This window comes from Streptomyces sp. NPDC037271 (assembly GCF_055603605.1).
In genome coordinates this window covers 1-57059 of record NZ_JBVJVN010000033.1, presented here as the reverse complement: position 1 = coordinate 57059, position 57059 = coordinate 1, and the positions used below count along the sequence as shown (strand labels likewise).

Sequence of the window (57059 nt, the reverse complement as noted above, 5' to 3'; positions counted from 1 at the left end):
CATGCCGATCCTCGGCGACCCCCTCTACCCGGTGGTGACCGCCCCGGTGCCGGCCGGCGACTTCCGGCGCCCGCTGCAACTGCTCGCGCGGGAGCTGGGGTTCACCGATCCGGTCACGGGGCGGGAGCACCGCTTCCGCAGCGGGCGGTCCCTGGACGCCTGGGTGGCGTACGAGGACTGGGCCGGCCGTCAGTAGCCGCGCCACCAGAGCAGGAAGCGCTGCCAGGCACCGCGGGGACGGGGCTGCTCCGGTCCCGGTACCCGCTGGGGCTCCGCGGCCGTCACCGACACGGGCTCCGGCGGGGAGACCGGGACCTGCGGCTCGGGCCGGCTCTCCGGTCGCGGAATGCCGACGTGCCAGGCGGTGCGCTGCGCCGGGGCCGGGGCGTGGCTCGGCTGCTGCCTGATGTCCTGCTGCGCCCTGGGCTCGAACCGCACCGGCAGCTCCACCAGGTGCCGCGACGCGATCGACGACCGCCACCGCAGTTCGTCCTCGTCGCAGTCGAGCTGGACGTCCGGCAGCCGCATCAGCAGCGCGTCGATCCCGGCGTCGGCGATGGCCCGCCCGATGTCCTGGCCGGGGCACTCGTGCGGGCCGCCGCCGAAGGCGAGGTGGGCGCGGTTGCCCTCCATGCTCGCGGTCAGGTCGGGGCGGATGCGCGGATCGACGTTGCCCGGTGCGATGCCGAGCAGCAGCCCGTCGCCGGCCCGGATGCGCTGTCCGCCCAGTTCCGTCTCCTGCTTGGCGAAGTAGGCGAAGACGCTGCTGAACGGCGGCTCGTCCCACAGGGACTGCTCGACCGCCTCGGGCACAGTCATCTGGCCGCCGCTGAGCTGGGCGCGGAAGCCAGGGTCGGTGAGGACCACGCGCAGCACGTTGCTGATGAGGTTGACGGTCGCCTCGTAGGCGGCGATGAGGACCACCCGCAGGTGCTCCCTGACCTCGTCGTCGGTGAGCGCGGCCGGGTGGGTGACGAGGCGGCCGGCGATGTCGTCCTCGGGCTTGGCCCGGCGGGCGGTGGCGAGGCGGCTCAGGGCGTCCATGACGTAGGCGTGGCTGGCGTTGGCCGTCTCGGTGCCCTTGAGCATGTCGCGGGCGGCCTCCACCATCCGGTCGTTGTACTCGTCCGGCATGCCGAGGAGATGGCACATCACGCCCATCGGCAGGTGCTCGGCGAACTGGCTGACGAGGTCGGCGCGGCCCGCCTCGCAGAACCGGTTGACGTGGCGCTGGGTGTACCGCTTGATGTGGCGGCGCAGTTCCCGGTAGTCGATGTCGGCCATGGCACTGGTGACCGCGCCGCGCAGCCGCTTGTGCTCCTCGCCCTCGGCGTGGGAGCAGATGGGCTGCCAGGCGATGTGCGGCATGAGCGGGTGGTCCGGTTCGACCATGCCCTCGTTGAGCGGCGTCCAGATACGGCTGTCGCGGCAGAACTGGGCGGGCGTGCTCACCATGTGCAGGTTCTCGGCGTGCCCGAGGACCACCCACACCGGTACGTCGTCGTGGAGCAGCGCCGGCGCCACCGGACCGTGCTGCTCGCGCAGCTTCTCGTACAGCTCTTCCAGGTCGTCCGCCTCGTGCAGCCGGTGCAGTCCGCCCGGTCCGAGGCCGTGCGCGGGGCAGCCGGGAGGTGGTTCGAGCAGGGGGTCGCCCGTTCCGGTCAGGGAATGGCGTTCAGGCGTCACAGTGTCGCTCCGCAACAGAAGTGTGGGACAGGGGGTGGGCCGGCCGCGCCGGGTCAGGTGAGCGCGCCCTTCGAGGCGATGGAGTGCAGGAAGCGCATCAGCGTCATCAGGACGTCCCGGCTCGAGGCCCGGCGCCGCACGTCGCAGTCGAGGATGGGGATCTCCTCGGGCAGGTCGAGCGCGGTCCGCAGCTCCGCGACGGGGTAGCGGGGCGCGTCGGGGAAGGTGTTGACGGCGACGACGAAGGGCACGCCGCGCTCCTCCAGCCGCCCCATGACGTCGAAGCTGACCTCGAGGCGGCGGGTGTCGACGAGTACCACCGCGCCGAGTGCGCCCTCGAACAGGCCGTTCCACAGGAACCAGAAGCGCTCCTGGCCGGGCGTGCCGAAGAGGTACAGCACCAGTTGGTCGGTGATGCTGATGCGGCCGAAGTCCATGGCGACCGTGGTGGCCGTCTTGGAGGCGGAACCGAAGTTGTCGTCGACCCCGATACCGGCCTGGGTCATCGTCTCCTCGGTGGTCAGCGGTCTGATCTCGCTGACCGAGCCGACCATGGTGGTCTTGCCGACTCCGAAGCCGCCCACGATGACGATCTTCACGGCGGCCTCGGCCGTGTGCGGCAGCCGGTCCTCCGTCCGCGGGCCCGGGATCGTGTCAGAGTTTTTGAAGTCCATGCATCACCGCTTCGAGGAGGGTTCGGTCGGCGACCTTCTGGCGGACGATCGGGGCGCGGGCCTGCACCAGTTCCGTCGCCAGCAGGTCGGTGAGCAGTACGGTCACCACGCTGAACGGCAGGCTCAGGTAGGCCGACAGCTCGGCTACGGACAGGGGTGCGACGCACAGCCGCAGCAGGGCCGCCTGTTCCGGCGTGGCGGACACCGGCGGGTCGGCGCGGGCCACGATCAGGGTGACCAGGTCGATGTCGGCGCGCTCGCCGCCGCCGTCCCCGCCGATGACGAACAGCCGCTCGGGGTTGGGGGTTCCGTCGTCCTTGGCGGGCTGTGCGGCACGGGTCGACGCGGCGGACGGCTCCTGCCCTGGAGATCGCCTCTGGCGCTGGGGAGGCGTCATACGGTCTGCCCGTTGCGCCGGGCCGGACTGGTGAGGTGGGGGCCGATCCGGGCGACCAGGTCGGCCATGCTGAGGCCCATCCGGCCGGGCTCGCAGCGGACGTCGGAGAGCACGGCGAGGTAGGCGTTGGGGCCGGCGGCCATCAGGTAGAAGTAGCCGCCGTTCATCTCGATGAGGACCATCTTCATCGCGCCGTCGCTGGTCGGGATCTCCTGGCTGACGGCGCTCGCCAGGCTCTGCAGGCCCGCGCAGGCCGCGGCGACCCGGTCGGCGGCGTCGGGGTCACCGGAGTAGCGGGCGATGCGCAGGCCGTCGGCGGAGAGCACCACGATCATCTCGATGCCCGGGACGCCGTCGTAGAGGTCCTGGAGCATCCAGTCGAACTTGCCTTGCTGCTCGATCACTTGAGGTTCCCCTCGTCGTCTGCCGGGGCGTGGGCCGGCTCGTTGCTGCTGGACTGCTGGTGGGCCCGGGTGCTGCCCGGGTGCTGCTTGAGGCCCTCCCAGAAGGCGCCGATGAAGTGCCCCGGCGGGAGCCCTTCGTCCTTCTTCGGCCCGGGTTCCGGGTCCGCGGCCACCGGGAAGCCGTTGCGGGCGCGCTCGGCGGCCCGGCGGGCCTCGCGCTCGGCCTCCTCCCGCTCCCAGATCGCCTGTTCGGCGAGGCGCTGGCTGATCGGCATCTTGACCCGGCTGCGGCGCTGCGGGAGTCCGCCCGCCGTCCACTCGGTCACCTCGGGAACGTCGTCCTCCAGGGAGACCGTGTCCGGGATGCGGGGGCTGGTGGGACGGCGCTTCTTGGGCGTGCGCTCGGGTCCGGGGAGGGCGTCCGGGCCCGGCTGGGGGATCGACGCCGCGCCGATGCCGTGGGCGAGTCCGACTCCCGGCTCGGTGGTCATCATCTTGCTGGGCACGATGAGGATGGCCCGGACGCCGCCGTACGCGGAGGCACGCAGCGACACGTCCATGCCGTACTGCGTGCACAGCCGGCCCACCACGGACAGGCCGAGACGCGGGTGCTGGGCGAGGTCCTGCACGTCGGTGCCGCGCTTGGCGTGCTCCAGCAGCCCCTCGATGCGGGCGCGGGACTCCTCGCTGAGGCTGACGCCGGCGTCCTCGATCTCGATGCAGACACCGCTCTGCACCTCGGTCGCGGTGACGTGGACCTTGGCTCCCGGCGGCGAGTACCGGGTGGCGTTGTCGAGGAGCTCCGCCGCGGCGTGGATGACCGGCTCGACCGCGGTGCCCTTGATGTTGACCTTGGCGATGGAGGCCAGGTTGATCCGGCGGTACTGGAGGATGCGGGACATGGCGCCGCGCAGCACGCTGTAGAGCGCCACCGGCTTGGGCCACTGGCGTCCGGGCCGGCCGCCGCCGATGACGGAGATCGAGTCGGCGAGGCGGCCGATCAGGGCGGTGCCGTGGTCGATGCGCAGGAGGTCGTCGAAGACCTCGGGGTTGCGTCCGTGGTCCTCCTCCATCTCGCGGAGTTCCTTGTTCTGCTGGTGGACGATCGCCTGGACGCGGCGGGCGATGTCGACGAAGGAACGCTCGGCGGATTCCCGCATGGAGTCCTGGTGGTCGACGATGTCGCAGATCATGCGGATCATCCGGCGCTGGGGCTCGCCGAGTTGGGTGTACGAGGGGTCGACCTCGCCGAGCCGGCGCATCACCTCTTCGGGCGTGCTCCCCCGGCGCATGAAGTCCAGGATGTTGGGCAGGACTTCGCCGCCGAGCCAGACCATCTCCTCGTGGTGGCTCGCGGCCCGGCGTTCCAGATACGCGCTGTGACGGGCGTGCTCGGCGCGCAGGACCCGAAGCGCACGGCCGCGGCGTGCCGTCTCGGCCGCCGCGGCGATCACCAGCAGTGTGGCGATCGCACCGCACAGGCCGACGGCGAGCCGGGCCGGTTCCGCCACCACGGCGACGGCGGCCCCGGTGACCGCGGCCATCAGTATCGCCGGCATCAACAGGGTGCGCGCGTAGGGAAGTTCGCGGCGACCTGGAGGGGAATCAACACTCACCATGTAGGCCCTCTGGAAACGAATCGACTGGGATGGGGGAGCTTGCGGCGGGGTATCTCTGGGAGTTGTCGGGAGCTTCGGCGCATGGGGGAACAAGCGCGCGATTCCACCTCAACTCGGTGCGCTGCGGGCGAGCTTAGTCCGAGCGGATCATCGCCATGTCATATTCAGCAAGCACCTGAAACGGGCACCGGGACTGGAGTACCCTCGAACCCATTTACACGTTCGGGAGTCATTCGAACGCATAGAGTGATGACGAATGATGGTACGAAAATCACTCACCGTGATGAGGGAAAGAGGCCCAGAGGGCACCTCGGAACGCACAGAGGCCCGGCGGGATCCCGCCGGGCCTCTGAGATGCGGGGTCTGGCTAGCCCACGGACGAGTAGGCGACCACTCCGCGCAGCAGTTCGTCGACCGCCTTGCGCGCGTTCTTCGGAACCGTCGAGCCCGCGGCGGCCGCGGCTGCCGAGATCTGGCCGAGGACGTCGATGACCTGCTTGCACCAGCGCACGAAGTCACCGGCGGGCATCTCCACCTCGCGCAGCACCTCGTCGAGGCCCTTGCCGGACGCCCACATGTACGCCGCCCAGGCGAAGCCGAGGTCGGGCTCGCGCTGGCCGACGCCCTCGGTCTGGCTGATCCGGAAGTCCTCCTCCAGGGCGTCGAGACGGCCCCAGATGCGGACCGTCTCACCGAGCGCCGCCTTGACCTTGCCGGAGGGCAGCTTCGGCGCCATCGCGTCGTCGGCGGCCCGGGACTCGTAGACCAGCGCGGAGACGCAGGCGGCGAGCTCGGCCGGGGAAAGGCCCTCCCAGACGCCCTCGCGCAGGCACTCGCTGGCGAGCAGGTCCAGCTCACCGTAGAGCCGGGCGAGGCGCTTGCCGTGCTCGGTGACCTCGTCGCCGCGCAGGTAGTCCAGCTCGGTCAGCAGCGCCACGATCCGGTCGAAGGTCCGGGCGATGGTGTTCGTCCGGCCCTCGATCCGGCGCTCAAGCTGGGACGTGTCGCGCAGCAGCCGGTGGTAGCGCTCGGCCCAGCGGGCGTGGTCCTCGCGGTCGTCGCAGCCGTGGCAGGGGTGGGCTCGGATGTCCTTGCGCAGCCGGGCGATCTCCCGGTCGTCGGCTGCCTGGGAACGCTTCTTGCGGGCGCGCTCCGGCGGGATGTGCCCGGCCTTGGTGCGCAGCGCGGAGGCGAGGTCGCGGCGGGACTGGGGCGAGCGCGGGTTGAAGGCCTTCGGGATGCGCATGCGCTCCAGCGCCTCGACCGGAACCGGAAAGTCCATCGACGCCAGCCGCTTGACCTGCCGCTCGGCGGTCAGCACCAGCGGGCGGGGCCCGTCGTGGTGCTCGAAGCCGCGGTGGCCGTTGGACCGCCCGGCGGGCAGTCCCGGGTCCAGCACCAGGGCGAGGCCGGCGTACTTGCCCGTCGGCACGTGGATGACGTCGCCCGGCTTCAGCTTCTCCAGCGCCACGGCGGCCTCGGCGCGCCGCTGGCTGGCGCCCTGCCGGGCCAGCTCGGTCTCCCGGTCCTTCAGCTCGCGGCGCAGTCGCGCGTACTCCTCGAAGTCTCCGAGGTGGCAGGTCATGGAGGCCTTGTAACCCTCGAGCCCCTCCTCGTTGCGCTGCACCTGCCGGGATATGCCGACGACCGACTTGTCCGCCTGGAACTGCGCGAAGGAGGTCTCCAGCAGCTCCCGGGAGCGGTGCCGGCCGAACTGCTCGACCAGGTTGACCGCCATGTTGTACGACGGCTTGAAGCTGGAGCGCAGCGGGTACGTGCGCGTGCCGGCCAGTCCCGCGAGGTGCTCGGGGTTCATGCCGCGCTGCCACAGCACGACGGCGTGGCCCTCGACGTCGATGCCGCGCCGGCCGGCCCGGCCGGTGAGCTGGGTGTACTCACCGGGCGTGATGTCGGCGTGCTGCTCGCCGTTCCACTTGACGAGCTTCTCCAGCACCACCGAGCGGGCGGGCATGTTGATACCGAGGGCGAGGGTCTCGGTCGCGAAGACGGCCTTGACCAGCCCGCGTACGAACAGCTCCTCGACGACCTCCTTGAACGTCGGCAGCATGCCCGCGTGATGGGCGGCGATGCCGCGCTCCAGCCCCTCCAGCCACTCGTAGTAGCCCAGGACGTGCAGGTCCTCGGTGGGGATGGAGGCCGTGCGCTCCTCGACCAGGGAACGCACCCGTTCCCGCGCGTTCTCGTCGTTGAGCCTGAGCCCGGCGTACAGGCACTGCTGGACCGCCGCCTCGCAGGCGGCACGGCTGAAGATAAAGGTGATCGCGGGCAGCAGCCCCTCGGAGTCGAGCCGCTCGATGACCTCGGGCCGGCCCGGTGTCCAGACACGGGAGCGCTGTCTGCGCTCGCGCTCCCGGTCGGCCTCCTTCATGGCACGGCCGCGCCTGCGGTCCTGGTAGGACGGGCGGCTCGCCTCCAGGCGCGCCATGCGCGTCAGGTCCGGGTTGACGGCCTTCCGGTGCCCCTCCCCCTCCTCGAACAGGTCGTACATCCGGCGCCCGGCCAGCACGTGCTGGAACAGCGGCACGGGCCGGTGCTCGGAGACGATCACCTGGGTGTCACCGCGCACGGTGTCGAGCCAGTCACCGAACTCCTCCGCGTTCGACACGGTCGCCGACAGTGACACCAGGGTCACCGATTCGGGGAGGTGGATGATCACCTCCTCCCACACGGCGCCGCGGAAGCGGTCGGAGAGGTAGTGCACCTCGTCCATGACCACGTGACCGAGGCCGAGGAGGGTCTGGGAGCCGGCGTAGAGCATGTTCCGCAGGACCTCGGTGGTCATCACGACCACCGGGGCGTCGGAGTTCACGCTGTTGTCGCCGGTGAGCAGGCCCACCCTGTCCGTGCCGTAGCGGCGGCACAGGTCGGCGTACTTCTGGTTCGACAGCGCCTTGATGGGTGTCGTGTAGAAGCACTTCCTGCCCTGCTGGAGGGCGAGGTGGACGGCGAACTCGCCGACGATCGTCTTGCCGGAACCGGTGGGCGCGGCCACCAGCACACCCTTGCCCGCCTCGAGCGCCTGGCAGGCCTCGATCTGGAAGGGGTCGAGGCCGAAGTCGTACATCTCGCGGAAGGAGGCGAGCGCGGTGGCCTGCTCGGCAGCGCGCCGGCGTGCTGCCGCGTACCGCTCGGCCGGTGAGAGATCCTCTGTCATCGTGCTTTCGAGCGTACCCGGCCGCGCTGACAACAGGACGATCATTATCGGGATCGGCCCCGTGGGGGCTCCGTGAGGGCGTGCGCGGGGCGGCGACGCGTGCCGTCACCGCCCCGTCGTGCCTCAGGTCACGTCGTCGTAGCCGTTGACCCGGTCCTTCGTCGTCTGCTCGGGCAGGGCGCGGGCGGCGGTCACGGGTTCGATCTCGCCGATGTCCTCAGGGGTGAGGTCCAGCTCGGACGCCTCGTCGTCGTCCGGCATCAGTGCCTCCCGGCGGCCCCTGCGGCGGTCGTTCAGCAGGGAGATGCCGACCGCGACGAAGTACAGGACCCAGATAGGTCCGGCCAGCCAGAGCATGGTCAGCGGGTCCGTGCTCGGCGTGGCGATGGCCGAGAACAAGGTGATACCCATGATCATGGCGCGCCACCAGCCGAGCATCCGCTTGCCGGTCAGCGCCCCGGTGAAGTTGAGCATCACCAGCAGCAGCGGCAGCTCGAAGGAGAGACCGAAGACGATGACCATGCGCGTCACGAGGTCGAGCAGGTCGTCCAGCGGCAGCAGGTTGTCGACTTCGTACGGTGTGAACTCGATCAGCACCTTCGCGGTGGTGGGCAGCACCACGTAGGCGAAGTAGGCGCCGAACAGGAACAGCGGGGCACCGGTGGCGACGAACGCGTAGGCGTACTTCTTCTCGTTGCGGTGCAGTCCGGGGGCGACGAACGCCCACAGCTGGTAGAGCCAGACCGGCGAGGCGAACACGATACCGGCCATCAGGGACACCTTCAGCGCCAGCGTGAAGGGACCGAGCAGACCGTTGATCGTGATCTGCGCGCACGGGTCCGTGTCGGCCTTCGACTTCGCCAGCTCTTCGAACGACTTCGCACAGCCGACCGAGTCGAGGACCGGGTCGGTGAAGAAGTTGATGATGTCGTTGTAGAAGAAGGCGGCGGCGACGGTGACGGCGACGATGGCCAGCAGCGCCTTCGCGAGCCGGTTGCGGAGCTCACGAAGGTGCTCCGCGAGGGGCATCCGCCCCTCGGGGTCCCTCTCCTTGTTGCGGGCAGGCTTCAGCAACCCACGTTCCCATCTCGTGCGGCGGGCCGGAGGTCACCGGCCCTGTGTCAGCGCTTGGTCGTGTCCGTCGGCTCGGCGACCGGCCGGGAGCTGGTCACATCGCCGGGGGCGGCCTGGATGGTGCGCTGCGCCGCGGCCTGCTCGGGGTTGTTGGGCGGGTCGGCGGGAGCGGCGTCGTCGGACTTGCTCTCGCTCTTCATCGCCTTGGCCTCGCTCTTGAGGATGCGCGCCGACTTGCCGAGCGACCGCGCCATGTCCGGAAGCTTCTTCGCGCCGAACAGCAGGATGATGACGACGAGGATGAGAATGATCTCGGGGGCGCCGAGCCTTCCGAACATAAGTCTTTACCTTCTCACCGAGGCGGCTGGGTGGGGGTGCTGTCCGATCGGTCGGACATGCGTCCGATCGATCGTCTTGTGCAGCGATCGTAACGCTCAGGGGTAAACGTGAGGCAATCCCCGTGCGTACTCCCGTCCGCGGCCGGGCCTCGTTTTCCGGGCCGCGACCAGCAGCGTACCTTCAGGGACGTGTGGGGTGACAGGGCGAAGTGCCCCATAACGCAACTCACACGAATCCGGCGGGGCACGTGCGAAGATCGGCGGCGGCCTTCAGGCGTTCACAGTGCGTCCACGGCGCGTGCGGCGCTCGCGGTCGCGCGCTCCAGGTCCTCCGCCGCCCGGCTGATCCGGTCGGCGGAGTCCGTCACCTGCCGGCCCAGGCGCCGCGCCTCCACGAACACCTGCACGGCGCACACCGCGAGAACGACGAGACCCAGGAAACCCACGGCAACCGCAAACATCGGCCAGAACATGAAGCCGAGCCTAGACCGTCCCGCGGACCGGTCCCGAACGCCGGTCCCGGACGCCGCTCCTAGACAGTGGAGTGCAGCCGAAGGGTCCTGACCCCGCCGCCGGTGAGCAGCTCCACGACCCGCTCCCCCGCCGGCTTGCGGACGGCGGACCCGCACTCGGGACAGGTGAACGAGTAGAACGTCGTACGGCTCGTGGCCCCGATGGCGAGGCGCAGGGCGCTCGCGGCGAGCTCGAAGCGGCCCCGGCAGTCCGGGCAGCCCGCCTTGAACACGACCGGGGACACACGGCGCATGCCGGCGAACGCGGACGCCGCCGTCATACCCGGCGCACCTGGTCCCGCGGGCTCGCTCACAGTCCTCGCTCCTGCCTGTCGTGCCGCGCCCCGCCCGGCGCGCCGGCCGCCTCGATGCCGTCGTACGCCGCCAGCGCCTCGCGGGCCGCCTGCCGGGCGCTGCCGGCGAGCTCGGGCGGGGAGACGATCCGGCCGTCGCGCCCGAGCCGCAGCGCCAGCCGCCGCAGGGACGCGGGGTCGGGGGTGCGCAGGGTGATGCGCAGTCCGCCGTCGGGAAGCTCGTCCGCGCTGTCGTGCGGGTAGTACTCGGCGACCCAGCGCCCGCCCGGGCCGACCTCCACGACGACCTCCGGGTCCTCGGCGGCAGGCTGCACCAGCCCCTCCGACAGGTCCCGCAGCTCCACCTCGGGCGGCGCGGACGGCTCGTCCAGGATGCGGATCTCGGCAACGCGGTCGAGGCGGAAGGTGCGCCGGGCCTCGGAGCGGCGGCACCAGGCCTCCACGTACGTGTGTCCGACGCTGACCAGGCGGATGGGGTCGATCTCGCGCTCGGTGACCTCGTCGCGGGCCGGTGAGTAGTAGCGGATCCACAGCCGGCGGCGTTCCGAGATGGCCCGGTCGACGTCGGCGAAGACGCCGCCCTCGGACTCGAAGGTGACGGACAGGCGCGAACTGGCGCCCGCGGCCTCCCCCGCCGAGGTCTCCACCTTGGCGGTCGCCCGCAGCAGCGCCTGCCGGTCGCTCTCGCGCAGGCCGGGCAGGGTCGCCACGGCACGGGCGGCGACGAGCAGCGCCGTGGCCTCGTCGGCGGCGAGCCGCAGCGGCTCGGCGGCGTCCGCGCCGAGGGCGGCGGGATTGTGCCACCAGATGCGCTCGCCGTCGGTGTCGATGTCGAGCAGGTCGCCGCCGCGGAAGCTGGTGCCGCACATGGGCAGCACGTCGAGGTCGGAGACCAGCTCGTCCTCGGTGATGCCGAAGGCGCGCGCGACGTCCTCGACCCGGGCCCCCGGGCGCTCACGCAGATACGTCACCAGGGACAGCATCCGTCGGGTCTGGTCGATGGCGTTCACTGGCCTGACCGGTTTGCCTGCCACAGTGTTGTCCGCTCCCCCTCAGCCCTTGGCCACGGCACGCAGCCGGTCCACCACGTCCGCACGCAACTCCGCGGGCTCCAGCACCACCACGTCCGGCCCGAACTCGACCAGCCAGGCGTCCAGGCCGTGCCCGTACGGAATCTCCAACTCGTCCCAGCCGTCCCCGAGTTCCCGGACCCCGGTGGCCTTCGCCCGAAGGGGGTACCCGGCGCCCGCGCGCAGCCGGATCAGCGCGGAACGGTCGGCGGTCTCCCCCGCCCAGCTCGCGACCGTCTCCCGGACGGTGACGACGTCGGGCACGGGAGCGGTGAACCGGGCGCCGCGCGAGCGCACCTTCCCCGTGATCCGGGACAGCCGGAAGACCCGTTCGGCACCGCGGTCGCGGTCGAAGCCGGCCAGGTACCAGTGGCCGCGCCAGCACTCCAGCGCCCACGGTTCGACATGCCGGGGCTCGGGCTGTGCGGCGTTGGCCTTGCGGTACTCGAAGACGACCGGCCGCCGGTCGCGGCAGGCCAGCATCAGCGGCTCGAAGGCGGCCTCGTGCACGGGGATGCGCGGCTCCAGCGCGCTGTGCGCCTCGTACGGGTCGACGTCCTCGGGCAGTCCGGCCGCGCGCAGCTTCTGCAGCGCGCCGCTCGCAGCACCGGCCAGCCGGGCCTGCTGCCACACCTTGGCGGCGAGCCCGAGCGCGGCGGCCTCCTCGGCGTCCAGGGTGATGGGCGGCAGGCGGTTGCTGTCACGGCGGGCCAGATAACCGACCTCGCCGTCGAGGCTCTCGACGGTCTCGATGACCAGCCCGAGCTCCCGCAGGTCGTCCTTGTCCCGCTCGAACATGCGGTTGAAGGAGTCGTCGGAGCCCGCCGCTCCCTGGCCGGGCCTGGAGGCCTCGACATACGCCTCGATGGAATCACGCAGCTCACGCTTGCTGAGTGGCCGCCGCGTCCCGAGCAGACACAGCGCCAGGTTCATCAGCCGCTCGGCCTTGGCAATGGCCATCGACGCCCTTCTCCCTATGGTGCTTACGACGGATGACCGTACCGCCCCGCGGCGGCCCGGCAAAAGCCGAGGGCCCATGCCCGGACGGGGATGGGCCCTCGGTGACCGGCTCCGATCGGAGGTCGATCAGACTTCGATCAGACTTCGATCAGACGCCGAGCAGGTCGACCACGAAGATCAGCGTCTCGCCCGGCTGGATGGCCGGGGTCGGGCTCTGGTCGCCGTAGGCGAGGTGGGCCGGGACGGTCAGCTGGCGACGGCCACCGACCTTCATGCCCTGCACGCCCCGGTCCCAGCCCGCGATGACGCGGCCGCCACCGAGCGGGAAGCGGAACGGTGTACCACGGTTCCAGCTGGCGTCGAACTCCTCGCCCGTGCTGAAGGCCACGCCCACGTAGTGGACGGTCACGGTCTGACCGGCCTCGGCAACCGGGCCGTCACCCTCCCAGATGTCCTTGATCTCGAGGTCCGCCGGGGGCTCCCCGCCCGGGAAGTCGACCTCGGGCTTGTCGATGCTCACGTGTTCAGCTCCTGCTTGTCTGCGAAAAGGCAACGGCCCAAGTCTTACATTTCCGAGGCGTCACATCTTCGCCAGGATGTCGACGGAGAAGACCAGCGTGGAGTCCTTCTCGATGCCGCTGCCCTGCGGCGGGCTGTCTCCGTAGCCCAGGTCCGGCGGGATGACGATGAGGACGCGGCTGCCGACCTTCTTGCCGGTCAGGCCCTGCGACCAGCCCTTGACGACCTGCTCGAGCGAGAACGACGTCAGCTGCTTCCTGCCGTACGTCGAGTCGAACTCCTTGCCACCGTCCCAGACCACACCCTTGTACTGCACGAGCACGCTGTCCTGGGCGCCGACCTCCACGCCGTCGCCCTCCAGGACGTACTCCGCGACGAGCTTCTTCGGCGCGTCGGCCTTGGGTACGTCGATGGCGGGCGCCTGGCCGTCGGTGTTGGTGCCGACCTTGGGCAGGGCCGCGTCGTCCTGGGGGACTTCCTTGCCCTTGGCGGAGCTCCTGGCGTTGAAGGTGTCCTGCACGTCGACCACGAACACCAGCGTGTCGGAGCCCTCGATACCCGCCTGCTCGTTGCCCTGCTCTCCGTACCCCCAGGTGGGCGGCACGGAGAACTGGACGCGACTGCCGGTCTTCTTACCGGTGAGGGCGTACCGCCAGCCGTCGATGATGCTGCCCTGGGCCAGCTGGATGACCAGCGGGGCCTTGCGGTCGTAGGAGTTGTCGAAGACCTTCGCGCTCTCCCAGATCTGGCCCAGGTAGTTCACCGACACGAAGTCGTTCTCGGCGACGGCCTTGCCGCCACCGGCGATGACCGTCTTCACCGCGAGGTCCTTGGAGGGCTCGCCACTGCCCTTGGCCACGGTCGGCTTCTCGTCGAACTTCGTCCCCGCGGTGATCGCCGGCAGCGGACCGTCGACGATCTTCGGCGCGGGCGGTCCGGACGTGGCCGACGCCTCCGGCGTCGCACTGTCGCCGGCGTCGCCCGAGCCGGAGTCCTCGTCACCGCATGCGGCGAGTGTGACCAGTCCGGCTGGGACTGCGATGAGAAGTGAGCGTCGGCGCACGGTGGGGGCCTCGTATCGGTATCGGTCCTGCTTGACGAAGTGCGCGCAACTCTACGGCGTGAGAAGGGCACCGTACGGCTAACGTACGGTGCCCGTGTGGCGTTCCGCCGCTCGTGCGGAAACGCGTGTCTCACCTCGCCCGGCTCACATCCCGGCGATCAGCTTCTCCACCCGGTCGTCCACCGAACGGAACGGGTCCTTGCACAACACGGTCCGCTGGGCCTGGTCGTTGAGCTTGAGATGGACCCAGTCGACGGTGAAGTCCCGGCGCTGTTCCTGGGCCCGGCGGATGAAGTCGCCACGCAGCCGGGCCCGAGTGGTCTGCGGCGGAACGGACTTGCCCTCGAAGATCTTCAGGTCGTTCGCGACCCGCGCGGCCTGGCCCTTCTTCTCGAGCAGGTAGTACAGGCCACGACGGCGGTGGATATCGTGGTAGGCGAGGTCTATCTGCGCGACCCGCGGATGCGACATGGTCATGTTGTGCTTGGCCCGGTACCGCTCCAGGAGCTTGTACTTCATGACCCAGTCGATCTCGGTGTCGATGCGGTCGAGGTCCTCCGCCTCGATCGCCTCCAGCGTGCGGCCCCACAACTCCAGCACCCGCTCGACGGTGCCGGTGCGGATACCGCGGCGCTCGCAGAAGTCCACGGCCTTCTCGTAGTACTCCCGCTGCACCTCCAGCGCGGACGCCTCCCGGCCGCTCGCCAGGCGCACCTTCCGACGCCCGGTGATGTCGTGACTCACCTCGCGGATCGCCCGGATCGGGTTCTCCAGGGTGAGGTCGCGCATCACCGTGCCCGCCTCGATCATGCGCAGCACCAGGTCGGTGGCGCCGACCTTGAGCAGCATGGTCGTCTCGGACATGTTCGAGTCGCCCACGATGACGTGCAGGCGCCGGTAGCGCTCGGCGTCGGCGTGCGGCTCGTCGCGCGTGTTGATGATGGGCCGGGAGCGGGTGGTCGCCGAGGAGACGCCCTCCCAGATGTGCTCGGCCCGCTGGCTGACGCAGTACACCGCACCGCGCGGCGTCTGCAGCACCTTGCCGGCACCGCACAGCAGCTGCCTGGTCACCAGGAACGGAATGAGGATGTCCGCGAGCCGCGAGAACTCCCCGTGCCGGGCCACCAGGTAATTCTCGTGGCAGCCGTAGGAGTTGCCCGCGGAGTCGGTGTTGTTCTTGAAGAGGTAGACGTCGCCCGCGATTCCCTCCTCGTGCAGGCGTCGTTCGGCGTCCACCAGGAGTCCCTCGAGAATGCGCTCGCCCGCCTTGTCGTGGGTGACGAGTTCGATCACGTTGTCACATTCGGGTGTGGCGTATTCCGGATGCGATCCCACGTCGAGATAGAGGCGGGCCCCGTTGCGCAGAAAGACATTGCTGCTGCGGCCCCATGACACGACACGGCGGAAGAGGTACCGCGCCACCTCGTCAGGCGACAGGCGGCGCTGTCCCCTGAACGTGCACGTGACGCCGTACTCGTTCTCCAGCCCGAAAATGCGGCGGTCCATGACTGAACATTACGCCTGATGACCCGAACTGAAACGGGGTTCGACGGCACGGTTCGGATCATTTTCCGATGAAGCCGCAACCACCGCCTGCCGGGCGGGAGCTGCGAGGACCCGGCCGGTGCACGCCAGGACGAGCAGGGACACCACCCCGGCCGCCCCGGGCACGGCGAACCCCCACAGCGCCCCGCCGTGCTCCACGACCGGCCCCGCCAGGCCCGTACCCACCGAGGCCCCCACCGTGAACGTCGTCACCAGCCACGAGAACGCCTCCGTCACCGTCCCCCGCGGCGCGTGCAGATCGACCAGGACGAACGCACAGGCGATGCACGGCGCCAGGAACACACCCGCGAGCACGGTCAGCAGGACCATGGCGACCGCACCCGGCATCAGCATCAGCGGCAGGTAACACACCGCCAGCAGGGCCACGAGCACCCGCAGTCGCCGCGCGGGCTCTCCGGCCCACCGCCGGGCCCCGTACACGGCCCCACCGATCAGCGCGCCGAGCCCCAGAGCGGCCATCAGCCAGCCGTAGACGGCGTCACCGCCGTGCTCGTCGGCATACGGCACGGAGGCGACGGTGATGGATCCGAGCGCCATCCCGATGAACAGGAAGGCCCCCAGCAGCACCAGCAGCCCGGGCGAACGCAGCGCGCCCAGCCAGTGCGCCTCGCGCGGCGCCGACCGCCACGCGCGCGAGGGGGGCGACACCACCACGGACAGGGCCCCCAGCACACCCACCGCGTTCAGCACCAGCAGGGCCACCAGCGGCGACCAGAGCGAGACGCACACCGTCACGAGCAGCGGCCCGACGGTGAACATGACCTCCTGCGCGATGGCGTCCATGGCGTACGCCGTGTGCACCTGGTCCTCCTTGCGGAGCACACTCGGCCACAGCGCCCGCAGCCCGCCCTCCAGCGGGGGCGTGAACAGACCCGCGGCTCCCACCGCCGCGTACGCGAACGCGACCGTCCCGGTGCCCGCGCAGGCGAACACGGCCATGGCCAGCCCCGACAGCACGGCGGCCGGCAACTGCACCCGCGGCTGCCCGTACAGGTCCACGAGCCGCCCCAGCACCGGCTGACCCACGGCGTTGGCGACTCCGTACACGGCGGCCAGCGCTCCCGCGAGGCTGTACGACCCTCCCTCGGCCCGCACGAACAGCACGATCGCGATCGGCGCGGTGGCGTTGGGCAGCCGCCCCACGAGCGTGCCGACGAGCAACCGGACGGCATGCCGCGCCCGAAGAATGTCCAGGTACCCGGCGACCACGACCCACCCCTTCCGCTGAACCATCCAATGAGGTTTTACGTATAACTTCCGCCGCCATACGTACCATGTCGCCTGTTCACGAGTCCAGAAGAAAGCGCAGGCGAACGGTGGCACGAGGCAGCACCCGCCCCACGAGCCGGGACGTCGCCCAGGCCGCCGGCGTCTCCCAGGCCGCGGTCTCCCTGGTCCTCGGCGACAAGTGGCGCGGCCGCGTCTCGGAGCCCACGGCCCAGCGGGTCCGCGAGGCCGCGCACGAACTCGGCTACCGCCCCAACCTCGCCGCCCGCAACCTCCGCCTCGGCCGCACCCGCACGGTGCTGCTGGTCGTCCCCGCCCTGACCACGGAGTTCTTCGCGGAGGTGTACACGGGCGCCGCGCGCGTGGCCGCCCAGCACGGCTTCGGAGTGGTCCTCTACCCCTCCCCCGAGGGCGTCGGCCCGGCCCGGGACCCCTTCGCCTCCGCCCAAGCCGCCCTGGACGGCGTCATCGCCTCCTCCATGGCCGCCGACGCACTCACCGCGATCCGGGGCGACCAGCTCCCCCTGGTCATGCTGGACAGCGACCCGGAAGGCAGTCTCGGCGCCGCGACGGTCAACCTGGACATCGCCGACGGCATCCGCCAGGTCGCGCAGCACCTGCTCTCCCTGGGCCACCGCCGCTTCCTCCACCTCGCGGCGGACGTCCCGTCCTGGACCTTCGACATCCGAGCCCGCGAACTGTCGGCAAGACTGGCCGCCGCCCCCGGCACCGACCTGCGCACCGCCTACGCCCCCATCTCCATCGAGGGCGCCCTGACCGCCACGGAAGCCGCACTCGCCGCCCCCGGGCCCCGGCCCACGGCACTGGTCTGCGACGACGACAAACTCGCGGCCGGCGCCTACAAGGCCGCCCGGCGCGCCGGACTCCGCATCCCCGACGACCTCTCGATCACCGGCCTCGACGACCTCGGCCTCGCCACGGCCATCGACCCCGAACTGACGACCGTCCGCCTCGACGCGGAACTCTTCGGCGAACGCGGCATGCGGGCCCTGCTCGCGGTCATGGAAGGACAGCCGCCCCAGGCGGGCGACATCCCCGTCCACCTGGTCGTACGAGGCTCCACGGCACCGCCCCCCGAAAACTGAACGGCACCGGGGCCCATGGCACCCGGCGCCGCTCGCAGGCTCTCGCGCAGCGACCGCCCGCTACTCCTCGCCCTCGTCCCCGTCCTCGTCCGGCAGGGACAGGTCCTCGGCACCCGCGCCCGCATCCAGCAGCCGCGACAGCTGACCCCCCACGATCCGCTTGAACTTCCGCTTCTGCGGACGCGTACGGTCCAGCACCGCGACCTCCAGCCGCTCCGCCGGAATCTCCCGCTCACTGCCGTTCGTGTCACGGGACAACGCCTGCACCGCCAGCTTGAGCGCCTCGGCCAGCGTCATTCCGTCCCGGTGCCGCTGGTCCAGGTACCCACTGATCTGCTCCGCGTTGCCCCCGACCGCGACCGAACCGTGCTCGTCCACGATCGAACCGTCGTGCGGCAACCGGTAGATCTGGTCGTTCTCAGGGCTGTCACCGACCTCGGCGACGACCAGCTCCACCTCGTACGGCTTCTCGGCCTGGCTGGAGAAGATCGTGCCCAGCGTCTGGGCGTAGACGTTGGCCAGCCCCCGCGCCGTCACATCGTCACGGTCGTACGTGTAACCGCGCAGGTCGGCATAGCGCACCCCGCCGATCCGCAGGTTCTCGTACTCGTTGTACTTGCCGGCGGCCGCGAAGCCGATCCGGTCGTAGATCTCACTGAACTTGTGCAGCGCACGGGACGGGTTCTCGCCGACGAACACGATGCCGTCGGCGTACTGCAGCACGACCAGGCTGCGGCCACGGGCGATGCCCTTGCGGGCGTACTCCGCCCGGTCCGCCATCGCCTGCTGGGGTGAGACATAGAACGGCGTCGACACCGGTTATCCGTCCCTTTCTGAAGAGGTCACTGAACCACCTGACAACACGACCGACCGCGCCCGCTACAGCAGCGCGGCCCGCGGGCCCTCGGGCTGCTCGAGCCGCCGCTCCAGCACCGCGCGGGCCAGCTCCGCACCCTCGTCGTCGCTCAGCCGGCGGAAGCCGTCCTCGGTGATCACAGTGATGATCGGGTAGATCCGGCGCGCGACATCGGGACCACCGGTCGCCGAGTCGTCGTCCGCCGCGTCGTACAGCGCCTGCACCACGAGCGTCGTGGCCTGCTCCTCGGTCAGGTCCTCACGGAACAGCTTCTTCATCGCGCCACGGGCGAAGATCGAGCCCGACCCGGTGGTCGCGTAGCTCTGTTCCTCGGACCGCCCGCCCGTCACGTCGTACGAGAAGATGCGCCCCCTGCCCCGGTCCACGTCGTACCCGGCGAACAGCGGCACCACGGCCAGCCCCTGCATCGCCATGCCCAGGTTGGACCGGATCATCGTGGACAGGCGGTTGGCCTTGCCCTCGAGGGACAGCTGGGCCCCCTCGACCTTCTCGAAGTGCTCCAGCTCCAGCTGGAACAGCTTCACCATCTCCACGGCCAGACCCGCCGTACCGGCGATGCCCACCGCCGAGTACTCGTCGGCCGGGAAGACCTTCTCGATGTCCCGCTGGGCGATCATGTTGCCCATCGTGGCCCGCCGGTCACCGGCGAGAACGACACCGCCGGGGAACGTGACCGCCACGATCGTGGTGCCGTGCGGTGCCTCGACGACGCCCTGCACCGGCGGCAGCTGCCGGTTGCCCGGGAGCATCTCCGGCTGGTGCTCACCGAGGAAGTCCATGAAGGAGGAGGACCCGGGCGTCAGGAAGGCAGCTGGTAGACGCCCGGTGCTACGAGTGTTGGCTTCCACGAAGTTCCCTCCAGGTAGGCGGCAGCCCGACGAACAGCGTCGGGATCGTCTCCCAACTTGCCGATGGCCGAATTACAGTTGAAGCACAGTACGCCACGGACCTTACCCGTCTTGTGGCAGTGATCCACGTGCACGGCCGGAGCCTTCAGACAGATCACGCAGAGGCCCTTCTGAGAGGCGACCATCGTGTCCCGCTCAGCCTCGGTGAGGCCGTAGTGACGCTTCAGGTGGCGTGCCCGCCCGGCAACGGCCCGGCAAGCCTTGCAACGCGTCGACAGCCCGTCCGAGGCCGTCGCGTTGCGATGCCGTTCACTCCACGGCTTGACCTCGTCACAACCCAGGCAGTGCTTGAACCCCTCGGGCACGTCCGCTCGACGAACCTTCTTGCCCTGAGCTTCCTGGCGGCGGCGGTATGCCTGGGCCCCGCATTCGCGGCAACGGTCCTGAAGCCTGTCGAGCTTGGACCTGTTGGCCGCGAATGCACTGGCAGGCAGAGTCCGCTTGCATGCCGAGCACTTCTTCCCGGCATCCAAATTGAACATTTAGCCCTATTCCCCACCTTTCTGAACAAAGGACCTCACGAAATCCTCGGCATTCTCTTCGAGCACATCGTCGATCTCGTCCAGAACGGAGTCCACGTCGTCGTTCAGCTTTTCCTGGCGCTCCTTGAGGTCCTCGGAAGCCTGCGCGTCCTGCGCCTGCTCCTCGACCTCCTCGGTGGAACGTGTGGCCTTCTGCTGGCCGCCGCCGGTGTCCTTGGTCGCCATAACCCTCACCCCGCTCGGTTCGCCCGACACAGTTGCTCGGTCAAGATCAGACCCTACAAGCCGGGTCCGACATCGGCCCCGCGTTTCTCCAACGAACGGGGGCCCTCTCGATGGTTCCCGGACCGGGTGGGTTTCCACCCTGTCCGGCGGTCTCCTCCGTGTACCCGCTCGGCCCGCCTACCCGCCGGCCAGGACCTTGACCAGGTCTTCCGCGGTGCGGCAGCGGTCCAGGAGCTCCTTGACGTGATTACGCGTTCCGCGAAGCGGTTCCAGGGTTGGCACCCGCTGCAGCGAGTCCCGTCCCGGCAGATCGAAGATCACCGAGTCCCAGGAGGCCGCCGCGACGTCGTCCGCGTACTGCTCCAGGCAGCGCCCGCGGAAGTACGCGCGGGTGTCCTCCGGTGGCTTCGTACGGGCCCGCTCGACCTCCGTCTCGTCCAGCAGCCGCTTGATGCGGCCGCGGCTCACGAGGCGGTTGTACAGGCCCTTGGCGGGCCGTACGTCGGCGTACTGGAGGTCCACGAGGTGCAGGCGGGCGGCGTCCCAGTCCAGGTCGTCACGGCGCCGGTAGCCCTCCATGAGCTCCCGCTTGGCGACCCAGTCCAGTTCGCCGGCCAGGCTCATCGGATCGTTCTCGAGCCGGTTGAGGGTGTCCTCCCAGCGGCCCAGGACGTCCTTGGTCTGGTCGTCGGCGTCCGCGCCGTACCGTTCCTCCACGTACTTGCGGGCCAGCTCGTAGTACTCCATCTGGAGCTGCACCGCGGTGAGCGTGCGCCCGCTGCGGAGGGTGACCAGTCGCTTCAGGGACGGGTCGTGCGAGACCTGGTGCAGGGTGCGGACCGGCTGGTCCACGGCCAGGTCGACGGCGATGAACCCGTCCTCGATCATCGAGAGGACCAGGGCCGTGGTGCCCAGCTTCAGATAGGTCGAGATCTCCGACAGGTTGGCGTCGCCGATGATCACGTGCAGTCGCCGGTACTTCTCGGCGTCCGCGTGCGGTTCGTCGCGCGTGTTGATGATGGGCCGCTTCAGCGTGGTCTCCAGGCCCACCTCGACCTCGAAGTAGTCCGCGCGCTGGCTGAGCTGGAAGCCGTGCTCGTGGCCGTCCTGGCCGATGCCGACGCGGCCGGCGCCGGTGAAGACCTGGCGGGAGACGAAGAACGGCGTCAGGTGGCGCACGATGTCCGAGAAGGCGGTCTCCCGCTTCATCAGGTAGTTCTCGTGGGTGCCGTAGGAGGCGCCCTTGTTGTCGGTGTTGTTCTTGTAGAGGTGGATCGGCTGGGCCCCGGGCAGCTGGGCGGCCCGTTCGGCGGCCTCGGCCATGATCCGTTCGCCGGCCTTGTCCCACAGCACCGCGTCCCGCGGGTTGGTGACCTCCGGAGCGCTGTACTCGGGGTGGGCGTGGTCGACGTAGAGCCGTGCTCCGTTGGTGAGGATCACGTTGGCGAGGCCAATGTCCTCGTCGGTGAGCTGGCTGGAGTCGGCGGCCTCGCGGGCGAGGTCGAAGCCTCGCGCGTCCCGCAGCGGGTTCTCCTCCTCGAAGTCCCAGCGGGCCCGGCGGGCCCGGTGCATCGCCGCCGCGTAGGCGTTGACGATCTGGGACGAGGTGAGCATGGCATTGGCGTTCGGGTGGCCGGGGACGGAGATCCCGTACTCCGTCTCGATGCCCATTACTCGCCGTACGGTCATGCGGCCCTCCTTGCCCGGCGGCGCCCGTCGTGGGTGCCGCTCAAGTACCGCTGGCGCTCCGATGCGTGTGCGGTGCCCGTCCCCGCACTGCGCGACTCGGCGGTACGGAAGAGCCTAGAACGCCTTTGCGCTGGTGGGGAGATCATTTGCGGCATTGCCTTGCTCCAGTCGGGGCTCCGGAAAACAGTCGGCTGCGGGTACCCGCTGAGGGCACCCGCAGCCGCCCCGCCTTTTACAGGTATTGACCGGTGTTGGCCACCGTGTCGATGGAGCGTCCGGTGTCGGCGCCCTGCTTTCCGGTGACGAGCGTACGGATGTACACGATGCGCTCGCCCTTCTTTCCGGAGATGCGGGCCCAGTCGTCCGGGTTGGTGGTGTTGGGCAGGTCCTCGTTCTCCTTGAACTCGTCCACGCAGGCCTGGAGGAGGTGGGAGACGCGGAGGCCTTTCTGGTTCTTCTCGAGGAAGTCCTTGATCGCCATTTTCTTGGCGCGGCCCACGATGTTCTCGATCATGGCGCCGGAATTGAAGTCCTTGAAGTAGAGGACTTCCTTGTCGCCGTTGGCGTAGGTGACCTCCAGGAAGCGGTTCTCCTCGGATTCGGCGTACATCTGTTCCACCGCCGTCTGGATCATGCTCTGGACGGTGGCTGCCTTGTCCTTCTCGTGTTCCGTGAGGTCGTCCACGTGGAGGGGGAGGCGCTCGGTGAGGTACTTGCCGAAGATGTCCTTGGCCGCCTCGGCGTCCGGGCGCTCGATCTTGATCTTCACGTCGAGCCGGCCGGGCCGGAGGATGGCGGGGTCGATCATGTCCTCGCGGTTGGAGGCGCCGATGACGACCACGTTCTGCAGGCCCTCCACGCCGTCGATCTCGGCGAGCAGCTGCGGGACGATGGTGTTCTCCACGTCCGAGCTGACGCCGGAGCCGCGGGTGCGGAAGAGGGACTCCATCTCGTCGAAGAAGACGATGACGGGGGTGCCCTCGCTGGCCTTCTCGCGGGCCCGCTGGAAGACGAGGCGGATCTGCCGCTCGGTCTCGCCGACGTACTTGTTGAGGAGTTCGGGGCCCTTGATGTTGAGGAAGAAGCTCTTGCCGGCGGCCTGGCCGGTCACCTCGGCGACCTTCTTGGCCAGCGAGTTGGCGACCGCCTTGGCGATGAGTGTCTTGCCGCATCCGGGGGGCCCGTAGAGCAGGACGCCCTTGGGCGGACGCAGCTCGTGCTCCCGGAACAGGTCGGGGTAGAGGTAGGGGAGCTCGACCGCGTCGCGGATGGCCTCGATCTGTCCGCCGAGGCCGCCGATCTGCTCGTAGCCGATGTCGGGGACCTCTTCGAGGACGAGTTCCTCGACCTCGCTCTTGGGGACGACCTCGTAGACGTAGCCGGAGCGGGGTTCGAGCAGGAGGGCGTCGCCGGGGCGGATGTTGATGCCGCGCAGCGGTTCGGCGAGCCGTACCACCCTCTCCTCGTCGGTGTGCCCGAGCACCAGGGCTCGTTCGCCGTCCTCCAGGATCTCCTTGAGGGTGACGATGTCGCCGACGCTCTCGTACTCCATGGCCTCGACCACGTTGAGTGCTTCGTTGAGCATCACTTCCTGGCCGCGTCGGAGCTCGTCGAGCTCGACGCTCGGGCTGACGTTCACCCGGAGTTTGCGGCCGCCGGTGAAGATGTCGGCGGTGCCGTCCTCGTTGGCCTGCAGGAAGACGCCGAAGCCGGCCGGGGGCTGGGCCAGCCGGTCGACCTCCTCCTTGAGGGCCACGATCTGGTCGCGGGCCTCACGCAGTGTGCCGGCGAGCCGCTCGTTCTGGGCGGACACGCCGGCCAGGTTGGTCTGCAGCTCGACAATCCGCTCTTCGAGAATCCTCGTGTGCCGCGGAGATTCGGCGAGCTTGCGTCGCAGGACGGCGATCTCCTGCTCAAGGTAGGCCACCTGCCCGGCCGGGTCTTCGGACCCGCGTCCCGGGCGGATGCCGCGGTTCATGTCGTCGTCGTGGGCTGCCACGGTCCTCACCTCCTCCAAGGGGAGCTGGACGCTTCCAGACCCTACCTGGGTGGGTGTCGATTGAAACCCCTAGATCACAAAGACTGTCGGGGTGTGTCCGATCTTCACCCTTGCGCTCTCCCTCACGCCAGGGGAATACCCACGGAACGTGGGTGGAACCCAGCCGGAGGTAGGGTCGAGGCGTTCAACACCCGTCAGAGCTGGCCGGATTCCCGAACGGCTCGGCGCAGGAAACGGCAGGAGAGATGACTGTGCAGCAGGAGGCCGGAGTCGACGGCGAGGCACTGGAGGTCTGGATCGATCAGGACCTGTGTACCGGCGACGGCATCTGTGCCCAGTACGCGCCCGAGGTGTTCGAGCTGGACATCGACGGTCTGGCGTACGTCAAGGGTGCGGACGACGAGCTTCTGCAGAGCCCGGGGGCGGCAACGCCCGTGCCGTTGCCGCTTCTCACGGACGTGGTCGACTCCGTGAAGGAGTGTCCGGGGGAGTGCATCCATGTGCGTCGTGTTTCGGACAGGGCCGAGGTTTACGGTCCGGACACAGAGTGACCGAACTGTGACTTAATCCACACGCTCCGTGACCGATGTCGATGCTGTCCCATGCTGTCTGATGTGTCGCACCGTCCGTCGCGGGGTCGTCGGTCAGACGGTGCGCGCCTGGGACGGCGTGTCGCGGACGAACGTGCCGTTCTTCCACTGCCACTTCACGTGGTCCGTGACGTCCGGGCAGCAACTGGGCACGTCGGCCGACGAGTAGCCGAGAAGCGTCGCGTGGACGGCGCCGCCGCGCACCGCGAAGTCGGTGACCGTCCGGCGGTCCCGCGGGTTCACGAGGGTGGCCACCACGCGGGGCTTGCCGCCGTCGGCGTCCCGCGTGATGACGTACACCCCGTCGGGCGGGGTGCCCATGGGTGCGTCGCAGTGCACGACGGCCACCGTCTCGGGCCGGCCGTCGCCGTCGAGGTCGCCGGAGGCCTTCTGCTGCACCACCGCCTCGACCGGGCCGCACTCCAGGGGGAAGGCGACGGCCGCCGGATCGGGCGGCGCGGTGCGCGCGGGGGCGTTCTTCGGTGCGGGCGCTGCGGTCTGCGCCGCCGTGGCGGCGTCGGGCTGCAGGACCGAGGACAGGGCCACCACTGCGGCGAGGGCCGTGGCGGTGGCGACCCAGTGGATCGGACGGGTGTGCGTGTGTGACAGGTCCGGAACGGCGGGGTGCTGCACGAGGAGTGTCTCCTGTGAGGGCTGTGCCGGCGGGGGGTGGCCAGCATCGTGCCACACGTCACAGTGAGGGGGAACGGCGGGGTGGGCACCCGGCCGGGCCGATCCGTGCCGTGCCGTGTCGCCGGGCCAACGCGAAGGCGCCGTGGCGGACTTCCCGAAGGGTCTCGGGAACTCCGCCACGGCGCCTGTACGTTGATCGCGGCACGGGGCCGCTTCAGCGGCCGGAGCCTCCACCGGCGTTGGGGCCGTCGTAGTCCTCGCCGTAGGCGCCCTTGGCGGGGCGGCGGCGGCGCATGGGCGGCTCGACGCCGTCCGCGAGGCGGCGGGCGGTCAGCAGGAAGCCGGTGTGGCCGATCATCCGGTGGTCCGGGCGGACGGCCAGTCCCTCGACGTGCCAGTTGCGGATCATCGATTCCCAGGAGGTGGGCTCGTTGAAGGAGCCGATCTCGCGGATGGACTCGACGGTCCGGGCGAGCTGGGTGGTGGTCGCGACGTAGCAGCACAGGATGCCGCCGGGCACGAGTGCCTTGGAGACGGCCTCCAGGCACTCCCAGGGGGCGAGCATGTCGAGGATGACGCGGTCCACGTCGGTGTCGGACAGGTTGTCCTGGAGGTCGCCGACGGTGAGCTGCCAGGCGGGGTGCGGGCCGCCGAAGTAGCGCTCCACGTTCTGCTGGGCGATCTCGGCGAAGTCCTCGCGGCGCTCGTAGGAGTGCAGCATGCCCTGGTCGCCGATGGCGCGCAGCAGGAAGCTGCTGAGGGAGCCGGAGCCCACGCCTGCCTCGACGACGCGGGCGCCGGGGAAGATGTCGGCGAAGGCGAGGATCTGCCCCGCGTCCTTCGGGTAGACGACGGCTGCCCCGCGGGGCATGGACAGGACGTAGTCGGGGAGCAGGGGGCGCAGCGCGAGGTAGGCGACGTTCCCGGTGGTGCGGACAACGCTGCCCTCGGGAGCACCGATCAGTTCGTCGTGGGGGAAGGAACCCTTGTGGGTGTGGAAGTTCTTCCCGGCCTCGAGCGTGAACGTGTAGTGGCGGCCCTTGGGGTCGGTCAGCTGAACCTGGTCCCCGACCTTGAAGGGCCCGCGCCTGCGGGCGGCACCGGTCGGTTCGGACATGTGACCAGCCTACCGGTCTCCGGCGGGGCCGCCGACCACCGCTTCGGGAGAACGGTGCTCAGGAGGGCCGGGCCATGGCCTTGACGAAGGCGCGTTCGACGTCGGCCGCGGACAGGACGCCGTAGATCTCGCCGGTCTCCTCGACCACCAGGTACTCGGTCGCGGGGTCGGCGCGCAGGGCGTCCAGGAGTTCCTCGCCGGACAGCTCGGCCGACAGGCGCATGCCGTCGGTGAGGTCCTGGGCGAGGGTGCTGACCTGCACCCAGGGGCGGCGGTGCTGGGGTACGCCGACGATGGCGGCCTCGCGGACCAGCGAGACGGGCCTGCCGTCGCCGTCGACGACGACCAGGGCGCGGGCCCCGGAGGCGTTGGCGCGGCGCAGGGCCTCGGAGAGCGGGGTGTCGGCCGGGACGGGGACGGCGCGCCGGGTGAGGGCGCGGGCGCGGAGTTCGGGGAGGTGTTCGCGCAGGCGGGCCATGCGCAGGCTGTTTCCGGCGCCGGTCCAGATGATCGCGGCGAGGATCGCCGCGAGCAGGGCGTCCAGGACGGTGTCCATGCCGACGTCGTCCGCGGCGCCGGAGCCGAGGGACTGGGTGAGCAGGGGCAGGCCGATCAGCACGGCGATGGCGAGTGCCCGGCCGACCCAGGCGGCGGCGATGGTGCCGTGCATCGGTTTGCCGGTGATTTTCCAGACGACGGCGCGGAGCATCCGGCCGCCGTCGAGGGGGAGGCCGGGCAGCAGGTTGAAGGCGGCCACGAGGAGGTTGGAGACCATCAGGCCGGCCAGCAGGACGCCGGGGACGCTGTCGGGCTCGACGGGCAGGAGGGCGGCGTAGAAGACGCCGGCGAGGACGAGGGAGAGCAGGGGGCCGACGAAGGCCAGCACGAACTCACGGCCGGGGGTCTCGGCCTCCTTCTCGATCTCGGAGACGCCGCCGAAGAACTGGAGCTGGATGCGGCGGACGGGGAGCTTGAAGCGGAGGGCGGCGACGGTGTGGGCCAGTTCGTGGACGAGGACGGAGGCGTAGAAGGCGACCGCGAAGAAGAGGGAGACCAGGTAGCGGGCGGCGCCGAGCTCGGGCAGCACGCGTTCCAGCTGGCCGCCGAACACCCAGGTGATCAGGGCGGCGACCAGGAACCAGCTGGGTGCGACGTACACGGGCACCCCGAAGGGGCGGCCCATCAGCAGTCCGCCGCCGGGTTCCGGCCGCCGCTGCGGCGGCCGTCCCGGCCCGGTCCCGGCATCGGTGCGGGCATCGGCTCGCGGCCGGTCGGCGCGGGCGTCGCGGCTGCCGCGGCCGGGCTCCGCGGGCCCTTGGGCGGGGTGGCCGCCGTCACCGGGGGGCGGGAGCGGTCCGCGGCCTGCGGCGTCGGTGCCGCCGGCGGACGGGGCCGCCGGCGGGCGGAAGGTGCCGTCACCGCTGGAGGAGGGGACAGCCGGTGGGCTCGTGGGACGGTCGGCTCCGGAAGCGGAGTCCGGCCGGCGGCCTTCGGTGCCCGCGCTGCCGGCGGACGGGTCCGCCGGTGGGCGGGTGGCGTCGTCGCTGCCGGCGGACGTTTGCCACGTCGGGGCGGCCGGGCGGAGGGGCGTCCGCGAGTCCGGGTGCGGGGTGGCGTCGTCCGGGGTGTTCCGCCCTGTCCCGTTCCTCGCGGCGGCGGCTCCCGCAGTGTCCTGCCCCTGCGTCGCGGGGCCCGGCTTCTTGAGGATCAGCGTCTCGGAACCCGGCCCCTCACCGGCAGGCACCTCACGCCCCTGGGTCTCGGATCCGGGCGTCCCGTGACCGGGCACGTCGGCATCCGGCGTTCCGGGGCCCGGTGCCGGTGGATGGCTCTCGGCGGTGTCGGTCGCCGTCCGGGGCTGTTCCTCGGGGTCCTCCCCCGTCGTCCGGGACCGGTCCGATGGGCGTTCCTCGGGTGGGCCGGAGTCCGCGGGTTCCCGCTGGGCGGCTTCGGCGGCCGGGGTCCCTGCCTGGGGCTCGGCCGACTCGTCGTTGCCGGACCGCGGCTGCCCGCTCCCGCCGCTCACGTCCACGGTGTCCCCTCGTTTCGAAGCGTCCCCCGCGCCTGCCGGGCGGGAGGGTCTCTATCGATGGTATGCGTCCGTCGTGGCCCGTAACGCCCCGGTACCCCTCTGTCCCTTCCGCCCCACGGGCCACGGCCGCGGGCTGGGTGGCTGTCAGTCGCGGGCCGTAAGGTCTGTGGGCATGGAGACGAGCATCGAGGATGTCGCCGAGGACGCCGGCGGACGCGCCCGGCCGGCGGCGGCGGACCAAGGAGACGCGGCGCCGAACGCGGCGGCCACCACCACGGTCCCCGCTACGGCCGCCCCGGTGCCCGTGGCCAAGGCGCCCGCCTCGCTCTCGCCCTCGCGGGCCGGCGACTTCATGCAGTGCCCGCTGCTGTACCGGTTCCGGGTCATCGACCGCCTGCCGGAGAAGCCGAGCGAGGCGGCGACGCGGGGCACCCTGGTGCACGCGGTGCTGGAGCGGCTCTTCGACGCCCCGGCGGCCGAGCGCACGCCGCCGCGGGCGAAGTCGCTGGTCCCGGGCCAGTGGGACCGGCTGCGGGAGAGCAGGCCGGAGGTCGGTGAGCTGTTCGCCGACGACCCGGGGGGCGAGCGGCTGGCGCAGTGGCTCAGCGAGGCGGAGCGGCTGGTGGAGCGCTGGTTCACGCTGGAGGACCCGAGCCGGCTGGAGCCCGCCGAGCGGGAGCTGTTCGTCGAGGCCGAGCTGGACTCCGGACTGCGGCTGCGGGGCATCATCGACCGGGTCGACGTGGCGCCCACCGGCGAGGTGCGGATCGTCGACTACAAGACGGGCAAGGCGCCCCGCCCCCAGTACGCCGAGGGCGCGCTGTTCCAGATGAAGTTCTACGCGCTGGTCGTGTGGCGGCTGAAGAAGGTCGTCCCGCGGCGCCTGCAACTGGTCTATCTGGGCAGCGGTGACGTGCTGACGTACGACCCGGTCCTCGCCGACCTGGAGCGGGTGGAGCGCAAGCTGCTGGCGCTGTGGGAGGCCATCCGGCTGGCGACCGAGACGGGCGAGTGGAGGCCGCGTCCCACCAAGTTGTGCGGCTGGTGCGACCACCAGGCGCACTGCCCGGAGTTCGGCGGTACTCCCCCGCCCTATCCGCTGCCGGTGAGGGCGGCCGACTCCGGCGCCGCCGAGCAGGGCAGAATGGGACCGGACTAGCGAGAAGGAGACTTACGTGGCCATCCGCGTCCTACTGGTCGACGACCAGCCGCTGCTGCGCACGGGCTTCCGGATGATTCTGGAGGCGGAGCAGGACATCGCGGTCGTCGGCGAGGCCGGAGACGGCCTCCAGGCACTCGACCAGGTGCGGGCGCTGCAGCCCGATGTGGTGCTGATGGACATCCGCATGCCGCGGATGGACGGTGTGGAGGCGACCCGGCAGATCACCGGGCCCGAGCGGGACGGCCCGGCGAAGGTGCTGGTGCTGACGACCTTCGACCTCGACGAGTACGTGGTGGAGGCGTTGAAGGCGGGCGCCAGCGGGTTCCTGCTGAAGGACGCGCCGGCCAACGAACTGGTGCAGGCGATCCGCGTGGTGGCGAGCGGCGAGGCGATGCTCGCGCCGAGCATCACCAGGCGGCTGCTCGACAAGTACGCCACGCATCTGCCCTCCGGCGAGGAGCCGGTGCCGGACGCGCTGCACACGCTGACGGACCGTGAGGTCGAGGTGCTGAAGCTGGTGGCCCGCGGTCTGTCCAACGCGGAGATCGCCGCCGACCTCTTCGTCAGCGAGACCACCGTCAAGACGCACGTGGGTCACGTGCTGACCAAGCTGGGGCTGCGCGACCGGGTGCAGGCCGCGGTGTACGCGTACGAGAGCGGCCTGGTCCGCCCCGGCGCGCAGTAGACCGCTCCGCAGGCGTCTGCGCCGACGCGCGAGAACCCCGAAGGGCGCCCTCTTCCGACGAGAAGAGGGCGCCCTTCGGGTCTGTCCGGTGGGCGGTCAGCCGCTCACGCCCCGGCCCAGCTCCCACAGCTGGAGCGAGGAGGAGGAGTTGAGGACGTAGGCCGTGCCCGTGATGTCGTCCCGGGTGGCGACGTACTGCTTGCCCTGCCACAGCGGGATCAGCGGGACGTCTTCGGCGGTGATGTCCTGGATCGTGGTCAGGCTGTCCACGGCGGAGAGCCGGTCGGCCTCACGCCGGGACTCGGGGATCAGGTCGTTGATGATCCGCGGGTTCGCGTAGGGCGAGTTGAGGGTGTTGTTGGTGTCGAGGAACGGCGCGATGAAGCTGTCGGCGTCCGGGAAGTCGGGGAACCAGCCCATGCCGAAGACGTCGTACTCGCCGTCCAGCTCGGCCTGGCGGAACTTCTCCCAGGGCGTGCCCTCGATGTCGACCTCGAAGAGGCCGCTGTCGTTCAGCTGCTTCTGCAGGACTTCGAACTCCTGCTTGGTCGCGGCACCGTAGTGGTCCGTCGTGTAGTGCATCGTGAACTTGACCGGAGTGGTGACGCCCGCGTCCTCCAGCATGGCCTTGGCCTTGGCGACGTTCGGGTCTCCGTACGTGTTGAAGAACGAGTTGGAGTGCCCGGTGATGCCGGCCGGAACCATCGAGTACAGCGGCTCGGCCTGGGAGCCGTAGACCGCGGAGACGAGTTCGCTGCGGTTGATGAGCTGGGCCACCGCCGTGCGGACGGCCTTGTCCTTCACCGTCGGCGCCTTCGTGTTGAAGGCGAGGTACCGGATCTCGAGGCCGGACACCTCGACGAGGTCGACGTCGCCGCCCGTGGCCTTGGAGAGCTCCTGGATCTGGTCCGGCGTCATCGCACGGGTCATCAGGTCGATGTCGCCCTTGTCGAGCGCCGTGCCCATGGCGTCGGCGTCCTCGAACGACACGAGTTCGACCTTGTCGTTGTTCACCGTCAGGCTCCCCTTGTAGTGGGGGTTCTTGGTGAACACGGCCTTGGTCAGCGCGCCGTCCTTGACCTCGGCCTTCATGGTGTACGGGCCGGAGCCGTCCAGTTCGAAGCCCTCGCGCAGCTTGTCCTTCTCGTAGTCGTCCGGGTTGACGATGCCGGCGACCGGGGTCGACAGCTTGTACGGGAAGGTGGCGTCGGCGGTGTTGAGGTGGAAGATGACCTCGCGGTCGCCCTGCGTCTCGACGGTGTCGACGGTGGACAGCAGGCTGTACACCTGGCTTCCGGCCTTGATGGACAGGGCACGCTCGATGGAGAACTTCACGTCCTGGGCGGTGACGGGGTCGCCGTTGGCGAACTTCAGGCCGTCACGCAGGGTGCAGGAGTAGCGCTCGTTGCCGGTGTCGGTGAACCCGCACTGCTCGGCGGCCTCGGGTACGGGTTCTCCGTCGCCGCGGGGCTGGACCATCAGGGTCTGTGAGGTCTGACGCAGGATGTTCCAGAGGCCGACATCGTAGGCGTACGCCGGGTCGAGGGGCGCGGGTGCCTCCTTCGAGGCGGTGAACCGGTCCGTGGTGCCGACGACGATCGCGTCCCCGTCGCTGCCGCTGTCGGACCCGCCGCAGGCGGCGAGCGCCGGCGCGAGCAGGCCCACGACGGCCGGCAGCACCAAAGTCTTGCGGTTCATGCTCGAGTTTCTCCAGAGCTGTCGGTCCGTGTATCCGGCATGCAGGGGTGTCGCGGCGGATCACGGGGGTAGTGGCCGATGTTCTCGCGACGAGATTAGTCCGCGCCCGCACGGGGGTTCGCAGCCACCGGAGTTGAGACCTCATCACGGAGCGAAACCGGGTGTGGACACACCGAAAACCCGACAGGGGAAGGATTGGTGCAGCATTTCACCAATCAGGACACAAGGGCACCTCGACAACGTTCGCCTGGCGCGGGGCAGCACAGCGTTACCACCCTGTCGACCCCTCGCAACGTGGGGAACATCACATGGGAGCTTTCGCCGACAGGTGCCGGAATTCGGCCATCCGGAGCGGCTCGAATTCTTCCGCGCCTGTTCCCCGGGCCGCCTCGCGCGGCCGTTTCCGGAATTCCCCGTTAACGCCGCTGCACGCTGGGTGAAGGTCTAGCGCATTTGTGTCATCAGGCCACGCAGAAATGTCAGGTCTACGTCTTCCAGCGAGCCGACCACCGTGCGCCGGGCGGCCGGGGTGATGGGGGTGACCGAGGGCACCGCCACGACGTGGCAGCCGGCGGCCTCCGCGGCGGCGACTCCGGTCGCGGTGTCCTCGACGACGGCGCACCGGGCCGGGTCCACGCCGAGTCCGGCCGCGGCGGCCAGGTACGGGTCCGGGTGGGGCTTGGTACGCGGCACCTCGTCGCCGGCGACGGTGAGGCCGAAGTACTGCGGGCCCAGCGAGGTCAGCACCCGGTCGATGATGCGCCGGTGCGAGGCGGAGACCAGGGCGGTGGGAACCTCGTGCGCGGAGAGCTCCGCGAGCAGCCGGGCGGCTCCCGGCATGAGCGGCAGGGTACGGCCGATGCGCTTCTCGAAGCCGTCGTTGAGCAGCACGCTGAGTTCGGCGAGCGAGATGCGCGCACCGGTGGCCTCGATCAGGAATCCCGCGCTGCGGCTCATCGGGCCGCCGACGACCACGTGCCGCCAGGAGTCGTCGAGGGTGTGGCCGAGGGAGGCGAAGACCTCGACCTCGACGTCCCACCAGAAGCCCTCGGTGTCCACCAGGGTGCCGTCCATGTCGAGAAGCACGGCCTGCAGGGCGGAGCCTTCGGCCGTACGGGTTCCGAGCGCGGGGACCGTACTGGTCATCCACGTACCTCCTTGAGGGACGGTCAGGCCGGCCCCCACGAAGGGAACCGGCCTGCAGTGGACCGACCAGTGTACGTCGGGCGGGACGAGAACGCCTGATGTGACCGCGGAGCGGGCTACCGGAGGCCTCAGCGGGCGTTGAAGTACTTCGCCTCCGGGTGGTGGATCACGATGGCGTCGGTGGACTGCTCGGGGTGGAGCTGGAACTCCTCGGACAGGTGGACGCCGATGCGTTCCGGCTGGAGCAGTTCGGCGATCTTGGCGCGGTCCTCCAGGTCGGGGCAGGCGCCGTAGCCGAGGGAGAAGCGGGCGCCCCGGTACTTCAGGGCGAACATGTCCTCCATCTGGGCCGGGTCCTCCCCGCCGAAGCCGAGCTCGGAGCGCACGCGCGCGTGCCAGTACTCGGCGAGGGCCTCGGCCAGCTGGACGGACAGGCCGTGGAGTTCGAGGTAGTCGCGGTAGGCGTTGGCCTCGAACATGCGGGCCGTCTCCTCGCCGATCCGGGAGCCGACGGTGACGACCTGGAAGCCGACGACGTCCCTCTCGCCGGACTCCTCCGGGCGGAAGAAGTCGGCCAGGCACAGGCGGCGGCCGCGGCGCTGGCGCGGGAAGGTGAACCGGGTGCGCTCGTTGCCGTCGTCGTCGAGGACGATCAGGTCGTCGTCCTTGGAGACGCACGGGAAGTAGCCGTAGACCACGGCCGCCTCCAGCAGGTTCTCCGTCTGGAGCCGGTCGAGGAGTCCGCGCAGTCGCGGCCGGCCCTCGGACTCGACCAGTTCCTCGTACGAGGGGCCCTCGCCGGTACGGGCCTGCTTCAGGCCCCACTGGCCCTTGAAGAGGGCGCCCTCGTCCAGCCAGGACGCGTACTCCTTGAGCTGGATGCCCTTGACCACGCGGGTGCCGCGGAAGGGCGGGGTGGGCACGGGGTTGTCGGTGGCGACGTCGGAGCGGACGTGGCCTTCCTCGGGGCGTTCCTCGATCTCCACGGTGGCGGCGCGGACCCGTCGCTGGCGCAGTTCGGGCAGTTTCGCGCCCGGCACCCCGCGCTTGATGCCGATGAGGGCGTCCATCAGGCGCAGGCCCTCGAAGGCGTCGCGGGCGTAGCGGACCTCGCCGTCGTAGACCTCGTGCAGGTCCTGCTCGACGTAGGCGCGGGTCAGCGCCGCGCCGCCGAGGATCACGGGGTAGTCGGCGGCCAGCCCCCGCTGGTTGAGCTCCTCCAGGTTCTCCTTCATGATCACCGTGGATTTGACCAGGAGCCCGGACATGCCGATCACGTCGGCGCGGTGCTCCTCGGCCGCCTCCAGGATCGCGGAGACCGGCTGCTTGATGCCGAGGTTGACGACGTTGTAGCCGTTGTTGGAGAGGATGATGTCGACGAGGTTCTTGCCGATGTCGTGCACGTCGCCGCGGACGGTGGCCAGCACGATGGTGCCCTTGCCGTCGTCGTCGGTCTTCTCCATGTGCGGCTCCAGGTGGGCCACCGCGGTCTTCATGACCTCGGCGGACTGGAGCACGAACGGCAGCTGCATCTGGCCGGAGCCGAACAGCTCACCGACCACCTTCATGCCGTCGAGGAGGGTCTCGTTGACGATGTCGAGGGCCGGACGCTCCGTCAGGGCCTCGTCCAGGTCGGCCTCGAGGCCGTTCTTCTCGCCGTCGATGATGCGGCGCTTGAGGCGCTCCTCCAGCGGGAGGGCGGCCAGTTCCTCGGCCTTGGAGGCCCGCAGCGACTTGGCCGTGGCGCCCTCGAAGAGCGCCATGAGCTTCTGCAGCGGGTCGTAGCCCTCGCGGCGGCGGTCGTAGATCAGGTCCAGGGCGGTGGTGACCTGTTCCTCGTCGAACCGCGCGATCGGCAGGATCTTGCTCGCGTGCACGATCGCCGAGTCCAGGCCGGCCTTGACGCACTCGTCCAGGAACACGGAGTTGAGCAGGATGCGGGCGGCCGGGTTGAGGCCGAAGGAGATGTTCGACAGCCCGAGGGTGGTCTGCACGTCCGGGTGGCGGCGCTTGAGCTCGCGGATGCCCTCGATGGTGGCGACGCCGTCGCCGCGGGACTCCTCCTGGCCGGTGCAGATGGTGAAGGTCAGGCAGTCGACGAGGATGTCGGACTCGTGGATGCCCCAGTTGCCCGTCAGGTCGTCGATCAGCCGTTCGGCGATCTCGACCTTCTTCTCGGCGGTGCGGGCCTGGCCCTCCTCGTCGATGGTCAGGGCGATCAGCGCGGCGCCGTGCTCCTGCGCCAGCTTGGTGACCTTCGCGAACCGGGAGTCGGGGCCGTCGCCGTCCTCGTAGTTGACGGAGTTGATGACCGCGCGGCCGCCGAGCTTCTCCAGACCGGCGCGGATGACGGGGACCTCGGTGGAGTCCAGGACGATCGGCAGCGTGGAGGCGGTGGCGAAGCGGCCGGCGAGCTCCTCCATGTCGGCGACGCCGTCGCGGCCCACGTAGTCCACGCACAGGTCGAGCATGTGCGCGCCCTCGCGGATCTGGTCGCGGGCCATCTCCACGCAGTCGTCCCAGCGGCCCTCCAGCATGGCCTCCCGGAACTTCTTCGACCCGTTCGCGTTCGTCCGCTCACCGATCGCCAGGTAGGAGGTGTCCTGCCGGAACGGCACGCTCTGGTACAGGGAGGCCGCGCCCGGCTCGGGGCGCGGGTGGCGCTCGGTGGGGGCGGTGCCCCGCACCCGCTCCACGACCTGGCGCAGGTGCTCGGGCGTCGTGCCGCAGCAGCCGCCCACCAGGGACAGGCCGTACTCGCGTACGAAGGTCTCCTGCGCGTCGGCCAGCTCGGGCGCGGTCAGCGGGTAGTGGGCGCCGTCCTTGCCCAGGACCGGCAGGCCGGCGTTGGGCATGCAGGACAGCGGGATCCGGGAGTGGCGGGACAGGTAGCGCAGGTGCTCGCTCATCTCCGCGGGGCCGGTCGCGCAGTTCATGCCGATCATGTCGATGCCCAGCGGCTCCAGCGCGGTCAGCGCGGCGCCGATCTCCGAGCCCAGCAGCATCGTGCCGGTCGTCTCCACCGTCACCGAGCAGATCACCGGCAGGTCGAGGCCGAGTGCGTCCAGGGCGCGCCGGGCGCCGAGCACGGAGGCCTTGGTCTGCAGCAGGTCCTGCGTCGTCTCCACCAGCAGGGCGTCCGCGCCTCCGGCGACCAGGCCTTCGGCGTTGCGCTGGTAGGCGTCCCGCAGGAGGGTGTACGGGGCGTGCCCGAGGGTGGGGAGCTTGGTGCCGGGGCCGATGGAACCGAGCACCCAGCGTTGCCGGCCGTCCCGCGCGGCGAACTCGTCGGCGACCTCGCGGGCCACCCGGGCGCCGGCCTCCGACAGCTCGTGGACGCGCTCGGGGATGTCGTACTCGCCCAGCGCGGAGTGGTTGGCGCCGAAGGTGTTGGTCCCCACACAGTCGACGCCGGCGGCGAAGTACTCCTCGTGCACCGAGCGCACGATGTCCGGGCGGGTCACGTTCAGGACCTCGTTGCACCCCTCCAGCTGCTGGAAATCGTCCAGCGAGGGGTTCTGCGCCTGGAGCATGGTGCCCATCGCTCCGTCGGCGACCACCACACGGGTGGCGAGCGCCTCCCGGAGGGCGGAGACACGGGTGCGGGTGTCGGCGGACGGGGTGGACGGCGACGAGGCCATGAAGGGGCTCCCTAGGATGCGACGGCTGTCGGCTTTGCGCTGCCCGGTGCCGTCCGCAGGGAACGTCCCGGGGGAGAACGCACGTCGCCAGGGTAGCCGGGACCGGGGACGGATGGTCGGGGCGTCCACGAGACGGACGGGTGCGGCGGGGCGGGCGCCCGCCGAAGGGGTGACCGTCCGGGCCTCGGAACGGGCCGGGGCCGCGCCCCGGGCGAGCCGCGAACGGGCCGGGCGGAGACCGGGGCCGCGCCACGAGCGGGCCGGGAAGGAAGGGGCCAGGACGGAGCCGGGGGGACGGGCCGGAGGGGCCATGACGAGCCGGCGGACGGGCCGGAGGCGGCCAGGCGGAGGGAGTTCCGGGGCGGGCCGGCCCGTGCTCCCGGCCGCTGCCGGAGGACGGTACCGGCGACCGGGTCACATGGCCGAAGTGCAACAGTTGCCCGCCGACCATTGGCGGGAGGTCGGCATCGACCGGTAGTGTTCGGCATTGCCGAACGACGTCAGCGACGCCGAGGTCGGCAGTCGAAGGGGACGGAGGCAGTACGTCGATGGCACGGAACATCCAGTCGCTCGAGCGGGCGGCCGCGATGCTGCGCCTGCTCGCGGGCGGCGAGCGGCGGCTCGGCCTGTCGGACATCGCCTCGTCGCTGGGTCTGGCCAAGGGCACCGCGCACGGCATCCTGCGCACCCTCCAGCAGGAGGGCTTCGTGGAGCAGGACGACGCCTCCGGGCGCTACCAGCTGGGCGCCGAGCTGCTGCGCCTGGGCACGACGTACCTCGACGTGCACGAGCTGCGGGCGCGCGCCCTGGTGTGGACGGACGACCTGGCCCGGTCCAGCGGCGAGAGCGTCCACCTCGGCGTCCTGCACCAGCAGGGCGTCCTGATCGTGCACCACGTCTTCCGGCCCGACGACAGCCGGCAGGTGCTGGAGATCGGCGCCATGCAGCCGCTGCACTCCACGGCGCTGGGCAAGGTGCTGTCCGCCTACGACCCGGTCGCGCACAGCGAGGCGCTGGAGGCCGAGCGCACCGCGTACACGGACCGGACCGTCTGCGAGCCGGACGGATTCGAGCACATCCTGGACATCACGCGCGCGCGTGGTTACGCGGCCGACGTCGAGGAGACCTGGGACGGCATCGCCTCCATCGCCGCCCCCATCCACGACCGCCGGCGCATGCCGGTCGGCGCGGTCGGCATCACCGGGGCCGTGGAACGGCTGTGCCGGGACGGTGAGCTGCGGCCCGAGCTGGTCGCGGCGGTACGGGACTGCGCCCGCGCCGTGTCGCGGGACCTGGGCGCCGGGCGGTTCTGACAGCGCCCGGGCGGGCGCGGACACCCGCAGGGGCCGGGACGCCGGACGGCGTTCCGGTCCTTTTGCCTGCCCCGACGCGGCGAAGCGGACATACGGCCCGAAGGCCCGCACACCCCGTTCCCGGGGACCGATAGTCCATGACGATCAATAACGATCGTGTTTTCGATAACAGAACTCTTGACGCACGGCTGACGCCGAGACGAGACTCGCGTCCATCGGTCGGCATTGTCGAACACCTACCGGCAATACGCGTTAGAGTGTGACAACGCCAAGGGCCGCCACCGCTCTCACACCGAGAGCGCCGGAACACCCGGAGGGACCCGGGGGTTCGGCTTTCCCTGGACGAAGGACAAAGGAGTCGCGGGTGTCCAGCTCCGACATCTTCATCGGCGAGACCATCGGTACCGCCATACTCATCCTGCTCGGCGGCGGTGTCTGCGCCGCCGTGACGCTCAAGGCCTCCAAGGCGCGCAACGCCGGCTGGGTCGCCATCGCCCTCGGGTGGGGCTTCGCCGTCATGACGGCGGCGTACATCTCCACCCCGCTCTCCGGCGCCCACCTCAACCCGGCCGTGACGATCGGCATCGCGATCAAGGACGGCGAGTGGGGCAACGTCCCCACCTACTTCGCCGGGCAGATCCTCGGCGCCATGATCGGTGCCGTCCTGGTCTGGGTCGCCTACTACGGCCAGTTCCAGGCCCACCTGACCGACCCGGAGATCGTCGGCGGCCCTGACGCGCGGGACACCACGGCCAAGGCCGTCGAGGCCCAGGAGAAGGGCGCCGGCCCCGTCCTGGGCGTCTTCTCCACCGGCCCGGAGATCCGGCACACGGTCCAGAACCTCGCCACCGAGATCATCGGCACCTTCGTCCTGCTGCTCGCCATCCTGACCCAGGGCCTGAACGACGCGGGCAACGGCCTCGGCACCCTGGGCGCCCTGATCACCTCGTTCGTGGTGGTCTCGATCGGCCTGTCCCTCGGCGGCCCCACGGGCTACGCGATCAACCCGGTCCGCGACCTCGGCCCGCGCATCGTGCACGCCCTGCTGCCCCTGCCGAACAAGGGCGGCTCCGACTGGTCCTACGCCTGGGTCCCCGTCGTCGGTCCGCTGATCGGCGGCGCGATCGCCGGAGGTGTCTACAACGTCGCGTTCGCCTGAGCGGCCTTCCGCTCGGCCATCATCGAGCCGCAGAACACGCGCCGTACGCACCGGCCCCACACCACGGAACCCCAGGAGCACACAGTGACCGACGCTCACACCGCCGGACCCTTCATCGCCGCGATCGACCAGGGCACGACCTCCTCCCGCTGCATCGTCTTCGACCGCGACGGACGCATCGTCTCCGTCGACCAGAAGGAACACGAGCAGATCTTCCCCAAGCCGGGCTGGGTCGAGCACAACGCCGCCGAGATCTGGACCAACGTCCAGGAGGTCGTCGCCGGGGCCATCGAGAAGGCCGGCATCACCCGCGACGACATCAAGGCCATCGGCATCACCAACCAGCGCGAGACCACGCTGGTCTGGGACAAGAACACCGGTGAGCCCGTCCACAACGCCATCGTCTGGCAGGACACCCGTACCGACGCCCTCTGCCGCGAGCTGGGCCGCAACGTCGGCCAGGACCGCTTCCGCCGCGAGACCGGCCTGCCCCTCGCCTCCTACTTCGCCGGCCCCAAGGCCCGCTGGCTGCTCGACAACGTCGAGGGCCTGCGCGAGCGCGCCGAGGCGGGCGACCTGCTCTTCGGCACCATGGACACCTGGGTCATCTGGAACCTGACCGGCGGGGTGAACGGCGGCAAGCACGTCACCGACGTCACCAACGCCTCGCGCACCATGCTGATGAACCTGCACACCATGCAGTGGGACGCCAGGATCGCCGAGTCCATCGGCGTGCCGACGCAGATGCTCCCGGAGATCCGCTCCTCCGCCGAGGTCTACGGCGAGATCAAGGGCGGCAGACTGGGCGAGCTGCTCGGCGGTGTCCCGGTCGCCTCAGCGCTCGGCGACCAGCAGGCGGCCCTGTTCGGCCAGACCTGCTTCTCCGAGGGCGAGACCAAGTCGACGTACGGCACCGGCACCTTCATGGTGATGAACACCGGTGACAAGCTCATCAACTCCTACTCGGGCCTGCTGACCACGGTCGGCTACAAGATCGGCGACCAGGACACGGTCTACGCCCTCGAGGGGTCGATCGCCGTCACCGGCTCGCTGGTGCAGTGGATGCGCGACCAGATGGGCCTGATCTCCACCGCCGCCGAGATCGAGACCCTGGCGATGCAGGTCGAGGACAACGGCGGCGCCTACTTCGTCCCGGCCTTCTCCGGCCTGTTCGCCCCGTACTGGCGCTCCGACGCCCGCGGTGTGATCGCCGGCCTGACCCGGTACGTCACCAAGGCGCACCTCGCGCGCGCCGTCCTGGAGGCCACCGCCTGGCAGACGCGGGAGATCGCGGACGCCATGACGAAGGACTCCGGTGTGGAGCTGACCGCCCTCAAGGTCGACGGCGGCATGACCTCCAACAACCTGCTGATGCAGACCCTCGCCGACTTCGTGGACGCCCCGGTGGTGCGCCCGATGGTCGCCGAGACCACCTGCCTCGGCGCCGCCTACGCCGCCGGCCTCGCCGTCGGCTTCTGGAACAGCACCGACGACCTGCGCGCCAACTGGCGGCGGGCCGCCGAGTGGACCCCCCGCATGGACGCGGAGATCCGCGACCGTGAGTACAAGAGCTGGCTCAAGGCCGTCGAGCGGACCATGGGCTGGCTCGAGGACGAGGAGTAAGAACCGCAATGACCACTCAGTCCACCCTGCAGTCCGTGCCTGCCCTGGGGACGCACCCGGCCTCCGGCTCGAACCCGAGCCGGGCCGAGACCCGGGAGCAGCTCTCCAAGGCGTCGTACGACCTTCTCGTGATCGGCGGCGGCATCCTGGGCATCTCCACCGCCTGGCACGCCGCGCAGTCCGGCCTCAGGGTGGCCGTGGTCGACGCCGGCGACTTCGCCGGCGCCACCTCCTCCGCCTCCTCCAAGCTGCTCCACGGCGGACTGCGCTACCTGCAGACCGGCGCGGTGAAGCTGGTGGCGGAGAACCACTTCGAGCGCCGTGCGGTCTCCCGCCAGGTGGCCCCCCACCTGGCGAACCCGCTCACCTTCTACCTCCCCGTGTACAAGGGCGGGCCGCACGGCGCGGCGAAGCTGGGAGCCGGTGTGTTCGCGTACTCGGCGCTGTCCGCCTTCGGTGACGGCGTCGGCCACCTGCTCTCCCCGGCCAAGGCCGCGCAGGACGTGCCGGAGCTGCGCACCGACAACCTCAAGGCCGTGGCCGTGTACGGCGACGACCAGATGAACGACGCCCGCATGGCGCTGATGACCGTCCGCGCGGCGGCCGAGTCGGGCGCGGTCGTCCTCAACCACGCCGAGGTGACCGGCCTGCGCTTCACCAAGGGGCGGGTGACCGGCGCCGAGCTGAAGGACCGCCTGACCGGCGACGAGTTCGGGGTGAACGCCCGCCTGGTGCTCAACGCCACCGGCCCCTGGGTCGACCACCTGCGGCGCATGGAGGACCCGAACGCGGCCCCGTCCATCCGCCTGTCCAAGGGCGCGCACCTGGTCCTCAAGCGCACCGCGCCCTGGAAGGCCGCGCTGGCCACCCCGATCGACAAGTACCGCATCACCTTCGCCCTCCCCTGGGAGGACATGCTGCTGCTCGGCACGACCGACGAGGAGTTCGAGGGCGACCCGGCGGACGTCGCGGTCAACGAGAAGGACATAGCCCAGATCCTCGACGAGGCCGCCTTCTCCATCCGCGACCAGCAGCTCGACCGGGACCTGATCACGTACTCCTTCGCGGGTCTGCGCGTGCTGCCGGGCGGCCCCGGTGACACCGCGAAGGCCAAGCGCGAGACGGTCGTCAGCGAGGGCCGGGGCGGCATGCTGTCCGTCGCGGGCGGCAAGTGGACCACCTTCCGTCACATCGGCCGTACGGTCATGAAGAAGCTGGAGGCGCTGCCGGGCCACCCGCTGGGCGACGACTTCGAGCCGATCGCGTCGCTGCCGAAGAAGCTGCCGCTGCCGGGCGTCGCCAACCCGCGCGCGGTCGCGCACCGGCTGCTGGTGGACGGCCCGGCGCCCGGCCCGCGGATGGCGGCGGACACCGCCAGGCACCTGGCCACGCACTACGGCTCGCTGGCCTTCGACATCGCGCGTCTGGCCAACGACAACCCGGAGCTGGCCGAGCGTGTCCACCCCGACGCCCCGGAGATCTGGGCGCAGGTCGTGTGGGCCCGGGACCACGAGTGGGCCGAGACGCAGGACGACGTACTGCGCCGGCGGACGACGCTGACGATCCGCGGCCTGGCCACGGAAGACGTCCGCGCCAAGGTCCAGGACCTGCTCGACAAGAAGTAGGACCGGAGGCGGGGCCGGGCACCGGTCCAGCGGGAGGCGGTGGCTCCGTGCCGGGGAGCCACCGCCTCCCGCGCGTGCTTTTCAAGCGGCACCACCTCCATAATGGCGTGAGACATCGGATGTCTGAGCACGCTTTGAAGCACAGGGAGGTCGGCCGTGGCGGTCACCGACGAGGCGATCGAGAAGATCAAGGGCATGATCGTCTCCGGCGCGCTGCGGCCCGGCGACCGGCTGCCCAAGGAGAGCGAGCTCGCCGCCGGCCTCGGCCTGTCCCGCAACTCGCTGCGGGAGGCCGTACGCGCCCTGTCCCTGATCCGGATCCTGGACGTGCGCCAGGGCGACGGGACCTATGTCACGAGCCTGGATCCGCAGCTCCTGCTGGAGGCCATCGGCTTCGTCGTCGACTTCCACCGAGACGACACGGTGCTGGAGTTCCTCGCCGTGCGCCGCATCCTGGAGCCGGCCGCGACCGCGCTGGCGGCCTCCCGGATCAGTGACCGGGAGCTCGACGCGCTCGGTGCCCGGCTGGACGTCCTCGGCACCGAACCGTCGGTGGAGGAGCTGGTCGCCTGCGACCTGGAGTTCCACCGGGGCATCGTGGGGGCCTCGGGCAACTCGGTGCTCTGCTCCCTCCTCGACGGTCTGTCCGGTCCCACCACCCGGGCCCGCGTCTGGCGCGGTCTCACCCAGGAGGACGCGGTCAGCCGCACCCTGCACGAGCACCGCGCGATCCTCGCCGCGCTGCGCGACCGGGACGCGGAGGCGGCACGCTCCTGGGCGACGGTGCACATCGCGTCCGTGGAGCAGTGGCTGCGCTCCACCCTCTGATCCGGCTCCGGTCCGGCTCCGATCCGGTGGTGGCGGCGGGTGTCCGGCCGCCGGTAACGGGGCAGTGATGCGGTCACTCCCCCGTGCAAGGGGGCTGCGGGCGGCCCCTCGGCACGCCGTAAGGTTGGGGGGTACGCGAGGGCACGTCGGAAGGAGGCGCTGGGTGATCGAGCTCGAGGGGGTTCCCGAGCTGGTCGACCCGGTCATGGTGGCCGCGTTCGAGGGCTGGAACGACGCCGGCGACGCCGCCTCCACCGCGGTCGCACATCTCGACCGGGAGTGGAAGGGCGAGGTGTTCGCGGCGCTGGACGCCGAGGACTACTACGACTTCCAGGTCAACCGCCCCACGGTGTTCATGGAAGCGGGCGTCCGCAAGATCACGTGGCCGACGACGAGGCTGTCGGTGATCCGGGTCGGCGGCGACAAACCGCGCGACCTCGTGCTCGTCCGCGGCATCGAGCCGTCCATGCGCTGGCGCTCGTTCTGCAACGAACTGCTGGGCTTCGCCCACGAGCTGGGCGTCGAGCTGGTGGTCGTCCTGGGCGCCCTGCTGGGCGACACCCCGCACACCCGCCCAGTGCCGGTCAGCGGCACCACGTCGGACGCCGACCTGGCCCGGCGCATGGACCTGGAGGAGACCAAGTACGAGGGGCCCACGGGCATCGTCGGCATCCTCCAGGAAGCGTGCACGCACGCGGGCGTACCGGCCGTTTCGCTGTGGGCCGCGGTGCCGCACTACGTGTCGCAGCCGCCGAACCCGAAGGCCACCCTGGCCCTGCTGAACCGGCTGGAGGACCTCATCGACGTGCGCATCCCGCTGGGCGAGCTGCCCGAGGACGCGCGCGCCTGGCAGGTGGGTGTGGACCAGCTGGCGGCCGAGGACAGTGAGGTCGCCGAGTACGTCCAGTCGCTGGAGGAGGCCCGGGACACCGCGGAGCTGCCGGAGGCGTCGGGCGAGGCGATCGCCCGCGAGTTCGAGCGGTACCTGCGGCGGCGGGACGGCTCCGGACCGGGTGGACCCGGTGGGCCGGGTGGACCAGGTGGCCACGCCACGGCCGACGGCGGCGAAGGCCAGCCCGGGACGCCGTATCTGCGGGACAACCCCAGCGGCCGTGCGCGTCCGCCGAGGCCGCCGAAGGCGAGCGGGGACGACGAGGAGTCGTCGGAGGACTGACGGACGGCAACAGGGGCGCTTCCCGGCGGGAAGCGCCCCTGTTCTCCGTGGGTGCGCCTCCTTACAGCGCCACCCCGAGCAGAGCGTCGACCGCGCGGGACACCACACCGGGCGCACCGATGTCCGTGCCGCCGCTCTCCTGCTGGAGGGCGGCCCAGCGGTCGACCGCTTCGAGGGCGGCCGGGGAGTCCAGGTCGTTCGCGAGGGCCGTGCGGATCTCCTCGACGAGCGCCTCGGCGGACGGGCCGTCGGGCCGGGAGACCGCGGCGCGCCAGCGGTCGAGCCGGGCGAGGGCGTCCTGGAGCACCTGGTCGGTCCACTCCCAGTCGGAGCGGTAGTGGTGGGCGAGCAGCGTCAGCCGGATCGCGGCCGGGTCGACGCCGTCGCGGCGCAGCTTCGAGACGAAGACCAGGTTGCCCTTGGACTTGGACATCTTCTCGCCGTCGAGACCGACCATGCCGGCGTGCACGTACGCCTTGGCCATGGGGAACTCGCCGGTGAGCGCCTGGGCGTGCGAGGCGCCCATCTCGTGGTGCGGGAAGGCCAGGTCGGAGCCGCCGCCCTGGACGTCGAAGCCCATCCCGAGGTGGTCGAGGGCGATGGCCACGCACTCGATGTGCCAGCCGGGGCGTCCGCGGCCGAGGGAGCCGCCGTCCCAGCTGGGCTCGCCCTCCCGGGCCGCCATCCACAGCATCGGGTCGAGCGGGTTCTTCTTGCCCGGCCGGTCCGGGTCACCGCCCCGCTCGGCGGAGAGCAGCCGCATGGCGGCGGCGTCGAGGTGGGAGACACCGCCGAAGTGGGGATCGGACTCGACGGAGAAGTAGATGTCACCCTCGAGCTCGTACGCCGCACCCGCGTCCCGCAGCCGCTCGACGAGCGGGACGATGCCGGGTATGGCCTCCACGGCGCCTATGTAGTGCCGCGGCGGCAGCATCCGCAGCGCCGTCATGTCCTCGCGGAAGAGGGCGGTCTCCTTCTCGGCGAGGGCGGTCCAGTCGACGCCGTCCCGCTCGGCCCGCTCCAGCAGCGGGTCGTCGACGTCGGTGACGTTCTGGACGTAGTGAACCTGCCGCTTGGTGTCGAGCCACACGCGTTGCACGAGGTCGAACGCGTTGTAGGTCGCCGCGTGCCCCATATGGGTGGCGTCGTACGGCGTGATGCCGCAGACATAGATGCGGGCGACGGGACCGGGGTCGAGAGTGACCAGGCCTCCGGTCGCGGTGTCGTGGATCCTCAGGTCGCGACCCTGACCAGGCAGGGCGGGGACCTCGGAAGCGGGCCAGGCATGCATGTCATGAGCCTAACCGGACGGATGTTCCGTACACGAACCGGATCGGTCCGGATGGCCGGTAAGGCGCTCTTGCGAGGCGCCGGCCGTTGTGCCGGCCGGGCCGTGGGCGGTGCCTACACCGGCGGCCAGGGGATGGCCGGCCACTCCCCGCTCGGCTCCGGGTGCTTCCCGGAGGCCAGCAGGGCCTCGACCCGCGCGCGCGTGGCACCGAGTTCGACGGGGGTGATCAGTGCGCCGAGCCGGGTCGCCAGGGTCCCGCCGTCCTCCAGCGCCTCCCTGAGCGTGTCGAGCACGGCCAGGGCCTCCCCGGTGAGCGGATCGCCCGCCCAGCCCCAGAGCAGGGTGCGCAGCTTGTTCTCGGCGTGGAAGGCCACCCCGTGGTCGATGCCGTACAGCCGCTCCTCGCCCGCGGGCAGCAGATGGCCGCCCTTGCGGTCGGCGTTGTTGATCACGGCGTCCAGCACGGCGAGCCGTCGCAGCCGCTCGTCGTCGGCGTGCACGAGCAGCGCGGTGCGGCCTTCCCCGACGTCGGCGAGGGCGATCGCCTTCCAGCCGGGGCCCGGCTCCTCGTCCTCGACCAGGGCGAGCAGCTCCGTGTCCGGAACCGCCTCGATCCACAGCTGGCACATGCCCTCGCCGTACGGCCCGTCGCGCAGCACGGTGGGCGGTACCAGGCCCCAGCCGGTCGCCTCGGAGACCTCGTAGGCGGCGACCTCGCGCCGGGCGAGGTTGCCGTCGGGGAAGTCCCACAGGGGCCGCTCCCCCGCGACCGGCTTGTAGACGCAGGCCGCCTCGCGTCCCTCGTGCGTGACCGTGCAGTACAGCGCCGCGTTCGAGGCGTCCCGGATGCGTCCGCGCACGGTCAGTTCACCCTGGGCGAGCAACTCGGCGGTCGCCGCTTCGGTGGTCACGCTCCGCGGCGGTATCCGTTCTGGCGCGGACATACGTGTCCTTCCGGGTCGAGCGGGAGGCTGCACAGCGGGCACGGCGGCCGCCCGGCGTTGACGACGTCGAGGGCGCGCTTGGCGAAGGCCCTGGCCTGCGCGCCGGTGAGGCGGACCCGCAGCATCGGGGGGCCGTTCTCCTCGTCCTGGAGGAGCCGCTCCTCGGCTTCCGCCAGGTCCTCCTCGGACTCGGCGTCCAGCTCCACGAGGGCCTGCGCCTCGACGATCATGCGCTGTTCCTCGCCGTCCCAGGCCAGCGCCATGGTGCCGACCCTGAACTCCTCCTCGACGGGGGTGTCCAGCGGGGCGGTGTCGGCGGGCTCGGTGGGCGCCATGGCGGGGACGACGGTGCTCCCGCCGCTGCGCCGTACGACCTCGTCGAGGAGTTCGTCCATGCGCTCGGCGAGGGCGGCGACCTGGGTCTTCTCCAGGGCCACGCTGGTCACCCGGGAGCCGGCGATGGCCTGGAGGAAGAACGTACGGCGCCCGGGCAGTCCGACCGTACCGGCCACGAAACGTTCCGGTTGGTCGTAGAGGAACACCTGACGGGACACGTCCTGTCTCCATGGAAGTCGGGGAAAGCGGGGAAGTCGGGGAAGTCGGGGAAAGCGAGAAAGCGGGAAGTCGAGGGGGACTGCTGCGACGGCTTCACCCTACTGCGGCCGACGATCACGGTGCGCCCGCACCACCACCGACGGGGGCCTGGTCGCCCGGGGGCTCCTCGTGCGGGGCCAGGGAGGCGAAGTCACCGGTGTCCCCGAGACGGACGAGGAACGGGCGCAGCCGGGTGTAGCGGATCGCGGTGACGGAACAGGGCTCGACGGAGATCCGCTGGAAGAGGTCGAGGTGGAGGCCGAGTGCGTCGGCGACGAGGGACTTGATGATGTCGCCGTGGGAGCACACGAGGTAGACGGCGTCGGGGCCGTGGTCGCGCTCCACGCGCGCGTTCCACTCGCGCACCGCCTCGGCGGCGCGGGTCTGCATGGCGCGCATGGACTCGCCGCCGGGGAAGGCCGCGGCGGAGGGGTGCGCCTGGACGACCTCCATGAGCGGCTCGTCCTTGAGTTCCGCGAGCTTGCGGCCGGACCAGTCGCCGTAGTGGCACTCCCCGATCCGTTCGTCGGTGTGCGCCCGCAGTTCGGGCCGGGCGTCGAGCAGGGGCCGGATCGTCTCCTGGCAGCGCTGCAGCGGGCTGGTGACGACCTCGGAGAGCGGCAGGCCGGCGAGCCGTCCGGGCAGCGCGGCGGCCTGTGCGGCGCCGCGTTCGTCGAGGGCGACGCCGGGCGTCCAGCCGGCGAGCAACCCCTCGGTGTTGGCGGTGGAACGTCCGTGCCTGACCAGGATCAGCGTGGGCATGCGGACAGGGTAGGCGTAGGGCACGGTGCTCGGGCGCCGGGGTGAAGGGAGAACACGTTCGGTGATCGTCGACTGTGCCATCTACCGGGACGGGCGCCGCGCGGACGGACCCGAGGACCTCTCCGACGCGCTCGGCGAGGCGCGGACGGCGGGCGGCTTCGTCTGGATCGGGCTGCACGAGCCGACCGAGGACGAGTTCGACCTGGTCACGCAGGAGTTCGGGCTGCATCCGCTGGCGGTGGAGGACGCCCTGAAGGCGCACCAGCGGCCCAAGCTGGAGGTCTACGAGGACTCGCTCTTCGCCGTCCTCAAGCCGGTGGTGTACGAGCCGGAGAGCGACGCCGTCTCCACCGACGAGCTCATGATCTTCCTGGGTGACGCGTTCGTGGTCGTGGTCCGGCACGGCGAGGGCGCCCCGCTGCGGGCTGTACGGCAGCGCCTGGAGCACGAGCCCGAGCTGCTCGGCAAGGGCCCCACCGCGGTCCTGTACGCGATCGCGGACGCCGCCGTCGACCACTACCTGGACGTGGCGGTCGAGCTGCAGAACGACCTGGAGGAGCTGGAGGCCGAGGTCTTCTCACCGGACGGCGGCGGCTCCCGGCGCACGGCGTCCCGGATCTACACCTTCAAGCGGCAGGTCCTGGAGTTCCGCCGGGCGACCGGGCCGCTGGCGCCGCCGCTGGCCAGGCTGGCCGGGACCGGGGTGTTCGGCGGCAGGGTGCCGTTCGTGAACGACAGGGCACGGCCGTTCTTCCGGGACGTGAGCGACCACCTCACGCGGGTGAACGAGTCGGTGGAGAATCTGGACCGGCTCGTCTCGGACATCCTTTCGGCGCATCTGGCACAGACGAGCGTCCGGCAGAACGACGACATGCGGAAGATCTCCGCGTGGGCGGCCATGGCAGCGGTCCCCACGATGGTGGCGGGGATCTACGGCATGAACTTCGAGCACATGCCGGAACTGCGCTGGGTATGGGGTTATCCGGCGGTGATCGCGGTGATGGCCGTGCTGGAGGTGCTGCTGTTCCGGCTGTTCAAGCGGCGGGGCTGGCTCTGAGGGAGTGCGGGACGGTCAGGCGACCTCCGGTGCCGCGGTGGCGGGTCCGCCGAGCGCGTCGCGCCGTTCGGGTGTCCGCAGCGTCACCATGCGGCGCCAGCCGGCCAGCCGCTCGTAGGCGTACGCCGCGTGGATGCCCGCCGCGAGCATCGCCGACCTGGCGCGCGACCAGCCGAGGAGGCTCCCCATGCGGGCCATCACGGCGAGGCTGACGTCCCGGTGGACGCGGATCTCGGCGAGCGCGCACTCGCGCAGCGTCCGCTGGATGTACCGGCCGTGCCCGGCGGCGGCGAAGCGGAGCAGTTCCTCGTGGGAGTACGCGAGGTGGTTGTCCTCGTCGGCCGAGATCATCCGGACGGCCCGGCCCAGGTCCGGGTGGTCCGCGAAGTACTTGAGGAGCATCGCCATCTGCTCGGCCGCGCGCTGCTCGGTGACCCTGCTGTGCGCGAGGTAGGTGATGACGTCCCGCACCGTGAGCGGCTCGTCGGCCTTGAGCTTCTCGTGGGCGAGGCCGATGCCGTGCCGTTCCAGGAGCATGGTGTAGTCGGTCTCGGGCGGCACTTCGACGGGTTCGAGGCCGCGCTTCTTCAGCAGGGCGTTGAAGATCCGCCCGTGCTTGTCCTCGTCGGCGCCGTGCCGGGTGATCTTGGGGGCGAGGGCGCGCTCGCTCTCGGGTACCAGCGCCGCGATGCGCGCGTTCTCCCAGCCTCCCTGCGTCTCCCCGCTGGCCGCGATGGAGCAGAAGAGACGGAACGACTCGTCGTTGTCGAGGATCTCCTGGAACAGACTCTTGGCCGAAAGCATCGGTGGCACCTCTCTGCCTGTGCAGGGTTTCGCAGGTTCCGCAGACTCCGCAAAGAACGAGTCAAGTGCGGGAGCGGAGAGGCGGCAACAGGTGCGGCGGGCAACTCAGCCAAAAGAAGGACGGCCGGGAACACGAGGAGGCGTAACCACGGGCACGCGGGCGCGTTGTTCCCCGTGACGGCCGTGGCGGGGAAGACCCCCGAGCCCCCACCACGGCCGCAGAACTTTCCGGGGTCGCTCCTGCGTCGCTACGCCAGTCCGGCGCGCTCCAGGGCCTCGGTGCCGGCGCGGAGCGCGGCGATCCGCTCGTCCAGGGTGAAGCCGGCGGGGGCGAGCGTCAGCGTGGTGACGCCGGCGGCGGCGTAGGCCTTCATCCGGTCCGCGATGCGGTCCACGGAGCCGAGCAGGGTGGTCCGGTCGATCAGCTCGTGCGGTACGGCCGCGGCGGCGCCCTCCTTGTCGCCGGACAGGTACTTGTCCTGGATCTCGGCGGCCGCCGCCTCGTAGCCCATGCGCTGGGCGAGCTGGTTGTAGAAGTTCTGCTTGCGGCTGCCCATGCCGCCGACGTAGAGCGCGGTGTAGGGGCGGAAGGTGTCGGCGAGCGCGGCGACGTCCTTGTCGTCGCCGAGGGCGAGCGGCAGGGTCGGGCAGACGTCGAAGCCGTCGAGGGTCTTCCCGGCCTTCTCCCGCCCGGCGCGCAAGTGCCGGACCGCGGTGTCCTCCAGGTGGTCGGCGGACGGGAAGATCAGCAGGGCGCCGTCGGCGATCTCGCCGGTCTGCTCCAGGTTCTTCGGGCCGATCGCGGCGATGTACAGCGGGATGTGCTCGCGCTGCGGGTGCACGGTCAGCTTGATCGGCTTGCCGGGGCCGCCGGGCAGGGGCAGCGTCCAGTGCTGCCCCTCGTACGACAGCCGCTCCCGGGTCATCGCCCTGCGCACGATCTCGACGTACTCGCGGGTGCGGGCGAGCGGCTTGTCGAACTTGACGCCGTACCAGCCCTCGGAGACCTGCGGGCCGGACACGCCGAGGCCGAGGCGGAATCGGCCCTTCGAGAGGGAGTCCAGGGTGGCGGCCGTCATCGCGGTCATCGCGGGCTGGCGGGCCGGGATCTGGAAGATGGCCGAACCCACGTCGATGCGCTCGGTCTGGGCGGCGACCCAGGTGAGCACGGTGGCCGCGTCGGAGCCGTAGGCCTCGGCGGCCCAGCAGACGGCGTAGCCGAGCCGGTCGGCCTCCTGGGCGACGGCCAGGTTGTCCGCGTCCATTCCGGCACCCCAGTAGCCGAGGTTGATCCCGAGCTGCATGGCCGATTCCCCTTACCGATCAGTAACGTGGCTGGTGGCCCGACCTTAGCGCGCGAAATCGGTTGTCCACAGGCCCCCACGGCGCAAGCCGTGGCCAGTAATGTCGGCGTTCATGGAGCAGAGGCATCTCGGCCGCACCGGCCTGCGCGTGTCCCGCATCGGTCTCGGCACCCTGACCTGGGGCCGGGACACGGACGAGCACGACGCCGCGGACCTCTTGAAGACCTTCTGGGAAGCGGGCGGCACCCTCGTCGACACGGCGGACGTGTACGGCGACGGGGAGGCCGAGTACCTGCTCGGACGGCTCATGGAAGGGCTGGTGCCGCGCCGGGACCTGGTGATCTCGACCAAGGCGGGCAGCGTGCCGGATCCCGACCGCCGCTTCGACGGTTCACGGGCCCACCTGCTCTCCGCGCTGGACGCCTCGCTGGCCCGCCTCGGCACGGACCACGTCGACGTGTGGCACCTGCACGCCTACGACCCGCACACGCCGCTGGAGGAGACGCTGCACGCCCTGGACGTCGCGGTGAGCAGCGGCCGTGCCCGGTACGCGGGGGCCTCCAACTTCTGCGGCTGGCAGCTGGCCAAGGCGGCGACCTGGCAGCTGGCGGCGCCGGCCGTACGGAACCGGCTGGCGAGTACGCAGATGGAGTACTCCCTGCTCCAGCGCGGCATCGAACGCGAGGTGCTGCCGGCCGCCCTGGACCTGGGCATCGGCCTGCTGCCCTCCTCGCCGCTGGGCCGGGGGGTCCTCACCGGCAAGTACCGCGGGGACGCGACACCGTCCGACTCACGCGGCGCCTCGGAGCATCTGGCCCCGTTCGTCGCGCCCTACCTCGACGACACCGCCGGCCACATCGTGGACGCGGTGGCGACGGCGGCGGACGGGCTCGCGGTGACCCCGCTCCAGGTGGCGCTGGCCTGGGTCCGCGACCGGCCCGGCGTGGTCGCCCCGATCGTCGGCGCGCGCAACGCTCGGCAGCTCACGGCGGCGTTGTCAGTGGAGACCCTTAGTCTTCCTGACGAGATCTGCCGGGCTCTCGACGACGTGTCGGCGCCCGTGCACCGCTATCCCGATCACGACTGGAGCACGCTGTGAGCACGGAGCCCGAGCCCGCCTCTGAGGACGTCGCGGACACCGCGGACACCGCGGACGCCGGGCCGGAGACCGCGGGCACCGCGAACGGGGCCGACGTCGAGGTACCGGCCGGCACCGGAGCCTCCGACACCGGGGCCGCCGGGCAGGAGCAGGCGCCCGGCGACGCCGACGAGGCGGCCGCCGGGGAGGCCGCGGGCGGCGGCCGGGCCACCGAGGCAGCCCCGGAGCCCGGGCTCGCACCCGACGGCGCCGGGAACGAGGCGCCGACCGGGCAGCCGGACGATGACGGCGCGGCGGGGCAGGAGTCCGAGGCCGACGCGGCGGGGCAGCCGGACGGCGCGGCGGGGCAGGAGTCCGAGGCCGGCGCGGCGGGGCAGCCGGACGGCGCGGCGGGGCAGGAGTCCGAGGCCGGCGCGGCGGGGCAGCCGGACGGCGCGGCGGGGCAGGTGTCCGAGGCCGAGGCCGAGCTGGCCGCTCAGCGGCTCGTGCGGGAGCGGATCGAGCGGCGGAAGGCCGAGAAGCAGGCGCCGATCGACGCCGGGGCCAAGCTCAGCGGGACGGCGGCCGATCTCCTCGCCGCCGTGCGGGCCGTGGAGAGCGGCGAGAAGCCCGCGGCCACGGTCTTCGGCGCCCCGGAGCCCGCGCCGCGCCGCGCCGCGCCGGAGCCGGTGCGCCGGCCCCGGCCGGTGCCGGCGGAGCCGGCCTCCGGGCCCGCGGGACCCCCGCCGGAGGTCGTCCAGGCCGTACGGCGCGTACTGGCCGAGGGCGGCGCCCCCGAGGCACTCGCACCGCAGACCGCCGCGCTCCTCGGGGAGGAGGCGGCGGACGCACTGCGCGCGGACCCCTGGCAGCTGCTCCGGGTCGGCGGAGTACGGCCGGAACAGGCCGACGGGTTCGCCCGGGCACTGCTCGGCGCGGCGTGCGGCCCGGACGACGAGCGTCGCGGCCGTGCGATCACGGTGTGGCTGCTGGAGCAGGCGGCCCTGGCCGGGCACACGGCCCTGGAGCTGCCCCGGCTCACGGCCACGCTGGCCCAGCGGGGCGTGCCGGACCCCGACGCCGCCGTGCAGAGCACGCTCGCGGAGGGAGAGGCGCTGGCCTTCCAGGACGCCCTGGAGGAGACCGGCGCCCGCCCGGGCACCGCGACGAACCCGACGAACCCGACTAACCCGATGGAAGCGACCGGCGGGGCGGAGGAGGCGGGGGCGGACGAAGGCGAGGAACGCCCGGTGCGGGTCCTGGTCGGTCTGGAGCGGTACGCGCTCGCCGAGGAGAGCCTCGCCGACGGTCTGGCCCGGCTGGTCAACTCGGTACCGAAGGAGCACGGCCGGGCGGCGGACTGGGAGCAGGCCGCCGCCTCGGCGCAGGGTTCCACCGCCGACCTGATCCGCGCCGTCACGGACCACGGCCTGGTCCTGCACACCGGCGGGGAGGCCTCCCTGGCCGAACCCGCGGCCCTGCTGCACGCCGCGCACGCCCTGGGCCTGCGCGCCTGGGCGGCCGCGCACGGCCCGCTCGGCCGCGACCGCTTCGCCGCACTGCTGGGCGACCCGCCGTCCGCGCCACGGCCCCCGGACTCCACCGTCCCGGGCGGGGCCGTACCGGCCGGTCCGGCCGCCGTCACCGTGGCCGGGCTGCTGACCGGGGCCGAGGGCCCGGGCCGGGACGCGGACGGTGCGCTGGACCTCGACCTGCTCGTCGTGCTCGACGCGCCGCAGCTGGACGTCGAGGCGGGCGCCCTGCTCGCGGAGTCGCTGCCGGACGGGGCCCGGCTGGTGCTCGCCGGGGATCCGGCGGTGCTGTGGTCCGTGGGCCCCGGGCGCATCTTCGCGGACCTGCTGGCGGCACGGGTCTGCCCCCAGATCGCCTCGCGGCGGCCGGACCCCGGCCCGCTCGGCGAACTGGTCTCCGGTATCGGCATCGGCGAGCTGGGCCAGGTGGAGGCGCCCGGCAAGGAGGTCGTGATCGTGCCGGTGCGGGACGCCGGCGAGGCCGTGCACCGCACCGTCCAGCTCGTCGCGGACTCGGTGCCGCGCGCGATCGGCGTCCCCACCGAGGAGACCCAGGTGATCACCCCGGGCCACGGCGGCGCGGCGGGCACGCGGGCGCTCAACGCGGCGCTGAAGGAGCGGCTGAACCCCGGCCCCGGCCGCTTCGGCGGTTTCGACCCGGGCGACCGTGTCGCCTACTCCCCCGCACCGGGCCGGGTGGTGCCGGGCCGGGTGGTGAAGGCCGACGCCGGCGGACTGCACCTGTCGTGCGCGGGCGAGGCCGTCGTCGTGCCGAAGGAGCGGGTGGAGCGGTCCGTACGGCACGGATGGGCACTGACCGCGCACCAGGCGGTGGGCGGCCGGTGGCCCGCGGTGGTCGTGGTCCTGCCCGGCGATGCCGCGCAGGCGCTCAGCCGGCCCTGGGTCTACACGGCGTTCAGCCGGGCCGCCCGCCATCTGTCCGTGGTGCACGGCGTGGAGCAGACACTGCCCCGGGCCGTGGCCGAGGTGCCGGCGAAGCCGCGCACGACCCGGCTGCCGGTGCTGCTCCGGCCGCAGGTCCCCTCGGAGGGCTGACCCCGGGCGCGCGCCCGGCCACGTCCATCGGCCACGTCGCCGAAAGACATCGCCGGACGGCCGCGCCTGCCGTCCCGGGCAGACGCGACGCCGGCGGCCACAGGGTCGCCCCCGTGGCCGCCGGCGTCATGCCGTCAGGGCCGGCCGGATCCGCCGTCCGGTCCGTCCCGGCTCCCGGTGCTCAGCGATCCGCCTCCACCCGCACCGGTTCACCGTCGTCGTCCTCGTCGTCGTCCTCGTCCGTGTCCAGGTCATCGTCCGCGTCCTCGTCCAGGCCCGCGTCGAGGTCCTCCGCCGACTCCTCCACCTCGCCGTCGTCGGCCTCGTCGTCCTCCTCGTCGTCGAGGCCGTCGTCGAATTCGTCGTCGAACACCGCGCTGACGTCGAAGCGGCAGACCACCCGTTGCGGATCGACCTGCTCGAACGGGGCCTCCAGCCATTCGCCGGGATCGGGGGCCTCGTCCGCGGCCGTCACCCAGAGCGTGGAGTCCCCCTCCTCCAGACCGAACTCCTTGTGCCGGGAGGCGATCTCGTCCGCCTCGAACTCGCCGAACAGGAGGCCGAGCGCCCCGTGCACCGTGCCGGAGGCCTCCACGCCCGCCCCCTCGTCGTCCGCCGCCTCGATCCGCCGGGCCTGGGCCATGAGCCGCTGCGGCTCGGCCACGGCGTAGTCACGGCGGATGAGCACGCTCAGCGCGTTGGGCTCCTCGGGGCCCGTGTACGGCGGCAGCGAGTCGTCCGCGCCGGGGATCTCGAAGGGGGTGACCTCGTCGTAGCGGTCGTAGAGCAGTTCGTCGTACGCCTCCGCGGCCGCGGCCAGCTGGTTGAACGCGTCGTAGACGGTCGGGTCGTCCTCCCCCGACCGGCGTTCGACCGCGGCCAGGTGGCGGTCGAGCGCGGTCTTGACCGCCTCGGCGGCGGCGCGTACCTCGGCAGCGGTGGGCTGCGCAGCATCAGACATAGTGCAGACGCTATCCGTACCGGGCCCCAGCCCGCACAATAGATGCGATGCCGGAATACGAATTTGTCGACGTGTACGTGCCGCGCGGGGTTTCCCGCAAGGAGACGACACGTCTGCTGACCGACCACGCCGAGTACGGACACTGGGAGTTGTACCGCCTGAGCCTGCTGCGCGACGGCAGCCGCAAGGTGCGGCTGCGGCGGCGGATCATCCGCCAGGTACGCGCCACCTGGTGAGCCGGTGACGGGGCCCGGCCGCGCGCGGGTGACGGAGACGGAGCGGGCCCCGCCGGTGCAGGGCCCACTGTGCGTGCCGGGTCCGCGTCACGCCGAGGCGCGCGCCTTGCGGTAGAGCACCGTGCCCGCGAGCAGCGCGCCCGCACCCACCGGCAGGGCGAGGCCGAGCGGCACGCCACTACCGGTCTCGGCGAGCTGCGCGTCTCCCCGGGGCTGGTCGACGGTCTGGGTGTCCGGCCCGCTGACGTCCGGGGAATCGCCCGGTGTCTCGTCGCCCGAGTCGGGCGGGCTGTCCGGAGTTCCGGGCTCACCCGGGGCCTCTGGGGCTTCGGGGCTGCCCGGCTCCCCGGGATCGCCCGGCTCCCCGGGAGGAGTCTCGTGATCCCCGCCGGGCGGAGCGGTGTGATCCCCGCCACCCCCGTTGCCGCAGTCGTTGCCGGTGGCCGGGTTGAGGGCGCCGACGACGTCGACGCTGTTGCCGCACACGTTCACCGGCACATGGATCGGTGCCTCGACGTGGTTGCCGGAGGCTACGCCGGGTGAGTCGGTGGCGTGCCCGTCGGCGTGCGAGCCTCCGTCCGAGCCGGGCCGGCCGCCGGAGTCGCCGTACCCGTCGGACGTGCCGGACGTGTCGCCGCCCTGGTTGGCGCACGAGTTGCCCATCGCCGGGTTGAGGACGCCGATGACGTCGACCGTGTTGCCGCAGACGTTCACCGGCACGTGCACCGGCGCCTGCACCGTGTTGCCGGACAGTACGCCGGGCGAACCCGAACTCGAGCCGTACGCGCCCGAGTCCGCGTGGGCGGTGCCGCCCACGGCGGCGAACACGCCGGTGGCCGCCGCCATCGTCATCAGGCCCTTGCGGGTGCCCTGTCGCATTTTCAAATCCCTGCCTTGCCCTGGTCCCGTGGTACCGAGAAGTGCCGTGGCACCGAGAAGTCGCGTAGTAGCGAGAAGTCGCGTAGTAGCGAGGGTGCCGAATGTTCCGACGCCGCCGTCGGCCTCCAGCCCCGGAGGTCTTCCAAAGGCCGGCGGGGGGGGGGGGGGGGGGGGGGGGGGGGGGGGGGGGTTGGGTGGGGGGGGGGGGGGGGGGGGGGGGGGAGGGGGGGGGGGGGGGGGGGGGGGGGGGG

51 protein-coding genes (1 of these 51 running past the window's edge) are annotated in these 57059 nt (G+C 71.2%); 15 read left to right on the top strand and 36 right to left on the bottom strand.

Annotated elements, in window-relative coordinates; translation table 11 throughout:
• On the top strand, nt 1-196 hold the 3' end of the coding sequence (locus ACZ7G3_RS33640; RefSeq protein ID WP_470930279.1) for an RluA family pseudouridine synthase. It extends 770 nt beyond the left edge of the window; the window shows 196 of its 966 coding nt (coding positions 771-966); the start codon falls outside the window, past its left edge; it ends in the stop codon at nt 194-196.
• Here the strand turns inward: ACZ7G3_RS33640 and ACZ7G3_RS33635 are convergent.
• From ACZ7G3_RS33635 to ACZ7G3_RS33560, 16 genes are all read right to left on the bottom strand, one after another.
• Complete coding sequence (locus ACZ7G3_RS33635; protein ID WP_470930277.1) at nt 190-1686, bottom strand: cytochrome P450; 1497 nt, start codon at nt 1684-1686, stop codon at nt 190-192. The two genes, ACZ7G3_RS33640 and ACZ7G3_RS33635, sit on opposite strands and share 7 nt — an antisense overlap.
• A 53-nt stretch (nt 1687-1739) precedes the next feature.
• Complete coding sequence (locus ACZ7G3_RS33630) at nt 1740-2360, bottom strand: GTP-binding protein (RefSeq protein ID WP_426518638.1); 621 nt, start codon at nt 2358-2360, stop codon at nt 1740-1742.
• Entirely contained in the window at nt 2341-2757 is a 417-nt protein-coding gene (locus ACZ7G3_RS33625; RefSeq protein WP_426602425.1) for a DUF742 domain-containing protein, read from the bottom strand. Before ACZ7G3_RS33625 ends, ACZ7G3_RS33630 begins: the two co-directional genes overlap by 20 nt.
• Entirely contained in the window at nt 2754-3131 is a 378-nt protein-coding gene (locus ACZ7G3_RS33620; RefSeq protein WP_383528034.1) for a roadblock/LC7 domain-containing protein, read from the bottom strand. Before ACZ7G3_RS33620 ends, ACZ7G3_RS33625 begins: the two co-directional genes overlap by 4 nt.
• Nucleotides 3132-3157: 26 nt before the next feature.
• Entirely contained in the window at nt 3158-4780 is a 1623-nt protein-coding gene (locus ACZ7G3_RS33615; RefSeq protein WP_470930275.1) for a sensor histidine kinase, read from the bottom strand.
• Nucleotides 4781-5147: 367 nt separating this feature from the next.
• Complete coding sequence (locus ACZ7G3_RS33610; protein WP_470930273.1) at nt 5148-8000, bottom strand: DEAD/DEAH box helicase; 2853 nt, start codon at nt 7998-8000, stop codon at nt 5148-5150.
• Nucleotides 8001-8078: 78 nt separating this feature from the next.
• Entirely contained in the window at nt 8079-9029 is a 951-nt protein-coding gene (gene tatC / locus ACZ7G3_RS33605; RefSeq protein ID WP_426602422.1) for a twin-arginine translocase subunit TatC, read from the bottom strand.
• A gap of 47 nt (nt 9030-9076) precedes the next feature.
• Entirely contained in the window at nt 9077-9367 is a 291-nt protein-coding gene (gene tatA / locus ACZ7G3_RS33600) for a Sec-independent protein translocase subunit TatA (protein WP_426518628.1), read from the bottom strand.
• A 278-nt stretch (nt 9368-9645) separates the two neighbouring features.
• The gene (locus ACZ7G3_RS33595; RefSeq protein WP_470930270.1) at nt 9646-9840 is read right to left on the bottom strand and encodes a hypothetical protein; all 195 of its coding nucleotides are present in this window, start codon (nt 9838-9840) and stop codon (nt 9646-9648) included.
• 59 nt (nt 9841-9899) lie between these two features.
• A complete protein-coding gene (locus ACZ7G3_RS33590) occupies nt 9900-10160 on the bottom strand; it encodes a hypothetical protein (protein WP_053142264.1) in 261 nt (86 codons plus the stop codon).
• 29 nt (nt 10161-10189) lie between these two features.
• Complete coding sequence (locus ACZ7G3_RS33585) at nt 10190-11227, bottom strand: helix-turn-helix transcriptional regulator (protein ID WP_426602420.1); 1038 nt, start codon at nt 11225-11227, stop codon at nt 10190-10192.
• An 18-nt stretch (nt 11228-11245) separates the two neighbouring features.
• Entirely contained in the window at nt 11246-12223 is a 978-nt protein-coding gene (locus ACZ7G3_RS33580) for a helix-turn-helix transcriptional regulator (RefSeq protein ID WP_470930267.1), read from the bottom strand.
• Nucleotides 12224-12371: 148 nt separating this feature from the next.
• The gene (locus ACZ7G3_RS33575; RefSeq protein ID WP_426602418.1) at nt 12372-12743 is read right to left on the bottom strand and encodes an FKBP-type peptidyl-prolyl cis-trans isomerase; all 372 of its coding nucleotides are present in this window, start codon (nt 12741-12743) and stop codon (nt 12372-12374) included.
• Nucleotides 12744-12803: 60 nt separating this feature from the next.
• Nucleotides 12804-13805: an FKBP-type peptidyl-prolyl cis-trans isomerase gene (locus ACZ7G3_RS33570; protein WP_470930265.1), complete on the bottom strand. Its 1002-nt coding sequence runs from the start codon at nt 13803-13805 to the stop codon at nt 12804-12806.
• Nucleotides 13806-13949: 144 nt separating this feature from the next.
• Complete coding sequence (gene pafA / locus ACZ7G3_RS33565) at nt 13950-15311, bottom strand: Pup--protein ligase (RefSeq protein ID WP_217141436.1); 1362 nt, start codon at nt 15309-15311, stop codon at nt 13950-13952.
• A 9-nt stretch (nt 15312-15320) separates the two neighbouring features.
• Nucleotides 15321-16580 carry an MFS transporter gene (locus ACZ7G3_RS33560; protein ID WP_470930287.1) on the bottom strand — a complete coding sequence of 420 codons (1260 nt, stop codon included), beginning with the start codon at nt 16578-16580 and terminating at the stop codon, nt 15321-15323.
• A gap of 107 nt (nt 16581-16687) precedes the next feature.
• Between ACZ7G3_RS33560 and ACZ7G3_RS33555 the strand changes: the two genes are divergently transcribed.
• Nucleotides 16688-17704, top strand: coding sequence for a LacI family DNA-binding transcriptional regulator (locus ACZ7G3_RS33555; protein ID WP_470930263.1), 1017 nt, complete (start codon nt 16688-16690; stop codon nt 17702-17704).
• A 60-nt stretch (nt 17705-17764) separates the two neighbouring features.
• Here ACZ7G3_RS33555 and prcA read toward each other — a convergent pair whose 3' ends face one another.
• The 6 genes from prcA to arc form a co-directional block, all read right to left on the bottom strand.
• Nucleotides 17765-18520 carry a proteasome subunit alpha gene (gene prcA / locus ACZ7G3_RS33550; RefSeq protein WP_426554805.1) on the bottom strand — a complete coding sequence of 252 codons (756 nt, stop codon included), beginning with the start codon at nt 18518-18520 and terminating at the stop codon, nt 17765-17767.
• A gap of 63 nt (nt 18521-18583) precedes the next feature.
• Nucleotides 18584-19429: a proteasome subunit beta gene (prcB, locus tag ACZ7G3_RS33545; protein WP_398136586.1), complete on the bottom strand. Its 846-nt coding sequence runs from the start codon at nt 19427-19429 to the stop codon at nt 18584-18586.
• A complete protein-coding gene (locus ACZ7G3_RS33540; RefSeq protein WP_470930260.1) occupies nt 19381-19971 on the bottom strand; it encodes an endonuclease VII domain-containing protein in 591 nt (196 codons plus the stop codon). The genes prcB and ACZ7G3_RS33540 overlap by 49 nt, the downstream gene beginning before the upstream one ends.
• Nucleotides 19972-19977: 6 nt before the next feature.
• The gene (locus tag ACZ7G3_RS33535) at nt 19978-20196 is read right to left on the bottom strand and encodes a ubiquitin-like protein Pup (RefSeq protein WP_043374843.1); all 219 of its coding nucleotides are present in this window, start codon (nt 20194-20196) and stop codon (nt 19978-19980) included.
• A gap of 177 nt (nt 20197-20373) precedes the next feature.
• The gene (dop, locus tag ACZ7G3_RS33530; protein WP_426602413.1) at nt 20374-21885 is read right to left on the bottom strand and encodes a depupylase/deamidase Dop; all 1512 of its coding nucleotides are present in this window, start codon (nt 21883-21885) and stop codon (nt 20374-20376) included.
• Nucleotides 21886-22117: 232 nt separating this feature from the next.
• Nucleotides 22118-23884, bottom strand: a complete 1767-nt coding sequence (gene arc, locus ACZ7G3_RS33525; RefSeq protein WP_426602412.1) for a proteasome ATPase — start codon at nt 23882-23884, stop codon at nt 22118-22120.
• 245 nt (nt 23885-24129) lie between these two features.
• On the opposite strand from arc, the gene ACZ7G3_RS33520 reads away from it, so the two are divergent.
• A complete protein-coding gene (locus ACZ7G3_RS33520; protein ID WP_426518598.1) occupies nt 24130-24435 on the top strand; it encodes a ferredoxin in 306 nt (101 codons plus the stop codon).
• Between the two features lie 93 nt (nt 24436-24528).
• Here ACZ7G3_RS33520 and ACZ7G3_RS33515 read toward each other — a convergent pair whose 3' ends face one another.
• From ACZ7G3_RS33515 to ACZ7G3_RS33505, 3 genes are all read right to left on the bottom strand, one after another.
• Entirely contained in the window at nt 24529-25107 is a 579-nt protein-coding gene (locus tag ACZ7G3_RS33515) for a hypothetical protein (protein ID WP_470930257.1), read from the bottom strand.
• Between the two features lie 214 nt (nt 25108-25321).
• Nucleotides 25322-26224 carry a tRNA (adenine-N1)-methyltransferase gene (locus tag ACZ7G3_RS33510; RefSeq protein ID WP_398135289.1) on the bottom strand — a complete coding sequence of 301 codons (903 nt, stop codon included), beginning with the start codon at nt 26222-26224 and terminating at the stop codon, nt 25322-25324.
• 58 nt (nt 26225-26282) lie between these two features.
• Nucleotides 26283-27383, bottom strand: a complete 1101-nt coding sequence (locus ACZ7G3_RS33505; protein ID WP_470930254.1) for a site-2 protease family protein — start codon at nt 27381-27383, stop codon at nt 26283-26285.
• 1045 nt (nt 27384-28428) lie between these two features.
• Between ACZ7G3_RS33505 and ACZ7G3_RS33500 the strand changes: the two genes are divergently transcribed.
• Both ACZ7G3_RS33500 and ACZ7G3_RS33495 read left to right on the top strand, forming a co-directional pair.
• Nucleotides 28429-29415, top strand: a complete 987-nt coding sequence (locus tag ACZ7G3_RS33500) for a RecB family exonuclease (protein WP_470930252.1) — start codon at nt 28429-28431, stop codon at nt 29413-29415.
• 16 nt (nt 29416-29431) lie between these two features.
• On the top strand, nt 29432-30103 hold the full coding sequence (locus ACZ7G3_RS33495) for a response regulator (protein WP_398135286.1): 672 nt from the start codon (nt 29432-29434) through the stop codon (nt 30101-30103).
• A 96-nt stretch (nt 30104-30199) separates the two neighbouring features.
• Here the strand turns inward: ACZ7G3_RS33495 and ACZ7G3_RS33490 are convergent, their stop codons facing one another.
• The 3 genes from ACZ7G3_RS33490 to metH form a co-directional block, all read right to left on the bottom strand.
• The gene (locus ACZ7G3_RS33490) at nt 30200-31801 is read right to left on the bottom strand and encodes an ABC transporter substrate-binding protein (RefSeq protein ID WP_470930250.1); all 1602 of its coding nucleotides are present in this window, start codon (nt 31799-31801) and stop codon (nt 30200-30202) included.
• Between the two features lie 444 nt (nt 31802-32245).
• A complete protein-coding gene (locus ACZ7G3_RS33485; protein WP_470930249.1) occupies nt 32246-32947 on the bottom strand; it encodes an HAD family hydrolase in 702 nt (233 codons plus the stop codon).
• 128 nt (nt 32948-33075) lie between these two features.
• A complete protein-coding gene (metH, locus tag ACZ7G3_RS33480; RefSeq protein ID WP_470930247.1) occupies nt 33076-36588 on the bottom strand; it encodes a methionine synthase in 3513 nt (1170 codons plus the stop codon).
• Between the two features lie 548 nt (nt 36589-37136).
• Between metH and ACZ7G3_RS33475 the strand changes: the two genes are divergently transcribed.
• The 6 genes from ACZ7G3_RS33475 to parJ all read left to right on the top strand — a co-directional run bounded on the left by ACZ7G3_RS33475 (nt 37137) and on the right by parJ (nt 44310).
• A complete protein-coding gene (locus ACZ7G3_RS33475) occupies nt 37137-37901 on the top strand; it encodes an IclR family transcriptional regulator (protein ID WP_426603124.1) in 765 nt (254 codons plus the stop codon).
• A gap of 364 nt (nt 37902-38265) precedes the next feature.
• A complete protein-coding gene (locus ACZ7G3_RS33470) occupies nt 38266-39060 on the top strand; it encodes an MIP/aquaporin family protein (RefSeq protein WP_426603122.1) in 795 nt (264 codons plus the stop codon).
• A gap of 84 nt (nt 39061-39144) precedes the next feature.
• Nucleotides 39145-40683 (top strand): glycerol kinase GlpK, encoded by a 1539-nt coding sequence (glpK, locus tag ACZ7G3_RS33465; RefSeq protein ID WP_470930244.1) that lies wholly within the window; start codon nt 39145-39147, stop codon nt 40681-40683.
• An 8-nt stretch (nt 40684-40691) separates the two neighbouring features.
• Nucleotides 40692-42308, top strand: coding sequence for a glycerol-3-phosphate dehydrogenase/oxidase (locus tag ACZ7G3_RS33460; protein WP_426603118.1), 1617 nt, complete (start codon nt 40692-40694; stop codon nt 42306-42308).
• Between the two features lie 156 nt (nt 42309-42464).
• Entirely contained in the window at nt 42465-43136 is a 672-nt protein-coding gene (locus tag ACZ7G3_RS33455) for a FadR/GntR family transcriptional regulator (RefSeq protein ID WP_426603116.1), read from the top strand.
• A 163-nt stretch (nt 43137-43299) separates the two neighbouring features.
• Entirely contained in the window at nt 43300-44310 is a 1011-nt protein-coding gene (gene parJ, locus ACZ7G3_RS33450) for a filament polymerization regulator ParJ (protein ID WP_426603114.1), read from the top strand.
• A 61-nt stretch (nt 44311-44371) separates the two neighbouring features.
• Here the strand turns inward: parJ and mshC are convergent, their stop codons facing one another.
• The 4 genes from mshC to ACZ7G3_RS33430 form a co-directional block, all read right to left on the bottom strand.
• A complete protein-coding gene (mshC, locus tag ACZ7G3_RS33445; RefSeq protein WP_426603112.1) occupies nt 44372-45601 on the bottom strand; it encodes a cysteine--1-D-myo-inosityl 2-amino-2-deoxy-alpha-D-glucopyranoside ligase in 1230 nt (409 codons plus the stop codon).
• 113 nt (nt 45602-45714) lie between these two features.
• On the bottom strand, nt 45715-46545 hold the full coding sequence (locus ACZ7G3_RS33440) for an SCO1664 family protein (protein ID WP_470930241.1): 831 nt from the start codon (nt 46543-46545) through the stop codon (nt 45715-45717).
• Nucleotides 46509-47099, bottom strand: a complete 591-nt coding sequence (locus tag ACZ7G3_RS33435) for a DUF3090 domain-containing protein (protein WP_426603108.1) — start codon at nt 47097-47099, stop codon at nt 46509-46511. The genes ACZ7G3_RS33440 and ACZ7G3_RS33435 overlap by 37 nt, the downstream gene beginning before the upstream one ends.
• A gap of 115 nt (nt 47100-47214) precedes the next feature.
• Nucleotides 47215-47901 (bottom strand): histidine phosphatase family protein, encoded by a 687-nt coding sequence (locus ACZ7G3_RS33430; protein WP_470930239.1) that lies wholly within the window; start codon nt 47899-47901, stop codon nt 47215-47217.
• A gap of 61 nt (nt 47902-47962) precedes the next feature.
• Here ACZ7G3_RS33430 and corA point away from each other — a divergent pair, with 61 nt between their 5' ends.
• Nucleotides 47963-48958 (top strand): magnesium/cobalt transporter CorA, encoded by a 996-nt coding sequence (gene corA / locus ACZ7G3_RS33425; protein ID WP_470930237.1) that lies wholly within the window; start codon nt 47963-47965, stop codon nt 48956-48958.
• Nucleotides 48959-48973: 15 nt separating this feature from the next.
• Here the strand turns inward: corA and ACZ7G3_RS33420 are convergent, their stop codons facing one another.
• Nucleotides 48974-49762 (bottom strand): ferritin-like domain-containing protein, encoded by a 789-nt coding sequence (locus tag ACZ7G3_RS33420; RefSeq protein WP_470930235.1) that lies wholly within the window; start codon nt 49760-49762, stop codon nt 48974-48976.
• A gap of 248 nt (nt 49763-50010) precedes the next feature.
• A complete protein-coding gene (locus ACZ7G3_RS33415) occupies nt 50011-51066 on the bottom strand; it encodes an LLM class F420-dependent oxidoreductase (RefSeq protein WP_426603100.1) in 1056 nt (351 codons plus the stop codon).
• Between the two features lie 112 nt (nt 51067-51178).
• Here ACZ7G3_RS33415 and ACZ7G3_RS33410 point away from each other — a divergent pair, with 112 nt between their 5' ends.
• Both ACZ7G3_RS33410 and ACZ7G3_RS33405 read left to right on the top strand, forming a co-directional pair.
• The gene (locus ACZ7G3_RS33410) at nt 51179-52165 is read left to right on the top strand and encodes an aldo/keto reductase (RefSeq protein WP_426603098.1); all 987 of its coding nucleotides are present in this window, start codon (nt 51179-51181) and stop codon (nt 52163-52165) included.
• Nucleotides 52162-54732: a helix-hairpin-helix domain-containing protein gene (locus tag ACZ7G3_RS33405; RefSeq protein WP_470930233.1), complete on the top strand. Its 2571-nt coding sequence runs from the start codon at nt 52162-52164 to the stop codon at nt 54730-54732. Before ACZ7G3_RS33410 ends, ACZ7G3_RS33405 begins: the two co-directional genes overlap by 4 nt.
• A 181-nt stretch (nt 54733-54913) precedes the next feature.
• Here ACZ7G3_RS33405 and ACZ7G3_RS33400 read toward each other — a convergent pair whose 3' ends face one another.
• Nucleotides 54914-55693 (bottom strand): hypothetical protein, encoded by a 780-nt coding sequence (locus tag ACZ7G3_RS33400; protein ID WP_470930231.1) that lies wholly within the window; start codon nt 55691-55693, stop codon nt 54914-54916.
• 47 nt (nt 55694-55740) lie between these two features.
• On the opposite strand from ACZ7G3_RS33400, the gene ACZ7G3_RS33395 reads away from it, so the two are divergent.
• Nucleotides 55741-55929, top strand: a complete 189-nt coding sequence (locus tag ACZ7G3_RS33395; protein WP_161163089.1) for a DUF5703 family protein — start codon at nt 55741-55743, stop codon at nt 55927-55929.
• Nucleotides 55930-56016: 87 nt separating this feature from the next.
• On the opposite strand, the gene ACZ7G3_RS33390 is transcribed toward ACZ7G3_RS33395, so the two are convergent.
• Nucleotides 56017-56808 (bottom strand): chaplin, encoded by a 792-nt coding sequence (locus ACZ7G3_RS33390; RefSeq protein ID WP_470930229.1) that lies wholly within the window; start codon nt 56806-56808, stop codon nt 56017-56019.
• Between the last annotated feature and the right edge of the window lie 251 nt (nt 56809-57059).

Excerpts from the sequence above, each read along its gene's own strand:
- ACZ7G3_RS33630 (WP_426518638.1), bottom strand. The coding sequence starts at position 2,360 with ATGGACTTCAAAAACTCTGACACGATCCCGGGCCCGCGGACGGAGGAC.
- ACZ7G3_RS33625 (WP_426602425.1), bottom strand. The coding sequence starts at position 2,757 with ATGACGCCTCCCCAGCGCCAGAGGCGATCTCCAGGGCAGGAGCCGTCC.
- ACZ7G3_RS33620 (WP_383528034.1), bottom strand. The coding sequence starts at position 3,131 with ATGCTCCAGGACCTCTACGACGGCGTCCCGGGCATCGAGATGATCGTG.
- ACZ7G3_RS33615 (WP_470930275.1), bottom strand. The coding sequence starts at position 4,780 with ATGGTGAGTGTTGATTCCCCTCCAGGTCGCCGCGAACTTCCCTACGCG.
- ACZ7G3_RS33610 (WP_470930273.1), bottom strand. The coding sequence starts at position 8,000 with ATGATCGTCCTGTTGTCAGCGCGGCCGGGTACGCTCGAAAGCACGATG.
- tatA (WP_426518628.1), bottom strand. The coding sequence starts at position 9,367 with ATGTTCGGAAGGCTCGGCGCCCCCGAGATCATTCTCATCCTCGTCGTC.
- ACZ7G3_RS33595 (WP_470930270.1), bottom strand. The coding sequence starts at position 9,840 with ATGTTCTGGCCGATGTTTGCGGTTGCCGTGGGTTTCCTGGGTCTCGTC.
- ACZ7G3_RS33590 (WP_053142264.1), bottom strand. The coding sequence starts at position 10,160 with ATGACGGCGGCGTCCGCGTTCGCCGGCATGCGCCGTGTGTCCCCGGTC.
- ACZ7G3_RS33580 (WP_470930267.1), bottom strand. The coding sequence starts at position 12,223 with ATGGCCATTGCCAAGGCCGAGCGGCTGATGAACCTGGCGCTGTGTCTG.
- pafA (WP_217141436.1), bottom strand. The coding sequence starts at position 15,311 with ATGGACCGCCGCATTTTCGGGCTGGAGAACGAGTACGGCGTCACGTGC.
- ACZ7G3_RS33540 (WP_470930260.1), bottom strand. The coding sequence starts at position 19,971 with ATGTTCAATTTGGATGCCGGGAAGAAGTGCTCGGCATGCAAGCGGACT.
- ACZ7G3_RS33535 (WP_043374843.1), bottom strand. The coding sequence starts at position 20,196 with ATGGCGACCAAGGACACCGGCGGCGGCCAGCAGAAGGCCACACGTTCC.
- dop (WP_426602413.1), bottom strand. The coding sequence starts at position 21,885 with ATGACCGTACGGCGAGTAATGGGCATCGAGACGGAGTACGGGATCTCC.
- ACZ7G3_RS33520 (WP_426518598.1), top strand. The coding sequence starts at position 24,130 with ATGACTGTGCAGCAGGAGGCCGGAGTCGACGGCGAGGCACTGGAGGTC.
- ACZ7G3_RS33510 (WP_398135289.1), bottom strand. The coding sequence starts at position 26,224 with ATGTCCGAACCGACCGGTGCCGCCCGCAGGCGCGGGCCCTTCAAGGTC.
- ACZ7G3_RS33500 (WP_470930252.1), top strand. The coding sequence starts at position 28,429 with ATGGAGACGAGCATCGAGGATGTCGCCGAGGACGCCGGCGGACGCGCC.
- ACZ7G3_RS33490 (WP_470930250.1), bottom strand. The coding sequence starts at position 31,801 with ATGAACCGCAAGACTTTGGTGCTGCCGGCCGTCGTGGGCCTGCTCGCG.
- ACZ7G3_RS33485 (WP_470930249.1), bottom strand. The coding sequence starts at position 32,947 with ATGACCAGTACGGTCCCCGCGCTCGGAACCCGTACGGCCGAAGGCTCC.
- metH (WP_470930247.1), bottom strand. The coding sequence starts at position 36,588 with ATGGCCTCGTCGCCGTCCACCCCGTCCGCCGACACCCGCACCCGTGTC.
- ACZ7G3_RS33475 (WP_426603124.1), top strand. The coding sequence starts at position 37,137 with ATGGCACGGAACATCCAGTCGCTCGAGCGGGCGGCCGCGATGCTGCGC.
- ACZ7G3_RS33460 (WP_426603118.1), top strand. The coding sequence starts at position 40,692 with ATGACCACTCAGTCCACCCTGCAGTCCGTGCCTGCCCTGGGGACGCAC.
- mshC (WP_426603112.1), bottom strand. The coding sequence starts at position 45,601 with ATGCATGCCTGGCCCGCTTCCGAGGTCCCCGCCCTGCCTGGTCAGGGT.
- ACZ7G3_RS33440 (WP_470930241.1), bottom strand. The coding sequence starts at position 46,545 with ATGTCCGCGCCAGAACGGATACCGCCGCGGAGCGTGACCACCGAAGCG.
- ACZ7G3_RS33430 (WP_470930239.1), bottom strand. The coding sequence starts at position 47,901 with ATGCCCACGCTGATCCTGGTCAGGCACGGACGTTCCACCGCCAACACC.
- ACZ7G3_RS33420 (WP_470930235.1), bottom strand. The coding sequence starts at position 49,762 with ATGCTTTCGGCCAAGAGTCTGTTCCAGGAGATCCTCGACAACGACGAG.
- ACZ7G3_RS33415 (WP_426603100.1), bottom strand. The coding sequence starts at position 51,066 with ATGCAGCTCGGGATCAACCTCGGCTACTGGGGTGCCGGAATGGACGCG.
- ACZ7G3_RS33410 (WP_426603098.1), top strand. The coding sequence starts at position 51,179 with ATGGAGCAGAGGCATCTCGGCCGCACCGGCCTGCGCGTGTCCCGCATC.
- ACZ7G3_RS33400 (WP_470930231.1), bottom strand. The coding sequence starts at position 55,693 with ATGTCTGATGCTGCGCAGCCCACCGCTGCCGAGGTACGCGCCGCCGCC.
- ACZ7G3_RS33395 (WP_161163089.1), top strand. The coding sequence starts at position 55,741 with ATGCCGGAATACGAATTTGTCGACGTGTACGTGCCGCGCGGGGTTTCC.
- ACZ7G3_RS33390 (WP_470930229.1), bottom strand. The coding sequence starts at position 56,808 with ATGCGACAGGGCACCCGCAAGGGCCTGATGACGATGGCGGCGGCCACC.